Below are 57,671 nucleotides of genomic sequence, written 5' to 3' on the forward strand. Positions count from 1 at the left end.
CGTAGCGCCATCTCGTTGCGCCAGAGCTTTTCCCAGGATCGCTCCTTGGCCAAGGCGCTAAAGCCTGTTCTCAAGCAAATGGCCACACTGGAGTCACGCCTGGAGAAAGAGATTCAACAGGCGCTGCGAGAGGCTGGCCTAATGGAGCAAAGCAAGCGCTGCCAGGCCATCGAAGGGATCGGACCGCTGACGGCAGCGGCCCTGAACCTGGCATTTCTGCGGGGACGTTTTCGCAATAGCGATGCCTTCATCGCCTTTATCGGATTGGATGTGCGGCTCAAGGAGTCCGGCCGCTATAGCGGCCGACGAAAGCTGACCAAGCAAGGGGACCCTGAAATCCGTCGGCTGCTCCACAACGCGGCCATGGCGGCAGCGCGCACGCAGCGCTGGCAGGCCCTTTACCAAAGCTACCTGGCGCGCGGCCTGAAGAAGATCGAGGCCCTGACTATCCTCGCCCGCAAATTGGCCCGAATTGCCTTTGCCCTGATGCAATCCCAGACCAGCTACCAGCCTCCAAAGCAGGAGCCGTCATTGACATAGAATCTCCTACAGGCGGCATTTCGTGAGCAAGCTCGCACCTGCGAAAAGCCATTGATCCTTGCCGACGAATTACCTTCCTGGCCGCTGAACCTTGTCTCGAAGGCCGCAGTCTGAGGCTCGCCCAACCCTTTGCGCCCCTGGCGTAACCAGCCTTTCGAGCCCTTCATGCGCCCCAAAACCAGCGCCTTCCGTGTGTTGCCGTCCTGCCTGTTCGCCCTGATTTCCCTTTCCCCGCTGGCCCACGCCAGCGGGGAACGCCAATTGGTCGCTTCGATCAACGCCTACCGCGCTCATCCTTCGGGTTGCGGTGCCAGTGCATCGCGTCGCTTGCCGCCGCTTACCTCGCGGGGCGGGCTGGAGTTGCCTATCGACTTCAGCGGCGGCTTGCGCGAGGAGCTTCGCGATGCCGGTTACATGGCGCGGGAGGTGCGCAGCATCCGCCTGGCCGGTGCCGAGGATGCCGGGCAGGCCTTCGATATGCTGCGTGATCGCTATTGCACGGCGCTGCTCGCGCCGCAGTACACCGACGTCGGCGTGACCCGCGAGGACGACGAGTGGCGCCTGGTGCTGGCCAGTTCCGGCGCCGGTGGCAGCGGCAAGCTCGAAGACCCGCGCTCGGCGGCCAAGGCGCTGCTGGCGCAGGTCAACGCCGCCCGTTCGCATTCGCGGATGTGCGGTTCGCGGCGTTTCAGCGCTGCCCGGCCGCTGAACTGGAACAACGCGCTGGGCTCGGCGGCCCAGGCGCACAGCCGCGACATGGCAAGCGAGAACTACTTCGATCATCGCGCCCCGGATGGCGACATGCCCGACGACCGCGCCCGCGCCGCCGGTTACCGCGGCCGCAAGATCGGCGAGAACATCGCCGCCGGCCAAGGCACGGTGAACCAGGCGATGGCCGGCTGGCTGGCCAGCCCCGGGCACTGCGCCAACCTGATGAACCCGATGTTCACCCAGGTCGGCGCGGCCTACGCCAGCAACGCGCGAAGCGACGAAGGCATCTACTGGACCATGGTCTTCGGCGCGCCTTAAGGCCCCAGCAGTTCCGGCGCGTACAGGCTGATGCGCGCCTTCACCAATGCGCCGCCGTGGCGGGTCAGCACGGTCATCTCCTCCGCCGACAGCTTCGCCAGGTTGGTGCCGATCACCGAGGCGAAGGCGGCATCGCCCGGCTGCGCTTCGCCGATTCGGCTGTCGATGGAGAACCACATCGGCTTGGGCCCCTTGCCCGCCAGGTAGCGGTGCTGCAGGCGGTCGAATTCCAGGCCGCGGATCTGCTCCATCATGATGTCCAGCCCCTCCTTGAGGACGATGGCGCCGGACTCGGTCGGCCGGTTGTCGATGGCGAAGGGCTTGCCGCCGTCACTGACGATCACGTAGTCCAGCGCGTTGCGGTCGCGCAGCACCGGGTTCACGCCCATGTTGTCGTAGACCCCGCCGTCGCTGAGCGTCACGTACTCGGTGGTCGCCGCCGGGGCGTAGACGTTCGCATCCAGGCGCAGCGGCGGGAACACCGGCGGAAACGCCGAGGACGCCGCCACCGCCTGGCTGATCGGAAAACCATCCGCCATCACCACGCCCATCTCGTGCTCACCCATCTCGGTCGGCTTGCCGCCGCCGGCGACGAAGAAGAACAGGTTGCCGGTGGCCAGGTTGGTGGCATTGAGATAGATGCGTGGCCCGCCGCTGAGCGCCGAGAGCTTCTGCTTGCCGTACAGGTGCGTGTCGTAGGACTCGGCCAGCTTGAGGATGCGCGAGGAGAACGGATCGAGAACGCCGCCGAGCACCGAGGACACCGCGATGGATTTGGTGCTCAGGAACTGCGCCAGCAGGTCCAGCTTGTCCGCCCTGCCCCAGTTCAGCGCGACGGTCGCGCCGGCAATGCTGCCACCGCTCACGCAGCTCAGCAGATCGAGCTTGTCGAGCAGGCCGAGCGCCTGCAGTTGCTGCATCACCCCGAGGTGAAAAGCGGCGGCGCGATAACCGCCGCCCGACAGCGCGAGACCGATGCGTTTTTCCACTCCCTTGACTTGGATCGACATGTTCCTGGCCCTCCCGATGATGGCCCCTGGATGGCACCGGAAGTCCTGGCAAGCACCGGCAGGATGTCCGGCGTTACCCCGGTGAAACACGTGTAGACCTTACGTCGCAATTCTAGGCGGAGTTTTTGACACCCCCGGTGCGCGGGCCTTCACTGCGCCTGAGAGCAGTCATGACAACCCTTCGCCGGGCGCTTTCGCGCCGGCGAAAAGCCAGCGTGCATGGCCGGTCAGGCAAGGAGGCAGCGCATGGCGAAGTCGGACTATGCGCCACCGGCGATGCGCCGCCTGCGCGTCTATGCCTTCGATCCGCAAGCCGCCACGCTGATCGAGACCGCCCAGATAAGCCACGCCACCATCGAGATCCCCTGGGAGCCGCGCTGGGACGACCCGGTGCTGCCGGGGCCGACCAACGAGTACCTCGAGGTGGTCGACATCGACCCTTCCAGCGGGCAGTTCTACCCGCCGCTGGACCTCGACGATCCCCACGTGCTCGCCCAGGATGGCCTGTCGCCTTCCGAGGGCGATCCGCGCTTCCACCAGCAGATGGTCTTCGCGGTCGCCATGAAGACCATCAAGGTGTTCGAGCGTGCCCTCGGCCGCCGGGTGTTCTGGGCCGAACGCCAGCTGGAGGACGGCAGCTACGAGGAGGTGCGCAAGCTGCGCATCTACCCCCACGCGCTGCGCGAGGCCAACGCCTACTACGACCCGCAGAAGAAGGCGCTGCTGTTCGGCTACTTCAAGGCCTCGCTGACCGACCCGGGGGTGAACCTGCCCGGCGGCTGGGTGTTCACCGCGCTGTCCCACGACATCATCGCCCACGAGACCACCCACGCCATCCTCGACGGCCTGCACCGCCGCTACAGCGAGCCGACCAGCGTGGACAGCCTGGCCTTCCACGAGGCGTTCGCCGACATAGTCGCGCTGCTGATGCACTTCACCCTGCCCGAGGCGGTGTCCAGCCAGCTCGCCGCCCAGCACGGCAACCTCGCCGAGCGCACCTGGCTCAGCGGCCTGGCCCGCCAGTTCGGCGAAGCCACCGGGCGCTACGCGGCGTTGCGCGATGCCATCGACGACAAGGGCAGCGACGGCCAGCCCGACCCGATGCGCCTGGCACGCCTGAGCGAACCTCACGAGCGCGGCGCCGTGCTGGTGGCTGCGGTGTTCGACGCCTTCGTCACCGTCTACCAGAAACGCACCGCCGACCTCTTCCGCCTGGCGCGCATCGAGACCACGCAGACGGCCTTGCCGGTCGAGCTGGTCGAACGTCTGACCGGCGAGGCGGTGAAGGCCGCCGACCACGTGCTGCGCATGTGCATCCGCGCGCTCGACTACCTGCCGCCGGTGGACGTGCACTTCGGCGAATTCCTCCGCGCGATAGTCACTGCCGACAACGACCTGATACCCAACGACCCGCTGAACTACCGCCTGGCGATGATCCAGGCCTTCCGCCGGCGCGGCATCCTGCCGGACAAGTGCCTGTCGCTGGCGCCGGACAGCCTCTTGTGGGAGACACCGTCGGGCAAGCTCGGCGAGCTGCGCCTGCCGGTGTCCGCCGGCGAAGACAGCAAGGGCGCGAAGCTCGACCTGACGCCGCAGTACCGGCGCCCGGAAAGCTACCAGCAGGCCAAGGAGAACCGCCGGCAGATCTGGCACTGGCTGCTCAAGTGCAAGGGCGAGCGCGTCGAGTGGGAACAGGCGCTGGGCGTGTTCCTGGTGTCGTCCAGCGCGCGCAAGGTCCTCGGCACCCTGTTCCCCAATTCGGCCGGCGCCGCTCCGGCGGTGGAAGTCCACTCGGTGCGCTCGTCGCGGCGTTCCGGGCCTGACGGCCAGGACCTGCGCCAGCTGATCGTCGAGGTCACCCAGCGCCGCGAAGGCTACTTCGACGCCTCGCAGCAGCGCCTGCGCGATGGCGGGCCGTTGGCGCACCGCGAGGGCGGCGACTTCACCTTCCGTGGCGGCGCCACCCTGATCATCGACCTGCGCGACGGCGCGCTGCGCTACATCGTGCGCAAGAGCATCGACGACGACGACCGCCTGGAGGCTCAGCGGCGCTTCCTGCAGGTCGGCAGCGCGTCGCTGGCGCTGACCTATCGCGGTATCCGGCGTGGCGACAATCCCTTCGCCATGACCCACCGGGGAGTCTGATGCCATGCGCGAACCGGCTTGCGGCAACATCGCGGTGCGCATGTACCGCGGCATCCTCGGCGACTGCTTCCTGCTGCGCCACGGCGAGGATGGCCAGACCCGCCACATCCTCATCGACTGCGGCGTGCTGCAGGGCGTGCAAGGCGCGCGCGAGCGCATGAAGGCGATAGTCGAGGACATCCACGCCCTCACCCAGGGCGAGCTCGACCTGGTGGTAGTCACCCACGAACACCACGATCACCTCTCCGGTTTCAGCTACGAGAAGGCGCGCTTCTTCGGCCAGGACTTCGACATCCACGAACTCTGGCTGGCCTGGACCGAAGACCCCAACGACGCGCTGGCGGTGTCCCTGCACCAGCGCTTCAGCAAGAGCAAGGCGGCGCTTAACAAGGTCGTGCAGCTCACCGCGCTGGCCAATGACCCGCGCATCGGCACCCTGCGCGGCCTGGCGGCGTTCGTCGAACCGCTGCCGGCAGACGGCTCGCGCAAGACCACCATCGACCTGCTCAAGGACAAGGCCGGCGCCAGCGCCACGCGCTACCTGAAGCCGGGCGACGTGCTGCATCCGGAGCGCTTGCCGAGCCTCAAGACGATGGTGCTCGGTCCGCCCCGCGACGAGCAGCGCCTGCGCAAGGACGCCCCGGCGAAAGGTGCGGGACGGGAGGTCTACCTCACCGACGGCGAGGAAGCCTTCGCCATCGAGGACCGCGCCCGCCGCGAGCTGGGCGAAGAGCCGCTGATCAGCGAGCTGCCCTTCGCGCGGCCCTACCAGCGCCTGCTCGACGATGCGCGCAAGGTCGCGGCGAGCGCGGACGGCGGCGGCGTCGAACAGCTCTATTTCGCGGAGGCCAATGACTGGCGGCGCATCGAGGCCGAGTGGCTGGACGGCGCCGAGGCCATGGGCCTGAAAATGGACTCCGACACCAACAACACCAGCCTGGTACTGGCCTTCGAATTGGCCGACCACCAGGTGCTGCTGTTCCCCGGTGACGCCCAGGTCGGCAACTGGCTGTCCTGGGGCGACCAGACCTACCCGCCGCAAGCGAGCGCGGAGCAACCGACGCCAGCGACCCGCGATGACATCCTCGCCCGCGTCAGCCTGTACAAGGTCGGCCACCACGGCAGCCACAACGCCACCCTGCGCGAATTCGGCCTGGAGAAAATGACCTCGCCGCGCCTGGTGGCGATGCTCCCGCTGGTGGAAGCGGTGGCGCAGCAGAACGAATGGCAGATGCCCTACCCCGACCTGTTCCAGGCCCTGCAGCAGCGCACCGAGGGGCGCATCGTCAGCGGCGACGGCGACCCGGCGAAGGAAAAGGCCGCTTTCACGGCACAGCCCAGCGATGAACGCTATCCGGCGCAGGTCGAGCATGACCCGGGCGGGCTCTGGGTCGAATTGAGCATTCCCTACGAGAAGTGCCGGCACTAGAGGATCGTGCGCAGACGCACGCGAGGAGACGAGCAAATGGAAATCGAGGCAATGATTTCGGCGGTACAGACGGCCCTGGGCATCGACGTGGACGGGCGTGCGGGTCCGCAGACCTGGGGCGCGATCTACACCAAGATCGTCGGCCCGCTGCCGGCCGAGGCCGAGGAAGCCAACATCTCGGCGGTGGACCCGCGCAGCGAAACGCTGATCGCCACCCTGCTGCCGGAGGTGCGCCCCTACGCCCGCGCGCTGGTGCAGAAGGCCACGGCCGCCGGCATTCGCATCAAGGTCATCAGCGCCCTGCGCACCTACGCCGAACAGGACCAGCTCTACGCCCAGGGGCGCACCGCGCCCGGCACGGTCGTCACCAACGCCAAGGCCGGCCAGTCCAACCACAACTTCGGCATCGCCTTCGACGTCGGCGTGTTCGAGGGCAACAAGTACCTGGGCGACTCGCCCAAGTACAAGGCGGTGGGCGCGCTCGGCATCGAACTCGGCCTGGAATGGGGCGGCAACTGGAAGAGCATCGTCGACCAGCCCCACTTCCAGCTGCGCCCGACCTGGGCGGCGGAGATAAGCGAAAGGGACATGCTGGCCGAACTGCGTAAGCGCAAGGCCGATGGGCGCGCGGTGTACGCCTGAGCGAAGGCCGGCAACCCGGACAGGGATGTCGCCAAGCAGGCCCGCCAGCGACTGGCGGGCAGGAGGCGAACATGGACTACCAAGGCAAGGGTGTTCCGCTGGACGACAGCGGCATGGATCAGGTGTGCGCGGCCCTGGGCGTGGCCGACGCGGAGGTCTGGGCGGTGCTGACGGTGGAGACGCGCGGCTTCGGCTTCCTCACCGACCGGCGACCGCAGATCCTCTTCGAGCGGCACGTCTTCCACCGCCTGACCAAGGGCAAGTTCGACGCGGGCAACGCGGACATCAGCAACGTCACTCCCGGCGGCTACATCGGCGGCGCCGGCGAGTACGACCGGCTAGCCAAGGCAATTGCGCTGGACAAGGCGAACGCGCTGCAGAGCGCTTCATGGGGCATCGGCCAGGTGATGGGCTTCAACTTCAAGACCGCCGGCTACGCCTCCACCGACAAGTTCGTCGCCGGCATGGTCAAGGACGAGAACAGCCAGCTGCTGGCCATGGCCAATTTCATCAAGGAAAACGGCCTGGCCGCCGCCCACGCCAAGTACCAGGTGCTGCTGCCTGACCTGCAACTGCGCACCGCCCAGGCGGCGCTGAAGTACCTCGGCTTCAACCCCGGGCCGATCGATGGGATTCGCGGCCGCCAGACCACTTCCGCGCTGATCGGTTTCCAGCACGGCGAGGGGCTGCCGGAGAGCGGGCTGCTCGACCAGGACACCTTCGCCCGCTTGCAGGCGAAGGCGTTTCCCTAGCGGACTGGCCCGGGCGCTTGCGCCTCAGAAGTTGTACGACATGCCGACGCTGACGCTGCCCAGGCGGGTGTCATAGAAGTTGATGTTGCTGTTCTCTTCGCCGTAGTTGACTGCCGCGCGGGTGCTCCAGTCCTTCAGGCCGAAGGGTTCCAGGTAGGTCGCCGAGAGCGACACGCCGTAGCGGTCGACGTTCTGCTTCTGGTCGTAGATCGGGTTGGTGTGATCGCTCTTCAGGTGCCCGCCGAAGGCGTCGGCGCCGAACTGCCAGCCCTGCAGGCCAAGGTAGCTGTAGCCGAGGTCGGCCTGGTAGCCGTCCATTTTCATGGCGTTACCGTCCAGGTCGCGGTCGATGTAGCTCAGGGTCGGGGTCAGGACGTTGTCCTTGTCGATCTGCCAGCGGTAGCTGACGTCGAGCTTCTTGTCCTTGCCGTTACGGTCGAGCAGGTCCTGCTGGTCCTGGCTCAGGCCGAGGGCGGTGCCGCTGCGCTCGTGGTTGAGGTCGATCTTGCGCTGGGTGTAGGTGACGTCGAAGTCGGACTGGAAGATGTTTTCCCAGCCCAGGCGGAAGCCGTTGCTGGTGCGGTCGGTGGTCTTGCGGTCGGCGCCGGACACGTACGGGTCCTTCCAGACCTCCTGGGGCGTGGAGCCGAGCAGGCTGAAGCGCAGGTTGCCGGGGTCGCCGATGCCCTGGCGCAGGCCCAGGTCGATGACGCTGTCCTCGTTGATGAAGTCTTCCATCGCGGTGCCGGCGAAGAACTGCGTGCGGCTGCCGGCCAGGGTGTAGGACAGGCCGAAGGCCGGGACGACCTTGGTGTAGCTCTTGCTGTCGGGGCTTCCGCCGAGCGAGTCGATGTTCTTGTCCGACACGTGGGTGCCGGTGACAGTTGCGATCTGGTTGGTCTTCATCTGGTCGCTGGTGACACCCAGCGAGACGTTGCCGCTCAGGCCGTCCTGCTGGGGAATCTGGTCGTAGGCCTGGGCGCTGAGGGCGATGGCGCCTCCCAGCGGGATGAACAAGAGATGGCGCATGCTGTCCGGCTCCTTGCGGTCGTGAAGGTGGGGCGAAGCTGCGCCGCGAAGCTGAAGACACTATTAAGGGCGGCACGAACGCACCTGGGAGCTGACGGATTGCAGACTCCGCGCGTCCGGCGCGCACGTGGCGCCATGACTGGATACGAGCTCACCCAGGCAGAAGGGTTGGCGCAGAGCCTCCCCGCTTGTGGCGGAGGTCACTTTCCAGACATGCGGACGATTTTTTGTATACAAACCGGTAGCCAAACACGGATGTTCGTGTCTACAGTGCGTGCACAAAAACAAAAGCGAGTCCTCCAGCCATGAATGATCGTTCAGCTGTAGCGTCCGCCGGCGCACGTCCGGAAGACGAGAATCTCGGAATAGGCGCCAACCTGGCGTATGGCCTGCAACACGTCCTGACCATGTACGGCGGGATAGTCGCGGTGCCGCTGATCCTCGGCCAGGCGGCCGGGCTCTCCCCCGGCGAGATCGGCATGCTGATCGCCGCCTCGCTGTTCGCCGGCGGCCTCGCCACCCTGTTGCAAACCCTCGGTATCCCCTTCTTCGGCTGCCAGTTGCCGCTGGTGCAGGGCGTGTCCTTCTCCGGCGTCGCCACCATGATCGCCATCCTCGGCGGCGGCTATGCCGGCGGTGGCATCCCGGCGGTGCTCGGCGCGGTGATGTGCGCCGCGGCCATCGGCCTGCTGATCACCCCGGTGTTCTCGCGCGTCACCCAGTTCTTCCCGCCGCTGGTCACCGGCACCGTCATCACCACCATCGGCCTGACGCTGATCCCGGTCGCGGCGCGCTGGGCCATGGGCGGCAACTCCCAGTCCCCCGAGTTCGGCAGCACCGCGAACATCGGCCTGGCGGCCGTCACCCTGCTCATCGTGCTGACCCTGAGCAAGCTGGGCAGCGCCTCGATCTCGCGCCTGTCGATCCTGCTGTCGATGATCATCGGCACCCTGATCGCCGTCGCCCTGGGCATGACCGACTTCTCCAAGGTCAGCGAAGGCCCGATGGTCGCCCTGCCCTCGATCTTCCATTTCGGCGCGCCGACCTTCCATGCCGCCGCCATCATCTCGATGTGCATCGTGATCCTGGTGACCCTGGTGGAAACCTCGGCGGACATCCTCGCGGTCGGCGAGATCATCGGCACCAAGGTCGACTCCAAGCGCCTGGGCAACGGCCTGCGCGCGGACATGTTGTCGAGCCTGATCGCGCCGGTGTTCGGCTCCTTCACCCAGAGCGCCTTCGCGCAGAACGTCGGCCTGGTCGCCGTGACCGGCGTGAAGAGCCGCTACGTGGTGGCGACCGGCGGGCTGATCCTGGTCACCCTCGGCCTGCTGCCGGTGATCGGCCGGGTGGTCGCCGCGGTGCCGCCGTCGGTGCTCGGCGGCGCCGGCCTGGTGCTGTTCGGCACGGTGGCGGCGAGTGGCATCCGCACGCTGTCGAAGGTCGACTACCGCAACAACATGAACCTGATCATCGTCGCCACCTCGATCGGCTTCGGCATGCTGCCGATCGCCGCGCCGAGCTTCTACGAGCACTTCCCCAGCTGGGTTTCGACCATCTTCCACTCGGGCATCAGCTCGGCGGCGATCATGGCCATCCTGCTCAACCTGGTGTTCAACCACTTCACCGCCGGCAATTCCGACCAGCAGTCGGTGTTCGTCGCCGCCAGCGACCGCACCCTGCGCTACCAGGACATCGCTGGACTGAACGATGGCGACTACTTCCTCAAGGGCAAGCTGTACGACAAGGACGGCAACGAAGTGCCGGTGCTCGGTGACGAGCACGACCATCCGGCGCCACAGCCTCGTCACCCCGGCCCCGGCGCGCTGCGCCAGACCAGCGACAGCAGCGCCTAGCAGAGGTTTCTGAAGGAAATCTGAAGCATGTCTTCAGGATCATTCAGACTGCATTAAGCGCGACGTCCTACAGTCGAGCCTTCAGTTTCCGGAGGCTCGGCTCATGAAAGCACCCCTGATCACCCTCGCCGTGGCCGGCGCCATTGCCGGCCCCGCCTTCGCCCAGGCCGGCGAAGTCACCCTCAGCACCACGCTGAAGGACTACAGCGGCCGCAAGGCGTACCTCGCCATCTACCTCACCGATGCCCAGGGTCACTACCAGAAGACCCTCTATGTGGCCGGCAAGAAACCCAAGTACTACCGCCACCTCACCGACTGGGCCCACGGCAGCGGTCTGCGCCCGGCCGAGTTCGACGGCCTGAGCGGCGCCAGCGTGGGTGCCGGCGACAACCTGACCGTCAGTGCGCAGATCGCCGACAACCTGATCGACGCCGGCTACGAGATCCGCATCGACAGCGCGGTGGAAGACCAGCAGGAAAACCGCGCCGAGGTGAAGGTGCCGCTGACCCGCGCCGGCGCTGGCAAGGCAGTGGCCGGCAGCGGCTACGTCAGCAGCTTCAGCTACAAGCTCTGAGACCTCGGAGGTCACCATGCTTCGTCAGTTGCACGCCTGGCCGGGGGTCATCCTCGCCCTCCTGCTCCTGATCCTGTCCGCCAGCGGCGCGGTGCTTTCCACCCAGCCGCTGGCCGAACGCGTTGCCGCCCCGGCCACCGAACCGACCACCAGCGTCGCCGTACTGGCCTCGCAAGTGGCGCGCCAGGTACCCGGCATCGAGCGCCTGGACCGCCACCCGTCCGGCCTGCTGGTCGCCCATTACCAGCGCGGCAGCGAGCATGGCGCGGTACGCATCGACCCGAACAGCGGCGTGGTGCTCGGCACCTACCAGACCCCGGCGATCTACGGCTGGACCCGCGACTTGCACCGTTGCCTGCTGCTGGGCACCACCGGCCACGCCCTGGCCGGCCTCGGCGCCCTCGGCATGCTGCTGCTGAGCCTTTCCGGCGTGGTGATGCTGGCCCGCCGCCAGGGCGGTTGGCGCAACCTGGCCAAGCCGGTCCATGGCCAGGGCCCGTCGCGCTGGCACAGCCAGGTCAGCCGCCTGCTGCTCCCGGTCCTGCTCGCCCTGGGCATTTCCGGCGCCTACCTGTCGGCGGACAACTTCGGCCTGGTCGCCGACGGCATGGACAACGAACCCGCCATGCCGACGGAAGTGGCCAAGGGCGCACGCCCCGATCCGATCCAGTTGAAGGCCCTGCGTGACGTCCCCCTGAAAGACCTGCGCGAGCTGGATTTCCCGGCCCAGGACGACCCCGCCGACGTCTTCACCCTGCGCACCGCCCAGGGCGACGGCTATGTCGATGCGGTGAATGGCGCCCTGCTCGGCTACCAGCCCCACGGCACCGCGCGGAACATCTACGAGTTCATCTACCAGCTGCATACTGGCGAGCTGTTCGGCGTCTTCGGCCCGCTCATGGGCCTGGCCGCGCTGAGCGTGCCGCTGCTCGGCTTCACCGGCCTGGTGCTGTTCCTGCGCCGCCGCCGTGCCGCCCAGCACCAGGGCGAAATTGCCGCCGAGGACGCCGATTGCGTGATCCTGGTGGGCAGCGAATCGAACAGCACCTGGACCTTCGCCCGCACCCTGCAACGCGCGCTGGAGGGCGCCGGCCGGGTGGTCTACAGCGCCCCCATGAGCCAGGGCGCGCGCGACTTCCCCGCCGCCCGCGAGCTGCTGGTGCTGACCGCCACCTATGGCGACGGCGGTGCGCCGCAATCGGCCGCAGGCTTCCTCGAACGCCTTGAACATCTGCGTCTGCCGAAGGCCGCTCGGGTCGCCGTGCTCGGCTTCGGCGACCGCCGTTTCCCGCGCTTCTGCCAGCACGCCGTGGACGTCGAGGGCGCCCTGCTGGCCCTCGGTTTCCACGCGCTGATGCCGCGTCGCGACATCGACGCCGGCTCGCTGGAAGCCTTCCACGCCTGGGGCCGCGACCTCGGCGACCGCCTGGGCATCGCCCTGGACCTGGCCCACGAGCCCGACGCCCCGCCGCTGGGCCAATTCCGCCTGCTCGACAAGCGCATCCACCAGGCCCCCGGCGACCAGCCGCTGGCCGTGCTGCGCCTGGAACCTGAAGGCACCGCCAGCGACTACCAGGCCGGCGACCTGCTGGCCGTCATGGCACCGGGAGCCACCACGCCGCGCTACTACTCGCTGGCCAGCGACAGCGCCCACGGCGTGCTGGAGATCTGCGTGCGCCTGCGCGACGGCGGGCTCTGCTCGAGCTACCTGCACGGCCTGGAAACGGGCGCCACGCTGGACGGCTTCGTCCAGGCCCATCGCGAATTCCGCCCGTCGCCGGGCAGCGCGCCGCTGATCCTGATCGGCGCCGGCAGCGGCATCGGCCCGCTGGTCGGCTTCGCCCGGCGCAACTCCCGGCAGCGCCCGCTTTACCTCTACTGGGGCGGCCGCGTACCGGAAGCCGGGGTGCCCTTCGACGGCCATCTCGACCGCGCCCTGGCCGAAGGCCGCATCAGCGAACTGCGCACCGCCTACTCTGCCGGCCCGCAACGCGCCTATGTGCAGGACCGTCTGAGCCAGGACGCCCAGCAACTGCGCCAACTGGTCGTCGACGGCGCGCAGATCCTGGTGTGCGGCGGCCGCAACATGGCCGAGGGCGTGCGCCAGGCCTTCGATGAAATGCTCGCGCCCCTGGCGCTGAGCGTCGAACACCTGCGCGCCGGAGGCCGCTACCGTGAAGACCTGTTCTGACCTCGGCGCCCTGCAGCGCTACAGCCTCAACGGCCCGACCATGGGCAGCCGCTACAGCGCGGTATTCCATGCCGCGCAGGGGTTCGACACGGTGCCGCTGGCCCAGGCGCTGTACGAGGCGGTCGACGACGTCGACTGGCAGATGTCCAGCTGGCGAACGGATTCCGACCTGATGCGCTTCAACGCCCTGCCGCCCGGCGAATGGATGACCCTGCCTGCCAACCTGGTCTGGGTGCTGCAAACCGCGGTGCAGGTGGGTGCGGAGTCCGGTGGCGCCTTCGATATCGCCGTGGCCGACCTGGTGCAGGCCTGGGGCTTCGGGCCAGGCCGCAAACCGGCTGACTGCTTCAGCCGCGAGGCTCTGGAAAGGCAAGCGCGCGTCAGCGCTTCAGCCGCGCTGGAGTTCGACTTCGATGCTGGGCGGGTACGCAAACGCCAGCCGGTGCGCCTCGACCTGGGCGGGATCGCCAAGGGCTTCGGCGTCGACCAGTTGGCCCGCGCACTGGAGCGCCATGGCATCCACGACTACCTGGTGAGCATTGACGGCGAACTGCGCGCCGCCGGCAGCAAGCCCGACGGCAGCCCCTGGACGGTCGCCATCGAGAAACCCGAAGCCGGCGTACGCGAAGCCTTCTCGGTACTGGAACTGGGCGAAGGCGCCCTGGCGACTTCCGGCGACTACCGCCACTTCCACGACCTGGAAGGCCATCGCGTCGCCCACACCATGGACCCGCGCCGCGCTGTGCCGCTGGACAACCCATTGGCCTCGGTCTCGGTGCTGGCGCCCAGCTGCATGCTGGCCGACGCCTGGGCCACGGCCCTGCTGGTGCTCGGCCCCGAAGCCGGCCCGGCGCTGGCCTGCGAGCGCGGCATGAGCGCCCTCTTCCTGCTGCGCGACGGCGACGCCATCCGCCAGCTGTGGATTCTCGAAGGCCGGGTGCAGGACTGAGGTTCAGGCCACCTGCGCGCTCGCCTGCGGTTCCAGCAGGCTGATGAAGGCCCGCAGCGCCGGGGTATCGGTGCCGCGCCGCCAGAACAGCCAAGTGGTGGCCTCGGCGTGCTTGGGCGCCAGGTGGTGGATGGTCACGTTGCGCCCGCCGGCCAGGCTGTCGAACATCGCTTTCGGAATGATCGCCACGCCACCGCCGGCTGCGATGCAGGCGAGCATGCCGTGGTAGGACTCCATCTCCATGATCTTGCCCGGCACCACGCGGTCTTCTGCGAACCAGCCTTCCAGGCGCTTGCGGTAGGAGCAGGTGTCGCGGAAGGCGAAGACCGTCTCCCCCGCCACGTCGCGCGCATCGCGCACCGGCGCATGGCCCTGCACGCTCATCAGCACCAGCTCTTCCTGGAACACCGGGCGGCCGTCCAGCTGCGGGTGGTTGGCCGGGCCGTCGGCGAAGGCGGCGATGAAGCGCCCGGAAAGCACGCCGTCGATCATCTCGCCGGAGGGGCCGGTGGAGAGGTCCAGCTGCACCTTGGGGAAACGCTGGTGGTAGCGCGCCAGCAGCTCGGGGATGCGCACCGCGGCGGTGCTCTCCATGGAGCCCAGGGCGAAGCTGCCGTGAGGTTCCGCCCCGCTGGCCACCTGACGCGCTTCTTCGACCAGATCGAGGATGCGCTCGGCGTAATCGAGGAAACTCCGACCAGTGGGCGACAGGCGCAGGCGCGACTTCTCGCGGATGAACAGCTCGGCGCCCAGCTCGCTTTCCAGCTGCTTGATGCGCGTGGTCAGGTTCGACGGCACGCGGTGTAGACGGTTCGCCGCGGCGGTGATGCTGCCGTCCTGGGCGACGGCGCGGAAGAACTCGAGCTGGGTCAGGTCCACATTTCTCTCCGGAAGAACGATTCTTTCAGAATTATTCATTTGTCATGAACGATACGCCACCTTACTTTCTTCCCCATGCCGGCGCCAGGGGCGCTGGCCGAATCACCGTCGCCGCCGACACACGGCGGCCACCTCACCTGCTGACAAGGAACATCCGATGAACCAGATCGCCGCGATCCCGGCTGCCATCTCGCGCAGCCCCGCCACCGGCCAGGAACTGGCCCGCTACCCCTTCCAGGACGCCGACCAGCTGGAAGCCGTGCTGGCTTCCACCGACAGTGCCTTCCGCCAGTGGAGCAAGACCTCGGTAGCCGAGCGCGTCGCCGTGCTGCGCAAGATGGCCGAAGTGCTGCGCGCCAACGTCGAGCCGATGGCCCGCATGGAAGCCCAGGAAATGGGCATGCCGGTCACCCAGGCCCGCGGCGAGATCAACAAGTGCGCCAACCTCTGCGACTGGTACGCCGAGCACGGCCCGGCGATGCTCGAAGACGAGAAGACCAGCATCGAAGGCGCCTGGATTTCCTACCTGCCGCTGGGCCCGGTCCTGGCCGTGATGCCGTGGAACTTCCCGACCTGGCAGGTCATGCGTGGCGCGGTGAGCATCATCCTCGGCGGCAACACCTACGTGCTCAAGCACGCGCCGAACGTCATGGGCTGCGCCTACCAGCTGCAGCAAGCCTGGCTGGACGCCGGCCTGCCGGAAGGCGTGTTCGCCGTGCTGAACGTCGAGCCGCCGCTGGTCTCCAAGGCCATCGCCGATGACCGCATCGCCTCCATCGCCGTGACCGGCAGCGTGGGCGCGGGCGCCGCCATCGCCTCCCAGGCCGGTGCCGCGCTGAAGAAGTGCGTACTGGAGCTGGGCGGTTCCGACCCCTTCATCGTGCTTGCCGATGCCGACCTCGACGCTGCCGTGAAAGCCGCCGTCACCAGCCGTTTCGGCAACTGCGGCCAGGTATGCATCGCCGCCAAGCGCATGATCCTGGAAGAATCCATCGCCCCGGCCTTCACCGAGAAGCTGCTGGCCGCGGTCAAGGCCCTGAAGATCGGCGACCCGCTGGCGGACGACACCTTCGTCGGCCCGATGGCCCGCTTCGACCTGCGTGACGAACTGCACGGCCAGGTGCAACAGGCCATCGCCGACGGCGCCACCCTGCTGCTGGGCGGCCACAAGATCGAAGGCGAAGGCAACTACTACGCGCCGACCGTGCTGGCCGACGTGAAGCCGGGCAACACCGCCTTCGCCAAGGAAATCTTCGGCCCGGTGGCCTCGCTGATCGTCGCCCGCGACGCCGAGCATGCCGTCGAGCTGGCCAACGACAGCGAGTTCGGCCTGTCCAGCGCGCTCTGGACCGCCGACAAGGAAAAAGCCCAGCAGATCGCCCGTCGCCTGGTCACCGGTGGCGTGTTCATCAACGGCTTCTCCGCTTCCGACCCGCGCGTACCGATCGGCGGCGTGAAGAAGAGCGGTTTCGGCCGCGAGCTGTCGCACTTCGGCCTGCGCGAGTTCCTCAACCCGCAGACCGTTTGGGTCGACCGCAAGTAAGGCTTATCCTCAGCCTTCGTCCTACGCCGCTCTCCTCGGCGCGGACGCAGTCCGCCCCGGCACTTCGCCGGGGCGTTTCCCCTTAAGGAGGTCCCATGATCGAGCTGTACTACTGGCCCACCCCCAACGGCCACAAGATCACCCTGTTCCTCGAAGAGTCCGGCATCGACTACCGCATCCACCCCGTGGATATCAGCGCCGGCGACCAGTTCAAGCCCGAATTCCTCGCCTTCTCGCCGAACAACCGCATGCCGGCGATCATCGACACCGCGCCCGCCGACGGCGGCGAACCGATCACGGTGTTCGAGTCCGGCGCCATCCTCGTCTACCTCGCCGAGAAGACCGGGCAGTTCCTGCCCAGCGACGTGCGCGGCCGCAAGACGGTGCTGGAATGGCTGTTCTGGCAGGTCGGCGGGCTCGGCCCGATGGCCGGGCAAAACCACCACTTCGCCCAGTACGCCCCGGAAAAACTCCCCTACGCCATCGACCGCTACGTGCGCGAGACCAACCGCCTGTACGGCGTGCTCGACCATCGCCTGGCGAAAGTCCCCTTCCTCGGCGGCGAGCACTACAGCATCGCCGACATGGCCAGCTACCCCTGGGTGGTGCCGTGGAAACGCCAGCTGCAGAACATCGAGGAATTCCCCCACCTCAAGCGCTGGTTCGATCACATAGCCGAGCGCCCGGCGACCATTCGCGCCTATGAGAAAGCCCAGCCCTACTCGTCGCGCCCAGCCGTTACAGAGGAAGGCAAGAAGCTCCTCTTTGGGCAGACGGCGGCGAGTTTGGGGAAGGTCTGAGCGCACCGACCCACCCGTAGGGCGCATAACCGCATTCGCGGTTATGCGCCGCCACCCGGCATGAAAACGGCGGATAACCCCTTCGGGGTTATTCGCCCTACAGGTTCGGCATTCGTGCCGTGTGGTTCGCGAGCAAGCTCGCCCTACGAACCTTGCCCCGGCCGATAGCCCTGCGCCAACAGCCACCCCTGGAACACCCGCCGCTGCTCTGGCGGCAACGCGGCCAGCACCTGCGCTTCCGGCTCGCTCTGCAGGCGCCGTAACCACGGCGCCAGCTCCAGCCCTTGCAGATGCCAGATGCCCAGCGGCTGGTCGGGGCTGACCACCACCTCCGCCTCATCGACGAAGCCGTCGCGCAACACCGGCGCGCGCTCGATGCTCAAGGCGGAAAAATCCGCGGGCAGATGGCTGGGCACCGCGTCCGGCCAACCCCGCCGCGCCTGCCAGAACGGCTGCTCGGGCCATTGCTGCTCGTCGGCGTAGAAATCCCGGCCTACACGGGCGAAGCGCAGGAACAACTGCTCGACCCGGCGCTGATGGAAACGCCGCGCCAGCTCCGCGCGCTCCGGCTTTTGCAGCAGCGTGTTGATCACCGCAGGCGCCTGCAATGCCGAGGACAGCGACTGGAAAACGCCATTGCCGGACAGCGGATCAACCGCCATGGCCGCATCGCCCACGCGAATCCAGTTGTCGCCGCAGGCCCCCAGGCTGAGGATCGCCGTGCTGCTGCGGGCGTGCAGTTCCAGGTCGCGCTCCTCGGCAGTGCCGAAGAATTCGCGTACCAGCGCCGAAGCCGCGCGCCGTTCGCGGCAGTACGCCGGCAATTGGTCCTTACCCGGCAATTCGCTGCTGGCCACGTCCAGGGTCAGCTGCCAGTAACAGCGTCCATCGGCCAGCCGCGCCATCCAGGCCCAGCCATCGGGCAGGCTCTCCACTGCACTGGCCACCGGCCCCGGCTCGCCTTGCCAGCGGCTCAGCAGGCTGAGGGTTTCCGGGCCGCGCCGCGCCTTGCCGCCCTTCTGGTTCAGCGGCGCCTGGCGGCCGCGCGCTTCGACAAGGAAGCTGGCGTCCAGTTCGCGGCCGCTTTCGAGGCGAACGGAGTGCCCTTCGATGCCCAGCACGCGGTCCTCGATGACCTCGACACCGGCCACGCGCAGGTCCTCGCGCAAGCCCTGGTCGAACAGCGGGCGGTCCAGCAGGAATTCGACGTTCTGCGCGCTTTCCTGGCCGTTCCAGCGAACTCGCCTTTGCGAAGGCGGCGCGGCGCAGTCCAGCGCATGGTTCAAGCCAGCGTGCTGCAGCCCTTCGAGTACCCGCTGCGAAACCCCTTCGACGGCAGCGAAGCGGCGCCACTCGCTGACGACGGTGACGGCGTAGCCGAGGCGGCGCAGGCCGATGGCGGTCGCTGTGCCGGCGGGGCCGGCGCCGAGGATGAGGACGTGCGGTCCGCTCACGGCCCGACCTTCCGCTCGATGCCCTTGTAGGCCGCGCGTTCGCGCATCAGTCCTAGCAATGCGTCGTTCGACAACCCCGGAAGCTCAGCCAGCAAGGCCGCCAGATGCCCGCAGAATGCCGCGCAACCCAGACTCGCGCCTGCCTGCCCGCCCACCTTCACGGCAGCACCGAAATCGGCGAACGGGCTATCCAGCCAGGACCATTCACCCTCCGCGCAGCGGGCATCGCCGGTCACGCGAATCACGCCCGGATAGGCCGCCGGGAATACCGGCTCGCCCCGCGCCGGGCTGGAGGCGCAGACCAGCACGCCCGCGTCCAGCAGATCGGCCACCGCCTCGCGAAGAATCGGCCGGTCCTGGCGCACGCCCAGGCTGAGGTTGACCAGGCGCACGCCCTGCTCGCCCAGCCAGTGAAGCGCAGCTGCAATTTGCAGCGGGCTGGTCACGCCGCGTCCGTCGAACACCTGGGCGACGCTGAAGCGAGCTTCTGGAGCGCGCGTCGAAATCGCCTGGATCACCGCCGAGCCGTGGCCAAGCACATCCGGCGTGAGTGGCAGTTCGTCCAATCCCTCATCGGACAGACGAAAGCAGCGCCCATCCACCACCCGCTCGGTTTGGGAGTCCGCGTGACCGCTATCGACCACACCCACCCGCAGTTCAGGCACCCTCGCCTCCTGCAGCGACAGCGTTCGCAACCTGCTCCCGCAGCGTGCCTTCCTGCAGCTCCAGGCGCAGATCGGCTTCCGCCAGCGTCGAGGGCCGGTGGCTGATGAGGATGCGCGTGCGCCCGGCGAACAGCCGGTCGATGGCGGCGATCACTTCGCGCTCGGTACTTTCGTCGACCTGCGAGGTGGCTTCGTCGAGCACCAGGATCAGCGGGTCCTGCAGCAGCGCGCGGGCAATGGCGATGCGTTGTTTCTGCCCGCCGGAAAGTTGCTGGCCGCGCTCGCCCAAGGGGCTGTCGAGCCCTTCCGGCAGGCTGGCGATCAGGCTGTCGAGCTGGGCCAGCGCGGCGACCCGCTCGATATCCACGCGGGTCACGTGGGGCGCGGCGTAGCTCAGGTTGTCGGCCAGGCTGCCGCGGAACAGCACCAGTTCCTGGCTGACCACGGCGATGCGCCGGCGCAGCTGCAGCAGGTCGAGTTCGCGCAGGTCCACGCCGTCGAGGAGGATGCGGCCCTGGTCGGGGTCGTAGAAGCGTTGCAGCAGGTCGATCAGGGTCGATTTGCCGACGCCGGACGGGCCGCTCAGCGCGACTTTCCGTCCCGCCGGAATGACCGCATTGACCTCGCGCAGCACCGGCTGATGGCGCCCGACATGGCTGAAGCCGAGGTTATCCAGGCGCAGTTCGCCAACGTTGGGCATCGCCTTGGGCTGCGCGGGCGAGGTCACGCCCGGCGCTTCGCCGCGCAGCTCCATCACCCGGCCGAGGCTGACGGTCATGCGCTGCAAGGCGACATACAGGCCGAGCAGGCTCTGCACCGGGCCGATGGCCATGCCCAGGTAGGTGGAGAAGGCGATCAGCGAGCCCAGCTGCCAACTGCCCTGCACCACCCAGTAACCGCCGACGAGGAAGGCGCAGGCGCGCGACAGGGACATCAGCGTCCCCGGCACGGCCTGGGTGAAGAATTCGGTGAGCTGCAGGCGCAGCAGCTGGCCCAGGTAGTTCTGCCCCAGCCCTTCCAGGCGTCTGGCTTCGCGGGATTGCTGGCCGGCCGACTGGATGAACTTCATGGCCGGCAGGGTCTCGACGAAGAACGACGACATGTCCGCCGAGCGTTCGCGCAGGTTGCGCGCCTCGCGTTCGACCTTGCGGCGCATCCAGCGCAGCCAGAGCACGTCGAGCGGGACCAGCACGAGCACCAGCACCGAGAGCTTCCAGGACAGGGTGAGCAGCAGGGCCAGCGAGCCGACCAGGCCGATCACGCTGGAAACAGCCGAGAACAGCGAGTCCACGGCGAAGCGCTGGATTTCGGCGACGTCACCGTCCAGCCGCGACATCAGATCTCCTATGCGGCGGCGGGCGAAGAAGGTCGGCGAGAGCGTCTGCAGGTGGCGGTACAGCGCATCGCGCAGGGCGAACAGGATGCGCCCGGACAGCCGCGTGTGCAGGTAGCGGTTGAGCCCCGAAAGCACCGTGCCGACCAGGCCAACGAGGATCATCGCCCCAGCCAGCAGCGCGAGCATCGGGAAGTCGCGCGCCAGCAGGCCGTCGTCGATCACCAGTTTGGTCAGCCAGGGTTGCGCCAGCACCAGCAGCGAGGCGCAGAACGACAGCCCTAGCAGGCCGAGGATGGCCAGGCGCTGCGGTTTGACGAAACCGTAGAGCCAGTTCAGTGCCTCGCGCAGTGCCTTGGGATCGTCGTTGTCGATGAAGCGGACGAAGAACATCAAGCCCTCAGCTGCTTGAGCTTGCGGTACAGGGTGGCGCGGCTGATGCCGAGCGCGTCGGCGGCGGCCGAGACGTTGCCCTGGTGACGGTCGAGCGACTGGCGGATCAGTTCGAGCTCGGTTTCGCGAATGCTGCCGCAGGGCTGGCGTTCACCGGCGCTGAGTTCGTCGAGGGTGCTGTCGGGCAGGTGTTCCAGGCCCAGGCAGGTCTCGCCCTCCTCACGCATCGCCAGCGCGGTGCGCAGGACCATCTCCAGCTGGCGGATGTTGCCCGGCCAGTGGTACTCGGCGAGCAGCCCGGCGAGTTCCTCGCCCAGCTTCACGCCGGGCGCGCCCAGCTTGGCCAGCAGGCTGGCGGCCAGTTCGCGGAAGTCGTCGCGCTCGCGCAGCGCCGGCAGGCGCACGCTGATGCCGTTGACACGGTAGTAGAGGTCTTCGCGGAAGAGCTTTTCTTCCACCTGGCGCTTGAGGTCGCGGTGGGTGGCGCAGATGAGCGCGATGTCGATGTCCTGCTCTTCGCCGGCGCCCAGCGGCGCCACCTTGCGCTCCTGCAGCACGCGCAGCAGGCGCGCTTGCAGGGCCAGTGGCATGTCGCCGATCTCGTCGAGGAACAGGGTGCCGCCGTGGGCCTGTTGCAGGCGGCCGATCATGCCGCCGCGCCGCGAGCCGGTGAAGGCGCCTTCGCGGTAGCCGAAGAGTTCGGATTCGATCAGGCCTTCGGGAATGGCCGCGCAGTTCACCGCAACGAAGGGTTTGTCGGCGCGTGCGCTGGACAGGTGCAGGTTGCGCGCGACCACTTCCTTGCCGCTGCCGGTTTCGCCGAGCAGCAGCACCGGCAGGTCGTTCAGCAGGCCCTGGCGGGCCATGCGCAGGGCGCGGGCGTAGCGGGCGTTGCCGCCGGCCAGGGCCTCCAGGTCGGGAGCGGCCGGCTTGACGACCGGGCGCGCGGGTACCGATACCGCCGGCGCACGCAGCGGCGCCTGCAGGACCTTGTAGAAGAGCTCGCCCTTGGCGGTCTGCAGGCTGCCGACCGCGCCTTGCTGCAGGCGCGCCAGCAGCTGTTCGCCGCGGCTGCCGAGGAGGTCTTCGCAGCGCCGTCCGACCAGTTGTTCGCGCGCTGCGCCGAGCAGCTGGCAGGCCGGCGTGCTGAGCGCCAGGATGCGGCCCTCCAGGCTGAGGGCCAGCAGGCCTTGCCAGGGCGAATCCAGGTACTGGCGACGGGAATGGAAGGCCAGGACGATCTGCCCCGGATAGCTTGCGCCGAACAGCCGCGCCTCGATGTGGAACACCGCGAGGCTGAGCAGCGAAAGGCTTTCGCGCGGGCCGGAGAGTGGCCCTTCGCGGGTCATGTCGAGTACGCCGAGCAGTGTGCCTTGCGGGCCCTGGATCGGCACCGAGGTGCAGGAGAAACGGCTCAGGCGGTCGAGGTAGTGCTCGCCGCAGTCGATCTGCGTCGGCCGCCCTTCCACCAGTGCAGTGCCCAGCGCATTGGTGCCGCGCGCTGCTTCGCTCCAGCAGGTGCCCTGGGTGACGTCGGCCAGGCCGATATTGCGCATGCGCTCGCGGGCGCCTTCGACGGAAAGGATGGTGGCGTCGCCGTTGGCGAGGATGATCACGCCGTCATGGCCCTGGCGTTGCTGCAGGTAGTCCAGTTCAGGCGTTGCGGCGTCGAGCAGCACGCGATTGTTGGCGAGCAGCGCGTCGGGGGCGATGCGGTTGTCCAGCGCCTCTTCCGTGCCGCGGTTGCAATTCAGCCCATGGCCGAGGCTGCGCCGCCAGGACGCGTCGATCTCTTCGCGCAGGACGCCGGCCGGCACTTCGCCTTCGCGCTGCAAGGTCTCGCGGGCGCGGTGGGCTTCCTGCAGCGTGTCGCTGCTTATTGTTCTTGTGGTTGTCATGCATCGCTCCGGTGGGCCGTGCGCCATGAAGGGGCACGAAACTCGCAAGCTGGTCAGGGCTGTGTACACCCGCAATCGGTGTCAGTAAAGAGGAAGCACCTTGCGGGAAACGGGGAAGCCTCCTGTGAGGCAATTCCCGCGCCAGAGCCGCCCGCGCTTCGCTCGTCACCACCTTTCGCAGTCTGTTGACAGTGACCGAACGCAGGTTTACGTTAACGTAAAGGTAAACGAACGAGCAAGAGCCCGATGCCGACCACCTACAGCATTTCCGACCTGGCCCGCGAACTGGACGTCACCACACGCGCCATCCGCTTCTACGAGGAGCAAGGCATGCTCAGCCCGGAGCGCCGCGGCCAGGAGCGCATCTACAGCCCCAAGGACCTGGTGGCGCTGAAGCTGATCCTGCGCGGCAAGCGCATCGGCTTCTCGCTGGCCGAGTGCAAGGAGCTGATCGACCTGTACGACCCCAGCAGCGGCAACCGCAAGCAGCTGGAAACCTTCATGGGCAAGATCGCCGCCCGGCGAGCCCAGCTTGAGCAGCAGATGCTCGACATCGAGCAGATGAAACTGGAACTGGATACCGCCGAGGAACGCTGCCTGGCCGCCCTCGACGAGACCGAGAAGAAGCAACGCGCCTCCGTGTGAGCGCCCTCCCCCACATTCCAAGTACAAGAAAGGTGCAGACCATGAGCTATCCGACCCTCAACTTCGGCCTCGGCGAAACCATCGACATGCTGCGTGACTCGGTCTATCAGTTCGCCCAGGCCGAGCTGGCCCCGCGTGCGGCGCAGATCGACCGCGACAACGAGTTCCCCATGGACATGTGGCGCAAGTTCGGCGACATGGGCCTGCTGGGCATGACCGTGGAAGAGGAGTACGGCGGCACCAACATGGGCTACCTGGCCCACGTGGTGGCGATGGAGGAGATCAGCCGCGCGTCCGCCTCGGTCGGCCTGTCCTACGGCGCCCACTCCAACCTGTGCCTGAACCAGATCCGCAAGAACGGCACCCACGAGCAGAAGCAGAAGTACCTGCCCAAGCTGTGCTCCGGCGAGCACGTCGGCGCGCTGGCCATGAGCGAGCCCAACGCCGGCTCCGACGTGGTGTCGATGAAACTGCGCGCCGACAAGAAAGGCGACCGCTACGTGCTCAACGGCAACAAGATGTGGATCACCAACGGCCCGGACGCCAACACCTACGTGATCTACGCCAAGACTGACGTCAACGCCGGCTCGCGCGGCATGACCGCGTTCATCGTCGAGCGCGACTTCAAGGGCTTCTCCCGCCACCAGAAGCTGGACAAGCTCGGCATGCGCGGCTCCAACACCTGCGAACTGGTGTTCGAAGACGTCGAAGTGCCGGAAGAAAACATCCTTGGCGCCGAAGGCCGTGGCGTGGCCGTGCTGATGAGCGGCCTGGACTACGAACGCACCGTGCTCTCCGGCGGCCCGACCGGGATCATGACCGCCTGCATGGACGTGGTGCTGCCCTACGTGCACGAGCGCCAGCAGTTCAAGCAGTCGATCGGCGAATTCCAGCTGGTGCAGGGCAAGCTGGCCGACATGTACGCCGGCATGAACGCCTCCAAGTCCTACCTGTACAACGTGGCCAAGGCCTGCGACCGCGGCGAGGAATCGCGCAAGGATGCCGCCGCGGTGATCCTCTACACCGCCGAAATGGCCACCAAGATGGCCCTGGACACCATCCAGCTGCTCGGCGGCAACGGCTACACCAACGAGTACCCGGCCGGCCGCCTGCTGCGCGACGCCAAGCTCTACGAGATCGGCGCCGGCACCAGCGAGATCCGCCGCATGCTGATCGGCCGCGAGCTGTTCAACGAAACCCGCTGAACCCAACCGCTTCTGCCCTTGTAGGAGCGAGCTTGCTCGCGAACCCGCCTGACGCCATGGCTGTTCGCGAGCAAGCTCGCTCCTACGAAAGAATCCAGCTCGTGGAGACGCCATGACCATCCTCGGCACCCAACTCAACACCCGTTCTCCGGAATACGCCGCCAACGCCGCGACCATGCTGGAGAACGTCCAGGACCTGCGCGCCCTGCTCGGCCGCATCCATGAAGGCGGCGGCGCCGCCGCCCAGGCCAAGCACACCGCCCGCGGCAAGCTGCTGGTGCGCGAACGCATCAACCGCCTGCTCGATGCGGGCTCGCCCTTCCTCGAAGTCTCCGCCCTCGCCGCCCATGACGTGTACGGCGAGGACGTCGCCGCCGCCGGCGTGGTCGCCGGCATCGGCCGCGTCGAAGGCGTGGAATGCATGATTGTCGGCAACGACGCCACGGTTAAGGGCGGCAGCTACTACCCGCTGACCGTGAAGAAGCACATCCGCGCGCAGACCATCGCCCAGCAGAACCGCCTGCCGTGCATCTACCTGGTGGACTCCGGCGGCGCCAACCTGCCGCGCCAGGACGAGGTCTTCCCCGACCGCGAGCACTTCGGCCGGATATTCTTCAACCAGGCCAACATGAGCGCCCAGGGCATCCCGCAGATCGCCGTGGTGATGGGCTCCTGCACCGCCGGCGGCGCCTACGTGCCGGCGATGAGCGACGAGACCATCATGGTGCGCAACCAGGCCACCATCTTCCTCGCCGGCCCGCCGCTGGTGAAGGCCGCCACCGGTGAGGTGGTCAGCGCCGAGGACCTGGGCGGCGCCGACGTGCACTGCAAGACCTCCGGCGTGGCCGACCACTACGCCGAGGACGACGAGCACGCGCTGGCCATCGCCCGCCGCTGTATCGCCAACCTCAACTGGACCAAGCAGGGCAAGCTCAACACCCTCGCCCCGCGCGCGCCGCTGTACCCGGCCGAAGAGCTGTACGGCGTGATTCCGGTGGACAGCAAGCAGCCCTTCGACGTGCGCGAAATCATCGCCCGCCTGGTCGACGGCAGCGAATTCGACGAGTTCAAGGCGCTGTTCGGGACCACCCTGGTGTGCGGCTTCGCCCACCTGCACGGCTACCCCGTCGCCATCCTCGCCAACAACGGCATCCTCTTCGCCGAAGCCGCGCAGAAAGGCGCGCACTTCATCGAACTGGCCTGCCAGCGCGGCATCCCGCTGGTGTTCCTGCAGAACATCACCGGCTTCATGGTCGGCCAGAAATACGAGGCCGGCGGCATCGCCAAGCACGGCGCCAAGCTGGTCACGGCGGTCGCCTGCGCCCAGGTGCCGAAGTTCACCGTGATCATCGGCGGCAGCTTCGGCGCCGGTAACTACGGCATGTGCGGCCGCGCCTACGACCCGCGCTTCCTGTGGATGTGGCCCAACGCACGCATCGGCGTGATGGGCGGCGAACAGGCCGCAGGCGTCTTGGCCCAGGTCAAGCGCGAGCAGGCCGAACGCGCCGGCAACGCGCTCTCCGCCGAGGAAGAAGCCAAGATCAAGGCACCGATCCTTGCCCAGTACGAGCGCCAGGGGCATCCCTACTATTCCAGCGCCCGCCTGTGGGACGACGGCGTGATCGACCCGGCGCAGACCCGCGAGGTCCTCGCCCTGGCCCTCTCCGCCTCCCTCAACGCGCCCATCGAGCCGACCCGGTTCGGCGTCTTCCGCATGTAAGGCCGCTGCCATGACTGAATTCCAGAACATTCAGCTCGAGATCGACGAGCGCGGCGTGGCCAGCCTCTGGCTGAATCGCCCGGACAAGAACAACGCCTTCAACGCCCAGACCATCGCCGAGCTGATCCGCGCGCTGGACCTGGTTGCCGACGACGCCAAGGTGCGCCTGCTGGTCCTGCGCGGCCGTGGCAAGCACTTCTGCGGCGGCGCGGACCTGGCGTGGATGCAGGAAGCGGTCAAGCTGGACTACCAGGGCAACCTGGCCGACGCCCAGCAACTGGCCGAACTGCTGAACAACCTGCACCTGCTGAAGAAGCCGACCCTCGCCGTGGTGCAGGGCGCGGCCTTCGGCGGCGGCGTGGGCCTGGTGGCCTGCTGCGACATGGCCCTGGGCAGCGAGCAGGCGCAGTTCTGCCTGTCGGAAGTGCGCATCGGCCTGATCCCGGCGACCATCGGCCCCTTCGTGACCAAGGCCATCGGCCAGCGCGCGGCCACCCGCTACGCGCTCACCGCCGAGCGCTTCGGCGGCCAGCGCGCCCGCGAGCTGGGCCTGCTGGACGAGTGCTACGCAGCCGAAGAACTCGACGAGAAGGTCGAGGCCTGGATCGCCAACCTGCTGAACAACAGTCCGGCCGCGCTGGTGGCCTGCAAGGCGCTGTTCCAGGAGATCGGCGCCGGCGAGCTGAGCCCCAACCTGCGCCGCTACACCGAAGCCGCCATCGCCCGCATCCGCATCAGCCCCGAGGGGCAGGAAGGCCTGCACGCCTTCCTCGAGAAGCGCAAGCCGGCCTGGCAGAACTGAGCCGCCACCACATCAGGAGCTAGAACAATGATTACGACCCTACTGGTGGCCAACCGCGGCGAGATCGCCTGCCGGGTGATGCGCACCGCCAAGGCCCTGGGCCTGACCACCGTGGCCGTGCACAGCGCCACCGACCGCAACGCCCGCCATGTCGAAGAGGCGGACATCGCCATCGACCTGGGCGGCGCCAAGCCGGCCGAGTCCTACCTGCGCGCCGATGCCGTGCTCGCTGCGGCGAAAGCCGCCGGCGCCCAGGCCATCCACCCCGGCTACGGCTTCCTCTCCGAGAACGCCGGCTTCGCCCGCGCCTGCGAAGAGGCCGGCCTGGTATTCCTCGGCCCGCCGGCCAGCGCCATCGACGCCATGGGCAGCAAGTCCGCGGCCAAGGCGCTGATGGAAGACGCCGGCGTGCCCCTGGTGCCCGGCTACCACGGCGAAGCCCAGGACTATGCGACCTTCCAGCGCGAAGCCGCGCGCATCGGCTACCCGGTGCTGCTCAAGGCTGCCGCCGGCGGTGGCGGCAAGGGCATGAAGGTGGTCGAGCGCGAAAGCGAACTGGCCGAAGCCCTGGAATCCGCCCAGCGCGAAGCCCAGTCCGGCTTCGGCGACTCGCGCATGCTGGTCGAGAAGTACCTGACCAAGCCGCGCCACGTGGAAATCCAGGTGTTCGCCGACAAGCACGGCAACTGCCTGTACCTCAACGAGCGCGACTGCTCGATCCAGCGCCGCCACCAGAAAGTGGTCGAGGAAGCGCCTGCCCCCGGCCTCTCCGTCGAACTGCGTCGCGGCATGGGCGAAGCCGCCGTGCGCGCCGCCCAGGCCATCGGCTACGTCGGCGCCGGCACCGTGGAATTCCTCTACGACGAAGGCAGCAACCAGTTCTTCTTCATGGAGATGAACACCCGCCTGCAGGTGGAGCACCCGGTCACCGAAGCCATCACCGGCCTGGACCTGGTGGCCTGGCAGATCCGCGTCGCCCGCGGCGAGCCGCTGCCGATCACCCAGGAGCAGGTGCCGCTGAATGGCCACGCCATCGAAGTGCGGCTGTACGCCGAGGACCCGGAGGGCGGCTTCCTGCCCGCCAGCGGCCACCTCGCGCTGTACCGCGAACCGCCGGCCGGCCCTGGCCGCCGCGTCGACAGCGGCATCCGCGAAGGCGACGAGATCTCGCCGTTCTACGATCCCATGCTGGCCAAGCTGATCGCCTGGGGCGAGAACCGCGAGGAAGCCCGCCAGCGCCTGCTGTCGATGCTCTGCGAAACCGCTGTCGGCGGCTTCAAGACCAACCTGGCGTTCCTCCGCCGCGTACTGGCCCACCCGGCCTTCGCCGCCGCCGAGCTGGACACCGGCTTCATCGCCCGTCACCAGGAGCAACTGCTGCCGGCCGCCAGCGCGCTGCCGGAAACCTTCTGGCAACTGGCCGGCGAAGCCTGGGCACAGAGCGAAGCCGAGCGCGTGCGCGGCGACGACGCCCACTCGCCATGGAGCGCCCGCGACGGCTGGCGCAGCGGCCTGCCGGGGGAAACCGACCTGCACCTGCTGGCCAAGGGCGAATCCCAGGTGGTGCGCCTGCGTCACGCCGACGGCGTGCGTGGCGCGACCCTGAACGGCGAATGGCTGGACGTGGCGATCGGCGGGGTCCGTCGTCGTCATCTGGCGCTGCGCCAGGGCGACAGCCTGTACCTGGAGTGGAACGGCGAGCTAGTGCCGGTGCGCCGCTTCGACGCCATCGCCGAAGCAGAAGCCGCCCACGCGCATCATGGTGGCCTGGGCGCGCCCATGAACGGCAGCATCGTGCGCATCCTGGTCGAGCCCGGCCAGGTCGTGGAAGCCGGCGCCGCCCTGGTGGTGCTGGAAGCCATGAAGATGGAACACAGCATTCGCGCGCCGCACGCCGGCGTGGTGAAATCGCTGTATTGCCGCGAAGGCGAGCTGGTTTCCGAAGGCACGTCGCTGGTGGAGCTGGAAGAAGCGTCGGCATAACTCCGGCGCCCCGTTCTTCGTAGGAGCGAGCTTGCTCGCGAACGCGTCGCACCATGAGCGTCCGGTGTGAAGCGGGTTCGCGAGCAAGCTCGCTCCTACAGGGGAAATTGCCCTTCGCCTGAACCTGAAGAGGACTATTCATGACTCTGCCAACATCCGTCCGCCTGGTCGAAGTCGGCCCGCGCGACGGCCTGCAGAACGAGAAGCAGCCCATCAGCGTCGCCGACAAGGTACGCCTGGTGGACGACCTGACCGCCGCCGGCCTCGCCTACGTCGAAGTCGGCAGCTTCGTCTCGCCCAAATGGGTGCCGCAGATGGCCGGCTCGGCCGAAGTCTTCGCCGGCATCCAGCAGAAACCGGGCATCACCTACGCCGCCCTGGCGCCCAACCTGAAGGGCTTCGAAGCCGCGCTGGAAGCCGGCGTGAAGGAAGTCGCGGTGTTCGCCGCTGCTTCCGAAGCCTTCTCGCAGAAGAACATCAACTGCTCGATCAAGGAGAGCCTGGAGCGCTTCGTGCCGGTGATGGACGCCGCGCGCGAGCACGACATCCGCGTGCGCGGCTACGTCTCCTGCGTGCTGGGCTGCCCCTACCAGGGCGAGGTGGACCTGCAGCAGGTCGCTGCCGTCGCCGCCGAACTGGATGCGATGGGCTGCTATGAAGTCTCGCTGGGCGACACCATCGGCGTCGGCACCGCCGGCGCGTCGCGCAAGATGTTCGAAGTGGTCGGTGCGCGCGTGCCGCGCGAGCGCCTTGCCGGGCACTTCCACGACACCTACGGCCAGGCCCTGGCGAACATCTACGCCAGCCTGCTGGAAGGCATCGCGGTGTTCGACAGCTCGGTCGCCGGCCTCGGCGGCTGCCCCTACGCCAAGGGCGCCACCGGCAACGTCGCCACCGAAGACGTGCTCTACCTGCTCAACGGCCTGGGCATCCACACCGGCATTGACCTGGACAAGCTGATCGACGCCGGCCAACGCATCTGCACGGTGCTCGACAAGCCCAACGGCTCGCGCGTGGCCCGCGCGCGCCTGGCAAAAGCCTGATCCCAACCTTGTAGGAGCGGACCTTGTCCGCGATTCGCGGGCATGGCCCGCTCCTACAGGGGTATGGAGGTTGAGATTTTCGCGGATAAGATCCGCTCCTACGAATAACCGCTCCGCTCGCCGACCCTCCCTGCTGACCCGCCCACCACATCCCGGTAGAGTGCGCCCTCGTGTTTCCTTTCGCGGCCGGGCCGAGCATGACCGACACCTACTCCCTCACGGACTACCAGAGCGTGCGCCAGTTGGCGATCCGCTCGCTGTTCGAGATCTTCGAGCAGTTCAGCGAAGGGACGCTGATCGTCGACCGCGAGGCGCGCATCGTCTGGATCAACCAGCGCTACGCCCAGCGTTTCGGTCTGGAGGATGCCGAACAGGCCATCGGCCGCCCGGTGGAACAGGTGATCCCCGGCAGCCTGATGCGCGAAGTGGTCAGCAGCGGCCGGCCCATGCTGCTGGACATCCTCGACATGCCCAAGGACCCGCTGGTGGTCATGCGCATGCCGATCCGCGACGACGCCGGCGCGGTCATCGGCGGCATCGGTTTCGCCCTGTTCGACGAGCTGCGCTCGCTGTCGCCGCTGCTCACCCGCTACCAGCGCATGCAGGCCGAGCTGGCCTCGACCCGCTCGCTGCTGCAGGCGCACCAGGCCAAGTACAGCCTCGCGCACTTCATCGGCAACAGCCCGGCGAGCCTGGAGATCAAGCGCCGCGCCCGGCGTGGCGCGGCCAGCGACGCGCCGGTGCTGCTGCTGGGCGAGACCGGCACCGGCAAGGAATTGCTCGCCCACGCCATCCATAGCGCCTCGGCGCGCGCCAACAAGCCCTTCGTCAGCATCAACGCCGCGGCCATCCCGGAAACCCTGCTGGAAGCCGAGTTCTTCGGCACCGCGCCGGGCGCCTTCACCGGCGCCGACCGCAAGGGGCGGCCCGGCAAGCTGCAGATCGCCCAGGGCGGCACCCTGTTCCTTGACGAGATCGGCGACATGCCCCTGCCGCTGCAGAGCAAGCTGCTGCGCGTGCTGCAGGAAAAGGAATTCGAGCCGGTGGGCTCCAACGAAGTGCTGCGCAGTGATATTCGCCTGGTCGCGGCCACCTCCATCGACCTCGACAAGGCGATGCGCGAAGGCCGTTTCCGCGCCGACCTCTACTACCGCATCAACGTGCTGCCCATCGAGATCCCGCCGCTGCGTGAGCGCCTGGAAGACCTGCCGGCACTGTGCGAGGCGATCCTCGACGACCTGCGCGAGGACCACCACGCGCTCTACGAACTGGACAGCGCCGCCCTCGCCCTGCTCGCCCGCCACGCCTGGCCGGGCAACGTGCGCGAGCTGCGCAACCTGTTGGAACGCACGGTGCTGCTCAATGACGGCAATCAGCTCGACGCCGAATCCCTGCGCGCAGCCCTCGGCCCACTGCAACCCGTGCCGCAACAGTCCAACGCGACAAGCCCGCTGCTGGCGCCGGACCAGGATTTCTACGCCGCCCGCGACGCCTTCGAGCGCGAGCTGATCGCCGGCGTGCTGGAGGAGTACGCCGGCAACGTCGATGCAGCAGCCAAGCGTCTGGGCCTGGGCCGTTCCACGCTCTACAAGAAGCTCGCCGCCCTTGGGCTTTCGTCCTGATTTAGAGACTTGTCTACGTTTTGAGACTTGGACGATTCCGCTGAATCCTGGGGCGAACTCAAGTTCTGTCTCCGTTTAGAGACAAAATAGTTTCCTCAAGCACCAATAGATTATAAATATCCTTTAAAAACAAATACTTAAGACACTGGCACGGTTCTCGCTATGTCGCCACCTGCGGCCATCCGCCGCACGCCGACATAACAACAACCAACGACGTCCGCGTCCGAACGCTACCCACGGGGTCATCGGCCCACCCCGGTTCGTGATGCGCAACGCCAGGAGTCCCCGCCCCATGAGCCCTTCCCCGCTCGCCCGTGCCACCGCCCTCGCCGCCCTTGGCGCCAGCCTGGGCGTCCCGCTGCAGGCCCACGCCGAGTTCATCGCCGACAGCAAGGCCAGCCTCGAACTGCGTAATTTCTACTTCAACCGTGACTTCCGCCAGGAAGCCGCCCCCCAGTCGAAACAGGAAGAGTGGGCGCAGGGTTTCCTGCTGCGCTACGAGTCCGGCTACACCGACGGCCCGGTCGGCTTCGGCGTCGACGCCCTCGGCCTGCTCGGCGTGAAGCTCGACTCCAGCCCCGACCGCGCCGGCTCCGGCCTGCTGCCGCGCGACCGCGAGAAGGTCAACGGCGCCGCCGACGACTACAGCGAACTCGGCCTGACCGCCAAGCTGCGCGCCTCGAAGAGCGTGCTCAAGATCGGCACCCTGCTGCCCAAGCTGCCTACCGTCCTGGCCAACGACAGCCGCCTGCTGCCGCAGACCTTCCAGGGTGCCTACCTGAACTCCGCCGAGTTCGCCGGGCTGAATATCGATGCCGGCCAGCTGCGCCAGGTGAGCCAGCGCGACTCCTCGGACAGCGAGGACATGACCGTCACCACCGGCAGCGCACGCGGCATCGTCGCCAGCGGCACCAGCGACCGCTTCGACTTCGGAGGCCTGACCTACCAGTGGACGCCGCAGCTGAGCACCGCCTACCACTACGCGAAGCTCGAGGACCTCTACGACCAGCACGTGCTCAACCTGGTCCACGTGCTGCCGATCGCCCAGGGCCAGTCGCTGAAGACCGACCTGCGCTACGCCCGCTCGGAAGACGATGGCCGCAGCAACGTCGACAACCGAGCCTTCGGTGCCATGCTCACCTACAAGCTCGGGGCACATGCTTTCGGCGCCGGCTACCAGTCCATGAGCGGCGACACCGGCTATGCCTACATCGGCGGCACTGACGCCTTCCTGGTCAACTTCGTGCAGATCGGCGACTTCGCCAACCGCGACGAGAAGTCCTGGCAGGCGCGCTACGACTACGACTTCGCCGCCCTCGGCGTGCCGGGCCTGACCTTCATGACCCGCTACCTGTCCGGCGACAACATCGAGCTGGGCGCCGGCAAGCCCGAAGGCGAGGAATGGGAACGCGATACCGACATCGGCTACGTGGTGCAGAGCGGTCCGCTGAAGAACTTCGGCGTGAAATGGCGCAATGCGGCCGTGCGTTCGAGCCACTTCGGCAACGACCTGGACGAGAACCGCCTGATCCTCAGCTACGTGCTGCCGCTCTGGTAAGCCGCGCGCCGCAACCCGTACAACAATAACCACGCGCGGCTCGCACGCCGCGCGACCCAGGAGAACCGCCCCATGAGCGTGGTCATCGCCCTCGCTGCCCTAGCCCTGCTGATGCTCGCCGCCTACCGCGGCTACAGCGTCATCCTCTTCGCCCCCATCGCGGCCCTGCTCGCCGTGCTGCTCACCGATCCGTCCGCCGTGGCGCCGACCTTCACCGGCGTGTTCATGGAAAAGATGGTCGGCTTCGTGAAGCTGTACTTCCCGGTGTTCCTGCTCGGCGCCGTGTTCGGCAAGCTGATCGAGCTGTCGGGCTTCTCGCGCTCCATAGTCGCGGCCGCCATCCGCCTGCTCGGCACCAGCCAGGCCATGCTGGTGATCGTGCTGGTCTGCGCCCTGCTGACCTACGGCGGCGTCTCGCTGTTCGTGGTGGTGTTCGCGGTGTACCCATTCGCCGCCGAGATGTTCCGCCAGAGCAACATCCCCAAGCGGCTGATCCCGGCGACCATCGCCCTGGGCGCCTTCACCTTCACCATGGACGCGCTGCCCGGCACGCCGCAGATCCAGAACATCATCCCCACCACCTTCTTCAACACCAACGGCTGGGCAGCGCCCTGGCTGGGCCTGATCGGCAGCCTGTTCGTCTTCGCCGCCGGCATGCTCTTCCTGCGCCGCCAGCTGAACCGCGCGCAGGCGCGTGGCGAAGGCTACGGCAGCGAGCTGCGCAACGAGCCGGAAACCGCCGCCGACATCGCCCTGCCCAATCCCCTGCTGGCCCTCGCGCCGCTGGTGCTGGTGGGCGTGGCCAACCTGGCCTTCACCCACTGGATTCCGCAGCTCTACGGCAAGAGCCACAGCCTGCAACTCGCCGGCATGGCTGCGCCCGTGGTCAGCGACGTCAGCAAGCTGACCGGCATCTGGGCGGTCCAGGCCGCACTGTTGCTGGGCATCCTCCTGGTGCTCTTCACCAGCTTCGGCGCCGTGCGCAGCCGCCTCGCCGAAGGCAGCAAGACCGCCGTGTCCGGCGCGTTGCTGGCGGCCATGAACACCGCCTCGGAATACGGCTTCGGCGCGGTCATCGCCTCGCTTCCGGGCTTCCTGGTGCTGGCTGATGCGCTGAAGAGCATCCCCAACCCGCTGGTCAACGAAGCCATCACCGTCACCGCGCTGGCCGGCATCACCGGTTCCGCGTCGGGCGGCATGAGCATCGCGCTGGCGGCCATGTCCGAGCAGTTCATCGCCGCCGCCCACGCCGCCAACATCCCGCTGGAAGTGCTGCACCGCGTCGCCTCGATGGCCTCCGGCGGCATGGACACGCTGCCGCACAACGGCGCGGTGATCACCCTGCTGGCAGTCACCGGCCTGACCCACCGCGAAGCCTACAAGGACATCTTCGCCATCACCCTGATCAAGACCCTGGCGGTGTTTCTCGTCATCGCCGTGTTCTATACCACTGGGATCGTCTGATCCCATCCACCGGGCGGCCCGGCGCCGGCCGCCCCGCAAGGCAGGAGAAATTCCATGACCCTCAAAGGCAAGACCGCACTGGTCACCGGTTCCACCAGCGGCATCGGCCTGGGCATCGCCCTGAGCCTGGCCCGCGCCGGTGCGGACGTGCTGCTCAACGGCTTCGGCGATCCCGCTCCGGCGCTGAAGGCGGTGGCCGACTGCGGCGTGCGGGTGGAGCACCATCCGGCGGACATGTCGAAGCCCGAGCAAATCGCCGAGATGGTGGAATTCGCCCAGGCGCGCTTCGGCCGCGTCGACATCCTGGTGAACAACGCCGGTATCCAGCACGTAGCGCCCATCGAGGAATTCCCGGTGGAACGCTGGGACTCGATCCTCGCCATCAACCTGTCCTCGGCCTTCCACACCACACGCCTGCTGCTGCCGGGCATGCGCGAGCGCAACTGGGGGCGGATCATCAACATCGCCTCGGCCCACGGCCTGGTCGGCTCGGCACAGAAGAGCGCCTATGTGGCCGCCAAGCATGGCCTGGTCGGGCTGACCAAGGTGGTCGCCCTGGAGACCGCCACCACTGGCGTCACCTGCAACGCCATCTGCCCCGGCTGGGTGCTGACGCCGCTGGTGCAACAGCAGATCGATATGCGCATCAGCGCAGGCGCCAGCCCAGCCGAAGCCAGCGAAGCGCTGCTTGCGGAGAAGCAGCCGTCGCTGGATTTCGTCACCCCCGAGCAACTCGGCGGGCTGGCGGTATTCCTTTGCAGCGAGGCGGCGGATCAGGTGCGCGGCGCCGCCTGGAACATGGACGGCGGCTGGCTCGCGCGCTGAGCCGCGCCCCCCGCCCTCGGGCGTGCCATGCTTATTGGCATCGCCCGAATCGGATGTTGGAGAGACCTCGATGAACCAGCCGCTGTGGACGCCCTCCGCCGAGCGCGTCGCCGCCACCCGGATGGACGCCTTCCGCCGCCAGGTCAACCAGCGTTTCGGCCTGGACCTGCCCGACTACGCCGCCCTGCACGCCTGGAGCATCGCCGAGCGCGAGGCCTTCTGGTCACTGATCGCCGAAGACCTCGGTCTACGCCTGCACAGCCCGGCCAGCGCCGTGCTGCAGGAAGGACCGGCGATGCCCGATGCGCGCTGGTTCCCCGGCGCCACCCTGAACTTCGCCGAGCACCTGCTGCGCCGCCGCGACCACCAGCCGGCACTGATTGCGGTCGGCGAGGACGAGTCTCGCGAAGTGCTCAGCCACGCCGAGCTGGCCGCGCAGGTCGCCGGCCTGCAGCGCAGCCTGCGCGACGCCGGCGTGGGTGTTGGCGACCGCGTCGCTGCCTTCATGCCCAACACCTGGCAGACGGTGGTCGGCATGCTCGCCGCCACCAGCCTGGGCGCCACCTGGTCGAGCTGCTCGCCGGACTTCGGCACCCAGGGCGTGATCGACCGCTTCGGCCAGATCGAACCCAAGGTGCTGGCCGCCTGCGCCGGTTACCGCTACGCCGGCAAGACCCTGGACCTGACAGCCAAGCTCAATGAAATCCTCGAACGCCTGCCGAGCCTGCAGCAGCTGGTGGTCGTCCCCTACGCCCGCCCCACGGCGCGCGCCGAGGACTACCGCACGCCGGCAAAGGTCAGCCTGTGGCAGGACTTCTACCGCAGCGGCGGCGAGCCGGAATTCACCCCGCTGCCCTTCGCCCATCCGCTGTACATCCTCTACTCCTCCGGCACCACCGGCGTGCCCAAGTGCATCGTCCACGGCGCCGGCGGGCTGTTGCTGCAGCACTACAAGGAACACGCGTTGCACACCGACCTCGGCGCGGACGACACGCTGTTCTACTACACCACCTGCGGCTGGATGATGTGGAACTGGCTGGTCTCCGGCCTGCTGGTCGGCGCCACCCTGGTGCTCTACGACGGCTCGCCCTTCCACCCAGGCCCCGAGCGCCTGGTCGACCTGATCGACGCCGAGAACATCAGCGTCTTCGGCACCAGCGCCAAGTACATCGCGGCCCTGGAAAAAGCCAACGTACGCCCGCGCCATACCCACGACCTGGAGCGCCTGAAGACCATCCTCTCGACCGGCTCGCCGCTGGCCCACGAGAGCTTCGATTACGTCTACCGCGACTTCAAACCCGAGGTCTGCCTGTCGTCGATCTCCGGCGGCACCGACATCGTCTCCTGCTTCGCCCTCGGCGACCCGGCCGCCCCGGTATGGCGCGGCGAACTGCAGTGCAAGGGCCTGGGCATGGCGGTGGAGGTCTGGAACGACGCCGGCCAGCCGGTGCACGGCGAGAAAGGCGAGCTGGTCTGCGTGAAGCACTTCCCGTCGATGCCGGTGGGCTTCTGGAATGACGCCAGCGGCGAGAAATTCCACGACGCCTACTTCGCCACCTTCCCCGGCGTCTGGGCCCACGGCGACTACGCCGAGGAAACCGAACACGGCGGGCTGATCATCCACGGCCGCTCCGACGCGGTGCTCAACCCCGGCGGCGTGCGCATCGGCACGGCGGAAATCTACCGCCAGGTGGAAAAAGTCGACGAGGTGCTGGAGTCCATCGCCATCGGCCAGGACTGGCAAGGCGACGTGCGCGTGGTGCTGTTCGTGCGCCTGCGCGAAGGCATCGCGCTGGACGAGACCCTGTGTGAACGCATCCGCCAGACCATCCGCAGCAACACCACGCCGCGCCACGTCCCGGCGAAGATCCTCGCGGTGGCCGACATCCCGCGCACCATCAGCGGCAAGATCGTCGAACTGGCGGTGCGCAACGTGATCCACGGCCGCCCGGTGAAGAACACCGATGCGCTGGCCAACCCAGAAGCGCTGGAGCTGTACCGGGACTTGGAAGCGCTGCGGACGTGACCCTACCTGTAGGAGCGAGCTTGCTCGCGAACGGGCTGTGTGCCGAAGCGGTTCGCGAGCAAGCTCGCTCCTACGAAAAGCCTGTAGCCGTGGGGCGTACAACCGTTCGCGGTTGTACGCCGTCTAGCCGATGTCTCAGCCGCGCAGGAAGCCCAGCACCTTCTGGCTGAACGCATCGCCCGCCTGCACGTTCGACAGGTGCGCCGCGTGGAACTCCACCAGCTCGGCGCCGGCGATGCGTTCCTGCATGAAGCGGCCGTGCTCGGTGGTGGTCACCGGGTCGCCGCTGCCGCAGACCACCAGGGTCGGCGCGAGAATGGCGCCCAGTTGCTCGCGGAAGTCGGCGTCGCGCACGGCGGCGCAGTTGGCTGCGTAACCTTGCGGCGAAGTCTGCGCGAGCATGGCCACGATGGGTTCGACCTTGCCCGGCTCGGCAGCGGCGAAATCGGGGGTGAACCAACGCGAGATGGAGGCGTCGCGCAGGTCGCGCATGGGCTGCAGACCGCCGGCCAGCACGGTGTCGATTCGCGGGTTCCAGACCTCCGGGGTGCCGATCTTGGCGGCGGTGTTGCACAGCACCAGACGCTCGATGCGCTCGGGCGCGTTGATCGCCAGCCACTGGCCGATCAGGCCGCCCATGGACAGGCCGCAGAAGCTCGCCTTGGCGATATCCAGCGCGTCCAGCAAGGCCAGCACGTCGCGACCATTCTGCTCGATGCTGTAGGGGCCTTCGGTCACCAGCGAGGCACCGTGGCCGCGGGTGTCGTAGCGCAGCACCTGGAAGTGTTGGGTGAAGGCCGGAACCTGCGCGTCCCACATATGCAGGTCGGTGCCCAGCGAGTTGGACAGCACCAGCACAGGCGCGCCGGCGGGGCCTTCGAGGAGGTAGTTCAGTTCGCCGTCGGCGAGTTTGACGGTAGGCATCGGGAACTCCCGTTGATCATGAACGGCGCCCGCTCGAGGGCGGGCGCCGGATTATTGCTTTTTCTGGGTCCCCGCGTTCGCGGGGATGACACATTCAATATCGGCGCTCATTCCGACCGGAACCCAGCAAACAGCCTCAAACGCGCTCGACAGCCAGGGCCACGCCCTGCCCCACGCCCACGCACATGGTGCACAGGCCGCGCTGGCCGCCGCTCTTCTCCAACTGGTGCACGGCGGTCAGGACCAGGCGTGCGCCGCTGGCGCCCAGCGGGTGGCCGAGGGCGATGGCGCCGCCGTTCGGGTTCACCCGGGCGTCGTCGTCGGCGATACCCAGTTCGCGGGTCACGGCCAGGCCCTGGGCAGCGAAGGCTTCGTTCAGTTCGATGACGTCGAAGTCGGCGACCGACAGGTTCAGGCGTTCCAGCAGCTTGCGCACGGCCGGCACCGGGCCGATGCCCATCACGCGCGGCGCGACGCCGGCGCTGGCCATGCCCAGCACTTTCGCGCGAGCTTTCAGGCCGTGCTTTTTCACCGCTTCGGCGGAGGCCAGGATCAGCGCCACCGAGCCGTCGTTTACACCCGAGGCGTTGCCGGCGGTGACGGTCTTGTCCGGGCCGTTGACCGGTTTGAGTTTGGCCAGGGCTTCGAGGGTGGTGTCCGGGCGCAGATGCTCGTCGGCATCCACCACGGTTTCACCCTTCTTGCCCTTGATCACCACCGGGACGATTTCCTCGGCGAAGTAGCCGGCGGCCTGGGCGCGCCCGGCCAGCTGCTGGCTGCGCAGGGCGAAGGCGTCCTGGTCGGCGCGGCTGACCTTGTAGTCGTCGGCGACGTTGTCGGCGGTTTCCGGCATGGCGTCCACGCCGTACTGGGCCTTCATCAGCGGGTTGATGAAGCGCCAGCCGATGGTGGTGTCCTCGATCTTCTGGCCACGGCCGAAGGCGCTGTCCGCCTTGCCCATGACATAAGGCGCGCGGGACATCGACTCGACGCCGCCGGCGATGACCAGCTCGGCCTCGCCGCTGGCGATGGCGCGGAAGGCCGTGCCCACGGCGTCCATGCCCGAGGCACAGAGGCGGTTCAGGGTCACGCCGGGCACGCTGTCCGGCAGGCCGGCCAGCAGCAGCGCCATGCGCGCGACGTTGCGGTTGTCTTCGCCGGCCTGGTTGGCGCAGCCGAGGTAGACCTCGTCCAGCTGGCTCCAGTCGACCTGCGGGTTGCGCTCGACCAGGGCCTTGACCGGCACGGCGGCCAGGTCGTCGGCGCGCACCGCCGCGAGCGAACCGCCGAAGCGGCCGATCGGCGTGCGCACGGCGTCGCAGATGTAGACTTCGCGGCTCATTCCTCACCCCCTTGCTGGCCGTGGGCGGCCGCGGTGCGGGCTTCCAGGGCGCGCAGGGCTTCCAGCTCGACCTCGGTGGGCGCGGCGGTTTCCTTGACCTGCTCGGCGAAGCGGATCGCCCAGCCGGTGTTCTCGATCACTTGCTCGCGGGTTACACCCGGGTGCAGCGAAGTGACGATGAATTCGTTGCTGCCGGCTTCCGGCTCCATGATGCAGAGGTCGGTGATGATCGCCACCGGACCCTTGCCCGGCAGGCCGAGCTGCTTGCGGTGGTCGCCGCCTTCGCCGTGGCCGACCGAGGTGATGAAGGCCAGCTTGTCGACGAAGGTACGGTGCGACTGCTTGAGGATGATCAGCACTTCCTTGGCGGAACCGGCGATCTCCGGGGCGCCGCCGGCGCCGGGCAGGCGCACTTTCGGCTTGTTGTAGTCGCCGATGACGGTGGTGTTGATGTTGCCGAAGCGGTCGACCTGGGCCGCGCCCAGGAAACCGACGTCGATACGGCCGCCCTGCAGCCAGTAGCGGAAGATCTCGCCGGTGGGCACCACGGTGTCGGCGGTTTCGGCCAGTTCGCCGTCACCGATGGACAGCGGCAGCACGGTCGGCTTGGCGCCGATGGGGCCGGATTCGTAGATCAGGACCACGTCCGGGGACGAAGTCAGGCGCGCCAGGTTCGCGGCCTTGGACGGCAGGCCGATGCCGACGAAGCAGACCGCGCCGTTCTTCAGGCGGCGGGCGGCGGCCACGGTCATCATTTCATTGGTGCTATAGGCGCTCATTACTTGCCCTCCGCGATCTTGGCTTGGAACTCGCTGAAATCCTTGGTCCCGCGGATGTACTCGTCGATCCAGGCGGTGAAGGTCTCACGGTCGCGGGCGATCGGGTCCCAGGCCTGGTAGAAGCGGTTGTCGCGCTCGTAGTAGCCGTGGGCGTAGGACGGATGCGAACCGCCGGGGACGTGGCAGACCGCGCTCAGCGCCCAGGTCGGCAGCACGCAGGAGTTCATCGGCGCATTGAGGTCGTCGACGATCTCTTCGACGGTGACGATGCAGCGCTTGGCAGCCAGGGCGGCCTCCTTCTGCACGCCGAGGATGCCCCACAGCAGGACGTTGCCCTTGCGGTCGGCCTTCTGCGCGTGGATCACGGTGACGTCCGGGCGCACCGAAGGCACGGCAGCCAGTTGCTCGCCGGTGAACGGGCAGTTGATGAACTTGATGTTCGGGTTGACCTTCGGCAGGTCGGAGCCGGCGTAGGCACGCAGCACCGCGAACGGCAGGCCCGAGGCGCCGGCGACGTAGGAGTTGGCGAGGTCCGCGTGGCTGTGCTCGTCGATCTCCAGGGCGTTCGGCCAGCCCTTCTCCACTGCGTCGCGCAGGCGGTGCAGCGAACCCACGCCGGGGTTGCCGCCCCAGGAGAAGGTCAGCTTGCGCGCGCAGCCGGCGCCGATCAGCAGGTCGTAGACCAGGTCGGGGGTCATGCGCACCAGGTGCAGGTCTTTCTTGCCCTGGCGGATGATTTCGTGGGAGGCGGCGGTGGGGATCAGGTGGGTGAAGCCTTCGAGGGCGACGGTATCGCCGTCGTTCACGAAACGCTCGACCGCTTCGCGGAGGGTCAGGAGTTCAGCCATTGCTCGGTCTCGTCTTGTCGTTCAGGGCATCCGGGGATGCCGATGGAGAGACAGTAGCGCCGTGGCTGGCGGTCAAACAATGCGATTATCGACTATCGGTGCGGTTATCGAACACTTCTACGGTTCCAAACCTGTAGGAGCGAGCTTGCTCGCGAACCAAACTCGCCGCGAAGCGGTTCGCGAGCAAGCTCGCTCCTACGTGTTTTCTGGGTCCCCGCGTTCGCGGGGATGACGCAGGGTAAAACGAACCTGAATCCCGTCACTCCCGCGAACGCGGGAGCCCAAAGACAGTTGTTCCTGCGAATACCAGGGCTCCTTAATGGTCCTGCTCGCAGTTCACCATCCACGGCACCCCGAAGCGGTCGGTGAACATGCCGAAGGCCGCCGCCCAGAAGGTCTGTTGCAGCGGCATGCCGACCTGGCCGCCTTCGCTCAGGGCGTCGAAGATGCGCTTGGCTTCGGCCTTGCTGTCGACGTTCAGCGAGACGGACACACCCTTGGTGCCTTCATAGGGCATCGGCGGGCAGTTGTCCGAGCCCATCAGCACCTGGTCGCCCACTTCCAGGCGCACGTGCATCACGAGATTGCTCGAACCGGGCGGCATCTGGCTCTGGTCCGGCGCATCGCCGAAGTGCATCAGCATGGGAATGTTGCCGCGCAGCACCTCGGCGTAGCGCTTGAAGGCTTCTTCGCAGTTGCCGTCGAAAATCAGGTAGGTGTTGATCTTCATGAGGGGTCTCCTTCCGCTCAGGCCTTGCCGGCCAGTTGGGCGCGCAGGCGTTCTTCCTGTTCGCGCAGTTCGGGGGTGAATTCGGCACCGAAATCCTCGGCCTCGAAGACCTGGCGGATCTCGATCTCGGAGGGGATATCGAAGGGATTTGGGCTGCGCTTGATCCAGTCGATGCACTCCTGCAGCGAGTCGCACTGCAGCATCCAGAATCCGGCGATCAGTTCGCGGGTTTCAGTGAAGGGGCCGTCGATGACCGTTCGCGTGGCGCCGTCGAAACGCACCCGCGCCCCCTTCGAACTGGGATGCAGGCCGTCGCCGCCGAGCATCACGCCGGCCGCGACCAGCTCCTCGTTGAACTTGCCCATGGCTGCCAGCAGCTCTTCCTTGGGCATGACGCCGGCTTCGGAGTCGGCGGTGGCACGGACTATCGCCATGAAGCGCATATCGGTTCTCCTTTTATCGTTGTGCGAGGGACGAGCGGGCTTTCGCCCTGCTCTGCCAATTGGTCGATGCGCGCGCAGCGAAATCGACATCCCGCGATACCGTTCGTCGCCAGACAGGAGCGACCGCAGCAGCGAGTGGCTGCAAAACGATAGACGGGTAGGAAGCATTGGCAAGGTGCCGGCCGACCGCGGGGAGACGGCTGGACAGGTGCCGGCCCCACTGCCTAGATTGGCCTCCTTCTTACAGCGCAAGGAGCCCTGGCATGAGCCTGGAATCGGTCCGCGCCTTCTTCGCCGAGAAGGCACCCGACATCGCCATCATCGAACTGGACACCAGCACCGCCACCGTGGCCCTGGCCGCCGAGGCCCACGGCGTGGAACCGGGGCGCATCGCCAAGACGCTGTCGCTGCGCGTCGGCGAACGCACCGTGCTGGTGGTGGCCCGCGGCGACGCGCGGCTGGATAACCGCAAGCTCAAGGAAGCCCTGGGCGGCAAGGCCAAGATGCTCGGCGCGGAGGATGTCGCGGCGCTGACAGGCCACCCGGTGGGCGGCGTCTGCCCCTTCGGCCTGGCCACGCCGCTGCCGGTCTACTGCGACGTCTCGCTGCGCGCCTTCGACGAGGTGCTGCCGGCAGCCGGAGCCCTGCACAGTGCCGTGCGCATTGCCCCGGAGCGCATGGCCAGCCTGGTCGACGCGGACTGGGTGGACGTCTGCCAGGACCTGGCCTGAGGCGGCCGGTCACTGCGGCATCGCCGACAGCGACCGGCAACGATGCCCTGTCGCACTCTCTACGGCGATGCGCCTTTATCGAACTTTGTTCAGACAATACTTTGCCTATGCCGCTTACTTGTTGCGGCATTAGGCAAAAGTAACTCTCGAGCATCCCGCCTTATTTAAAAGGCAGCCAATTCTCTTGATTAACGACAGGCCATTTGCTGTACCGAAGTTCCAAATAAAAAACGGCCGCCCGGTGAGGAGCGGCCGAATACGTACCAAAGGATCGATGAAGCGGAGCAGCCACAGGTACCGCGCCTTGGCGCAGCACCGGAAACCTTGACCTCATCGCCGCCAGTCTATCCCGCCCCTTCCGGCGCCCCGCATGAATCGTCTCGATAGTGACTATCGACGCGTTCGCTTTGAGACGGCACAACTCGGCTGATATCTGTTTCGCGCTCTTTTTCGGGAGCCGATATATCCACTCACGACAACATATATCGCCCTTTCCCACTTTCGACCTGCCATGACAATTCAAACAAAGGGGTAGACCATGTCTGCATTCAGACTTTCGCTATTGGGGTTATTTATCGCCGGTGCGCCGTTGCAGTTCGCCCTGGCTGATGCCGTCGGCGACCAGGCCCAGGCCAAGGGTTTCGTCGAGGACAGCAAGCTCGACCTGCTGCTGCGCAACTACTACTTCAACCGTGACGGCAAGAACGGCGGCGGCGACCGCAAGGACTGGACCCAGGGCGTCACCGCCATCTACAGCTCCGGTTTCACCCAGGGCACCGTGGGCTTCGGCGTGGAAGCCTTCGGCAACTGGGGCATCCGCCTGGACGGTGGTGCTGGCACCTCCGGCACCGGCAACCTGCCGGTGCGCGACGACGGCTCGCCGGAAAGCGAATACGGCCGCGCCGGCGGCGCCCTCAAGTTGCGCGTGTCGAAGACCGAGCTGCGCTGGGGCGACCTGCAGCCCACCGCGCCAGTCTTCGCCGCCGGCGGTACTCGACTGTTCCCGCAGACAGCCACCGGCTTCAACGTGCTGAGCAGCGAGATCCAGGGCCTGGACCTGGACGCCGGGCACTTCACCGGCGGCAACGGCCCGGTGACCACCAACGGCAACCATGGCCTGTTCGCTTCCTACGCCAACGTCGAGGCCAGCAGCATCGACTACCTGGGCGGCAAGTACGCGGTGAACGACGCCCTCAGCCTGTCGCTGTACGCCTCCAAGCTCGAGGACATCTGGCGCCAGTACTACACCAACGCCAACTACACCCTGCCGCTGACCGGCGACCAGTCGCTGAACTTCGACTTCAACCTCTACCGCACCCTCGACGACGGCAGCGCCAAGGCCGGCGAGATCGACAACACCACCTGGTCGTTCGCCACCGCCTACAGCTTCCTCACGGCGCACACCGTCACCCTGGCCTACCAGAAGGTCCACGGCGACACCCCGTTCGACTACGTGGCCTTCGGCCAGAACGGCCCGGGCGACACCGCCGACTCGATCTTCCTCGCCAACTCCGTGCAGTACTCCGACTTCAACGGCCCGGAAGAGAAGTCCTGGCAGCTGCGCTACGACCTCAACATGAGCAGCTACGGCGTGCCCGGCCTGAGCTTCATGGCGCGCTACGTCAACGGCCACGGCATCGACGGCTCGAAGATGTCGGCGGACAGCCCCTACCGCGCCTACGGCTACGGCGACGACGGCAGCCACCACGAGACCAACCTGGAAGCCAAGTACGTGGTGCAGAGCGGGCCGGTCAAGGACATGTCCTTCCGCCTGCGCGAGGCCATCCACCGCGGCAACGCCGACCAGGCCGAAGGCGACAACAACGAGTTCCGCCTGATCGTCGACTACCCGATCTCCATCCTCTGACCACCCCACTGCCCCGGCCTCGGCCGGGGCAGTGCCTTGCGCTAGCGAATCCCCGGCACCCTGATCTGCCCCGAGCGGCAGTTCGAGCGCACGCCCTTCCCGCAGGAAGTCGGCTGCAGGTCCTTGGTCAGGCACACACGCACTTCCTTGAGCTCGGGTCCGCTGCACGAGACCGCGATGCCATCTTCCGGCAGACCGGGATTGCTCCGCCGAAAGAGCTCGGCGATCTCGGCGGCCGGCAGGTAATGCGGCTCCCGCGAGGGCTCGAAAATCGCCGGCACCTTCACCCGGCCAAGCGCCTGGTCGGCGGCATCGAGATAGCCTGGCGCGCCCAGCCCGCTGCAGGTGCCGTGGGTCGCCCATTCATGCTTGAGCAGACCCTCGGTCGGGAACAGCGACTTCCCCTTCGCGCGATCGCTGGCCGATAGCCTGGTATCGGACTCGCAATATTGCGGCCACCCACCGCTGGCGTATTGCGGCCACAGGCCATGCAGCACGAAGCCATAGCCCTTGCCGTCGCATTGCTCGTTCTGCGGGTTGGTCAGGCAGAAAGTCGGCGACCAGGACAGGGTAAGAACGTAGTAGTCGAATACACCGGCTCGCCCTTGCGGCTGGTTTTGCCTGCTTCGGGCCTGGACATCCCCGGCCATTGCCAGGACGAGAACCAGGCTGAGCAGGCAGGTGATGAACCTGCCCACGGCCGACCTCCCTCATCAGGTTGAATACAGTCCACGGTATTTATAGAGCCCCGCTTCACGCTCGTCTGACAGATCGACCGACAGCCTCCGTGCATGGAGGTAGCCGGCACAGTTCATGCCAATCAGCGCCAAGTCGCTCAAGTTCCGACCGAAAGGTCGTTTTGTGCCCATGACCAGCAGTAAGGTCCAGGCATAGATCAGATCGAAATTTCTCTAAGAATTTTCTGTAAGAAAGCAGAAAAATTCCTATCCCCTGTCTAGGCTCAGGGCCAGGAATGCTCGCGTTAGGAAGTACGGGCACCGTTCTAAAGTCCCGTTTTCTGATGTGGGTATCGCTATGGATTTGCCGAACAAGCCCCGCTCTGCCTCCCTTTTCCGTCCCCGCGGCCAGGCCCTCGCCCTCGAACCCCGCATCCTCTTCGACGGCGCTGCCGCCAGTGCCGCGGCCGACCAGCAGCACCACGCCGACAGCGATGCGCAGGGCGACGCCAGCCATCCGGCCAGCACCCCTGACGCCCAGGCCGCCGCCAAGGCGCCAGCCACGCCGTCGCGCACGCTGGTGGTAGTCGATGCCCGCCTGGAGAACCGCGACCAGCTGACCGCCAACCTCGGCGCCAACGTCACGACCCTTGTGGTGGATGCCGGGCAGGACGCCCTGGCCGCCATCAGCGCGGCACTGGCACAGCTGGGCAAGGTGGACTCGATCCAGATCTTCTCCCACGGCGCCAGCGGCCAGTTCACCCTCGGCAACCGCACCTATACCTCGGCCACCCTGGACTCGTTCGGCAGCACCCTGGGCAGTTGGCACAACGAATTGAACAGCGGTGCAGACATCCAGCTGTACGGCTGCGACGTGGGCGCCGGCGCGGCCGGCCAGGCGCTGGTCGATCGCATGGCGCAATGGACCGGCGCCGATGTCGGCGCCTCCAGCAACGCTACCGGCAGCGCTATGGCAGGCGGCGACTGGAACCTGGAGGTGCACAAGGGCGCCATCGACAAGAGCATCGCCCTCTCCGCCAGCACCCTCGACCACTTCCAGGGCCTGCTGGCCGACGCCTCGCCCACCGTGAGCATCAGCACGGCCGACAACAACGTGCTGATCGGCGACCAGCTCACCTTCAACGTCACCCTGAGCAACCCGTCCACCCAGGTCGGCTACGGCCCCTACATCGACCTGTTCCTCCCGGCCACCGGCAAGGACGGCGACGATGGCATCACTTTCGTCGGCGCCACCTACCTCGGGCAGGCGGTGAAATCCTTCGTTGTCACCTTCGACGCCAACGGCAACGCCACCCACCCGCTCGCCAGGGACGCCAGCGGCAACCCGCTGGTGATCACCGCCGCCAGCATCGGCATGAAACCAGGCGACCAGTTCGTGGTGCTGGAGCTGCCCTTCGCCAGCCTTACCAATGGCCAGCCGGCCATCACCCTGCAGGTGACCGCGCACCTGAGCAACCTGGCCGACACCAGCCTCACCGACGGCAACCCGGACCTGACGATCAAGGCCCGCGGCGGCTTCGAATTCGGCAACGACTCGCTGAACAACCCCACGGTCGACCCCAGCCTGGTGGAGGCCACCCTGCACCCGCTGGTGATCCACCCGACCCTGGTGGACCTGACCCAGAGCATCAACATGACCGAGGGCGAGACGGCCACCGGCCCCAATTTCGTCCATCAGCAGACCGTCACTGTGACGCCGGCCACCGGCCAGACGCTGCACAACGTGGTGGTCACCCAAAGCGTGCCCGGTGACGTGCAGGTTACCGCCATCACACCCGGTGCCGGCGGCACCATCACCTCCATCACCCTGCGCGACGGCTCGGTGCTGACCAGCCCCACGGCCATTGCGGCAGCCATCGCCAGCGACAGCATCTTCATCACCTCCTACAGCATCACCTACGACACGCTCAGCGGGCCGACCAACTCCACGGTGAGCTTCTACGTTCCCGAAGTGGGTGCAGACGGCGAGGCCGTGATCGACCCCAATACCGGCAACCCGGTGACCATCGACTTCGGAGCGCCGACCGCCACCGGCCAGTGGACGCCGCTGGACCCGCGCGATGTGACGCCACCGGCCACCGAGATCGACTTCAGCAGCACCGGCGACGGCGCCGGCGGCTCATTCGTCGCCAAGGCCATCACCCTGCAGAAGCAGGCCGTCATCCAGAACGACGTCGGCAGCGCCGGGCTGAGCCCGGGCGACACCCTGCGCTACACGCTCAATGTGGCGCTGTCGGACTATTTCGCCTTCGGCCAGAACCTGCTCGACGAAGGCCAGTTCCGCATCACCGACACCCTGGCCGATGGCCAGAGCCTGAGCGGTCCGCTGACCATGACCATCAGCCAGAACGGCACCAGCGCGACCATCAACCTGATCTACACCACCACCGTGAACGCCGACGGGACCACCATCCTGGTCATCGACATCGGCGAGTCCCTGCTGCGGAACAACGGTCTGTTCGGCGCGCTGTTCGGCGACCTGGCCTTCGAGACTGCACAAACCGCGGCCACCACGGCGGTGATCAGTTACAACGCGGTGATCGGCCAGGCTTACGCCAGCAACCATCCGCCGCACAGCGAGATCAACGAAGGCGACAGCCTCGGCAACAACGCCACCGTCACCGCCACCGTGCTGCTCGATGCGATCAACCAGGGCAGCGACCAGAGCGACGGTTCGACCACCACCAGCACCATTCCCACCAGCCAGGTCGACATCACCCTGCTGCAGGTCAACGGCGGCAATCCGCCGGCCGATGGTGAGCTGAATCCCGGCGACCTGGTGACCTTCCGCCTGTCCTACGACCTGGTCACCGGCGACTACGAGAACTTCAGCCTCACCGCCTACCTGCCGCTGCCGCTGCTGAACGTCAGCGGTGTCACCTGGACCACCGGCAACGGCGTTGGCCAGTGGCACTTCGGCAGCGGCGACAGCGACCCGGCCCGCGCCGTCACGGTCACCAGCGGCCCGGGCAACTCGGCGGTCTTCACCTTCGGCAACTACACGGTCAACCAGACCGCCGGCGGGCGCATCGAGGTGGTCTTCACCCTGCGCGTCGGCGACACGCCCTTCGCCGACCAGCGCTCGCTGGATGTCCTCGCGCAATCCAGCCAGACCACCACCATCGACAAGACAGTGCTGGTCAGCTCCGATGTCGCGCAGATCGTCTCGGTTGCCGAGCCGGAGCTCGACATCAAGCACGGCGTGGTTTCCAGCAGCAACGGCACGGTCACTGGCACCACCGGCACCTGGGCCGCACCGGGCAGCGGCGGCGTACCCTTCACCGGAAGAATCACCGACCTCGCGGCGGTGAACGGCGACGTCAGCAACATCGATGCCGGCGACACGCTGCGCCTGGCCACCGCCATCGAGAACACCGGTGGCGGCGGCGCCTACGACGTGGTCACCAGCATCGCCCTGCCGCCGAACCTGAGCTTCGTCGGCGGCAGCCTGGCCGCGGCCAACCTGAAGATCTATCGCGGCGACGGCACCCTGCTGGTGCTCGGCACCGACTACAGCGTCAGCGGCAACACCATCACCTTCCTCGATGCCGGCGCCGTGGCCAGCCTGCTGCCGGGGCGCGCCGGCACCACCGCCGACAGCACCGGGCAGAACATCGTCGTCATCACCTACGACGTCACGGTCAACGCCACGATCGATGCCAGCAGCACCCTGCAGACCACCGCCACGCTGAGCAACTACGCGAGCGTCGAGGGCGGCACCGACTTCACCCCGACCGACCTCACCGAAACCGCCAACGAGCAGGTGGCCGCCCCGGTGATCACCAAGGTGTTCGCCGGCGGCACCCTGGACGATGGCGACTCCAGCGCGCCGCACACCACCGGCAGCAACCTGGTGGTCGGCGAAAGCATGCTCTACGACATAGTCGTCAAGCTGCCCGAAGGCACCACCCGCAACCTCACCCTCGACGACCTGATTCCGCCGGGCCTGCGCCTGGACACCCGTTTCAACGGCGGCCTCGGCTACCAGCTGATCCTCACCTCGGCGGCCAGCGGCGGCAGCCTCGGCAGCGATTTTGCCGGCAACATCGTCATCAGCGGCATCGGCGGCGTGGGCGGCACCCTCGGCGCCGATGGCGTAGACGCGCATTTCACCTTCAGCGCCTTCACCACCAGCGCCGACAACAACACCGGCAACAACAGCTTCGTCATCCGCGTGCGCCTTGTGGTCAGCAACGTCATCGGCAACCAGGAGAACAAGTCGCTGCAGAACAGCGCCAACCTGAGCTACCAGGACCCCGACGGCGACACGCCCAATGGCGCCACACCGGTGAATCGCCAGGTCAACCTCAGCGGCGGCGCGCCGACCGTCACCGTCCGCGAGCCAACCCTGCAGGTGACCCAGACCATCACCTCCACCGGCAGCTTCGGCGGTTACGACGAAGGCGACACCATCACCTGGGACATCACCATCAGCAACACCTCCGGCACCGCTGGTTTCGACCTCAGCCTGCTGGACAACCTGCCGACGGAAATCGATGGCCTGACCATCACCGGTGTCACCTACAGCGGTGGCGCGACCAACAACGGCGGCGTCGACTTCGTTATCCAGGGTGGCCAACTGGTGACCGCGAACGGGGCGAACGTCGATATCGCAAACGGGGGCAAGATCGTCATCCACCTCTCCGGCGTGGTGAACGCCGCGGCCGCCGGCGAGGCCGCCATCAGCAACACCGCGCAGGTGCAGTGGACCAGCCTCGACGGCACCAGCAGCACGCCCGATACCGTCAACGATGAGCGCACCGGTGTCGACGGCCCGCTCAACAGCGGCGTGCTCAACGACTACCGCGCCATCAACGGCTTGCTCATTCCGGTCACCAACGGCATCCGCATCTCACGCATCGGCGGTGTCGACGCCACCGCGCCAGCCACCGACGTCAATGGCAACCCGAGTACCTCGGGCACCGTGGAAAACGTGGTGGTCGGCGAGATCGTCCGCTACCGCGTGGCGGTGCTGGTGCCCACCGGCAGCAACCCCGACTACCAGATCCGCATCGAGCTCGGCCCTGGCCTGGAGTTCATTCCCGGTTCGCTCAACAACATCCTCATCGCCCTGCTTTCCAGCGCCAACGGCGGCTTGACCACCGATGCCACGAACCTGATCAGCAGCGGCGCGCTGAACATGCTCGGCAACCAGAACAGCGATGTGGCGGGCTCGATCCATACCGACCTCTCAGGCACCAAGCCGACCGGTGTGTGGGACATCAATAACGGCCGCCTCAGCATCGTCACCAACGCCGATGGCAGCCAGACCATCACCTTCAACCTCGGCAACCTGACCAACAACGAAACCACCGACAACGACATCGAAGGCGTTGTGCTGGAGTTCAACGCCCGCGTCACCAACGTGGCCGGGAACCAGGGCGCGCCCAACGGCGGCACCCTGATCGGGGTCAGCGCCATCGAGCACGTCGGCATCAACGGCGGCGTCGATCGCGGCGCCAGCGGCACGATATTCGAGCGGGTGGTGGAACCCGGCTTTGCCGGGGTCGACAAGCAGGTCATCGACATCTCGCCCGGCAGCGGCACCACGACCACCACCGTCTCGGTGAGCTTCACCCAGAACGGCGGCGTGCCCGCCTACAACGTGCACCTGCAGGACCAGTTCCCCAGCGGCAGCAACTACCAGGTGCAGAGCATCCTGCTCAACGGCACGGCGCTGAACCTGGCCAGCCTGCCCGCTGGCATTCGCTTCACCGCCAACGGCGCCATCTCGGTCGACTTCGACAGCCTGGCGGTCGGCGACAAGGTGCAGGTGATCTACACCGTCACGGTGCCCAATGCGGTGATCGCCGATAACCCGGCAAGTTCCGCGGTGCTTACCTGGACCAGCCTGCCGACCAGCTTCGAGAACGCCGGCTGGGGCGGTTCTATTCCCGGCACCGCCGGCAGCGTCGACGGTGAGCGCACCGGCCAGGACGGCGCCGCCGGCCTGAACAACTACGTGCTCAGCGACGGCGCGGGCCTGGGCATCGTGCAAGGCACGTTGTGGAACGACACCGCCTCGGCGACCAACAGCGTCACCCCTGATGGCCCCGGCCTCGCCGGGCAGACCGTGCAGCTGACCTGGGCCGGTGCCGACGGCATCTTCGGCAACGGCGACGACCGCGTCTTCAGCACCGTCACCGACGCCAGCGGCCACTACCAGTTCGCCCTGCTGCCGGCCGGCAACTTCCTGATCGTGGTGCCGCAATCGTTCCAGTTGGCCGCCAACGACCGCTACAAGGTGCGCATCGACACCGATACCGGCACCAGCGTCACGGGCCTGGGCAGCGTCAACGTGCTCCTGGGCGAAGGCGCCATCGGCACCGCCGACGCCGGCTATGTCCATCAGAACGAAGCGCCGGTGAACACGATTGCCGGCCAGCACGGCCAGGAAGATACCGTGCTGCACCTGGGCGGCCTTGCGATCGCCGATTCGGACGCCGGCAACGGCACCCTGACCATCACCCTCACAGTGGTCCACGGCGTGCTCTGGCAGACGGCCACTCCGCCGGCCTCCGACGCCACGCCGCCCGGCGGCGCCGGGCGCACCTTGACCCTCACCGGCACCCTGGCGCAGCTGAACCTGTTGCTCGGGCAGGTCTATTACAAGGGCGACCAGGACTACAACAGCTTCCGCGACTCCGAGACCCTGACCATGGTCACCAACGACCAGGGCAACTTCGGCGATGCCAACAACAACGGCATCCCCGGCGAGAACCCCGGCGACGCGCTCAGCGACACCGACTCGGTGCAGATCATCGTCGACCCGGTAAACGACGCCCCGATCGCCAACCCGGACACGGCCAGCGCCACCGAGGCTGGCGGACGGCTCAACACGACGCCCGGCACCGACCCTAGCGGCAACGTGCTGACCAACGACACGGACGTCGACATCGCCACCAACAACGACATCCTCCGGGTCATCAGCGCGGGCCTGCAGGGCGGCACCCAGTTCAGCGTACCGAACAACAACGCCATCCTCGTCGTCGGAGCCCACGGCACCCTGGTCATCTCCAGCGCCGGCGGCGCGACCTACACCGTCAATAACGACGACCCGGCGGTGCAGGCCCTGCGCCTGTTCAACCAGACGCTGACCGAAGTCTTCACCTACACCATCAGCGACCTCGCCGGCGCCACCAGCACCACGAGCATCACCATCACCATCCACGGCGCCAACGACACCCCCATCGGCGTCAACGACGAAGGCAGCGCCACCGAAGCCGGCGGCGTGCTCAACGGCACCCCCGGCAGCGACGCCACCGGCAACGTGCTGGACAACGACACCGACGTCGACAGCGTGGCCAACGGCGAGACCAAGGCCGTCACCGGCATCCGTCACCTGCGCGAGATCGCCCCCGGCGGCATCACCGACGTCACCACTGCCGCGCCGGTGGTGGTAGTCGGCACCTACGGCACCCTGACCATCAACGCCAACGGCACCTACACGTACGTCATCGACAACGAAAACACCGCCGTGCAGCGCCTCGTGGTCGGCGACCAGCTGTTCGAGTACTTCACCTACCGGGTGACCGACGCCGGCGGCCTCAGCGACCTCGCCGAGCTGCGCATCACCATCAACGGCGCCTACGACAACCCGGTGGCCAGCGACGACCAGGCGGCGGCCCAGGCTGCCGCGACCAACGACCCGACACTGGAAAGCAACCCCAGCGGCAACGTCATCCTCTTCCCCAGCCGACCGGGCAACACCGACAACGGGGTGGACAACGACGTCGACCGCGTCGACCGGCCCAACACCAACCTGCACGTCACCGGCATCAGCTCGGCCACCGAGGCCTCCACCCCGGGCATGACCGGCGTGGCTGCCGGCACCACCTCGGCCAATGGCACCGTGATCCTCGCCACCTACGCCGAACAGAACGGCACGCAGATCACCGACCCGGCCGCCTTCGGCACCCTGACGATCGGCGCCGACGGTTCCTTCCAGTTCGACGTCAACAGCACCAACGCGAAAATCCAGGCCCTCGGCGCGGGGCAGACCCTGCAGGTGATCTACACCTACGAGATCACCGACACCGAAGGGCTCACCGACCGCGCCCAGCTGGTCATCACCATCAAGGGGGTCAACGACCCGCCAGTGGCGCAGATCGTGGTCGGCACCGCCGTGGAAAAAGGCGGCGTGAACAACCAGCTGCCGGGCGTCGACCCCGCCGGCGACGTGACCCAGAACGCCTTCGACCCGGACGGCGACCCGATCTCCGTGGCGTCCGTCGGCACCGGCGCGACCCCGGACACGAATGTCATCGTCGGCAGCCCGACGGTGCTGGTCGGCCTGTACGGAACCCTGACCATCAATTCCGACGGCACCTACAGCTACGTCCTGAACAATGCCGACCCCACCGTCCAGGGCCTGCGCACCGCCGCCGACCGCCTGATCGACGGCTTCAGCTACAAGCTCACCGACGGCAAGGGCGGCTTCTCCGACCCGGCCTTCCTGTTCATCGTCATCCACGGGCAGAACGACAACCCGGTGGCCGTCGACGACGGCGCCACCGCCGTCGAGGCCGGTGGCATCAACAACAACCAGCCCGGCGTCGATCCGACCGGCAACGTGCTGACCAACGACAGCGACGTCGACGCCGTAGCCAATGGCGAAACCACCACGGTCAGCGCCGTGCGTACCGGCGCCGAGGCCGGCACGGGCACCGCCGGCACCCTGGGCGTCGAACTGCGCGGCACCTACGGCTGGCTGACGCTCAATGCCGATGGGACCTATCGCTACCGGCTCGACAACAGCAATGCCGCCGTACAGGCACTGCGCACCAGTGCCGACCAACTGGTCGACACCTTCACCTACACCGTGATCGACACCGCCCTGGCCACCGACCAGGCCACGCTGCGCATCACCATCACCGGCGCCAACGACACCCCGGTGGCCGTGAACGACGCCGCCAGCGCAGTCGAGGCCGGCGGAGTGAACAACGGCACGCCAGGCGTCAATCCGACCGGCAACGTGCTGAGCAACGACTCCGACGTGGACGCCGGCGACGTGCTGACCGTGAGTGGTATTCGCCAGGGTGCGCAACTGGGCACCGTGGGCAGCGCCCTCGTCGGCGCCTACGGCACCCTGACACTCAATGCCAATGGCACCTACAGCTACATCGTCGACAACTCGAACCCGCTGGTAGAAGCACTGCGTGTCGACTCCGACACCCTGCAGGAAGTTTTCACCTACACCATCCGCGATCTCGCTGGCGCCACCGCCACGGCGACCCTGACCATCACCATCCACGGCCGCAACGACGCGCCGCATGCCGGTTCCATCGCTGTCATCGCCGTGGAGGCCGGCGGCACCCACAACAACATTCCCGGCACCACGCCCAGCGACGACGTGCTGCGCTTCGCCACCGACGTCGACGCCTTCCAGGAAACCCGCCTGGTCAGCGGCGTGCGCTTCGGAGACCGCAGCGTCGGTACCGCATTCACCCCCGTTACCGGCCTGGGCGTCACAGTCATGAACGGGCAGTACGGCGTACTCACCATCGGCAGGGACGGCAAGTTCGCCTACACGCTGAACAACCAGCTGGCCGCGGTCGAAGCGCTCAAGGCCGGCGAGACCCTGACGGAGTTCTTCACCTACGTGGTCGCCGACCGCGAGGGCGCCACCGACATCGGCCTCATGCGCGTCACCATCCAGGGTGCCTACGACGCCCCGGTGGCCAACGACGACCTGTCCCTGGCGCTGGCCTCCAAGCCGGGCATCTCCTCTGGCTTCGACCCCAACGGCCAGGTGCTGACCAACGACACCGACGTCGACGCCAACGACAGCAAGAACGTCAGCGGCATCCGCGCCGGCCAGGAAGTCGCCGGCGGCGCACTGACGGCGGGGAATGCCGGCACCGACAAGAGCAACGGCACCCTCATCGACGGCCTCTACGGCCAGCTGATCATCGGCGCCGACGGTACCTACACCTACCACGTCGACAACAACAACCCGACGGTCCAGTCGCTCGGCCTGCTGCAGACCCTCGACGACTACTTCACCTACGAAGTGCGCGACGGCGGCAACCTGGTCGACCTGGCGCAAATCCGCGTCGTCGTCTTCGGCCTCAACTCACCGCCCGTGGCCAACCCCGACAGCGCCGACGCCACCGAGGCCGGCGGCCTGCACAACGCCACGCCAGGGACCAACCCCAGCGGCAACGTCCTGAGCAACGACACCGACCTGGAAAACAACACCCTCACGGTCACCCAGATACGCACCGGCACCGATACCAGCGTGCCGCCCAACGGCACCGTCGGCACTCCGCTCAAGGGCCTGTACGGCACCCTGACGCTGAATGCCGACGGCACCTGGAGCTACCAGGTGGACAACGCCAACCCGGCGGTCGAGGCGCTGCGCCTGGCCGGCCAGACCCTGTCGGACGTGTTCACCTACACCGTCGCCGACATCTGGAACGCTACTGGCAACACCCAGCTGGTGATCGTCATCCACGGCGCCAACGACACCCCGATAGCCCAGGACGACGCCGCCACCGCCGTCGAAGCCGGCGGCGTGGCCAACGGCACGCCGGGGGTGAACCCGACCGGTAACGTGCTGAGCAACGACACCGACGTCGACAGCGTGGCCAATGGCGAGACCCGCACGGTGGTCACCTTCAGCAGCGAGACCGGCCAGAGTGGCGCTGCCGGCAGCGTCGTGCAGGGACGCTACGGCACCCTGGTGATCAATGCCGACGGCAGCTACCTCTACACGCTGAACAACGTCGACCCCGTGGTGCAGGCCCTGCGTACCGCCGGCGAGACGCTGCGCGAAATCTTCACCTACCGGATGCGCGACACAGCCGGGGCGACCTCGGATGCGCACCTCACGCTGACCATCCAGGGCACCAACGACAACCCGGTGGCGCGCGACGACAGCGGCGTTGCCAGCGACCAGTTCCCGGCGCCCCAAACCAGCGGCAATGTGCTGCCCAACGACAGCGATGTCGACGGCGGCGACGCCCTGACCGTGGTCGGCGTGCGTACCGGCGCGGAGAACGGCAGCGGCACCGCCGGGACCATCGGCCGGGTGCTCGCCGGGCGCTACGGCTTCCTCACCCTCAACGCCGACGGCAGCTACACCTACGCCATCGACCAGACCAACCCCGAGGTGCTCGCCGCCGCGGGCCTGGGCCGCGTGCTGCAGGACGTCTTCACCTACACCATCGCCGACCGCGCCGGCGCCACCGACCAGGCGCAGCTGACCCTCGCACTGAACATCGCCTCGCCCTACATAGCACCGCCCGGCGGGCCCTACTTCGGGCAGGATGGCGACGACGACGGCTACACCACGGCGCATCTC

40 protein-coding genes (2 of these 40 running past the window's edge) are annotated in these 57,671 nt (G+C 67.4%); 26 read left to right on the forward strand and 14 right to left on the reverse strand.

The features are described from left to right. Positions 1-540: the 3' portion of an IS110 family transposase gene (locus tag PKB_RS14360; RefSeq protein ID WP_043248478.1), read on the forward strand. The gene continues 411 nt to the left of window position 1, outside the view; the window shows 540 of its 951 coding nt (coding positions 412-951); its start codon lies beyond the left edge, outside the window; it ends in the stop codon at positions 538-540. A gap of 165 nt (positions 541-705) precedes the next feature. Further along, positions 706-1,569 (forward strand): CAP domain-containing protein, encoded by an 864-nt coding sequence (locus PKB_RS14365; RefSeq protein WP_043252760.1) that lies wholly within the window; start codon positions 706-708, stop codon positions 1,567-1,569. Here the strand turns inward: PKB_RS14365 and PKB_RS14370 are convergent. Further along, complete coding sequence (locus PKB_RS14370) at positions 1,566-2,579, reverse strand: patatin-like phospholipase family protein (protein ID WP_043252762.1); 1,014 nt, start codon at positions 2,577-2,579, stop codon at positions 1,566-1,568. The genes PKB_RS14365 and PKB_RS14370 overlap by 4 nt on opposite strands. Before the next feature lie 246 nt (positions 2,580-2,825). Here PKB_RS14370 and PKB_RS14375 point away from each other — a divergent pair, with 246 nt between their 5' ends. The 4 genes from PKB_RS14375 (at position 2,826) to PKB_RS14390 (ending at position 7,547) form a co-directional block, all read left to right on the forward strand. After that, a complete protein-coding gene (locus PKB_RS14375) occupies positions 2,826-4,724 on the forward strand; it encodes a hypothetical protein (protein ID WP_043252765.1) in 1,899 nt (632 codons plus the stop codon). Between the two features lie 4 nt (positions 4,725-4,728). Further along, complete coding sequence (locus tag PKB_RS14380; RefSeq protein WP_052355288.1) at positions 4,729-6,153, forward strand: MBL fold metallo-hydrolase; 1,425 nt, start codon at positions 4,729-4,731, stop codon at positions 6,151-6,153. 36 nt (positions 6,154-6,189) lie between these two features. Further along, the gene (locus tag PKB_RS14385; RefSeq protein ID WP_043252767.1) at positions 6,190-6,795 is read left to right on the forward strand and encodes a M15 family metallopeptidase; all 606 of its coding nucleotides are present in this window, start codon (positions 6,190-6,192) and stop codon (positions 6,793-6,795) included. A gap of 71 nt (positions 6,796-6,866) precedes the next feature. Next, the gene (locus tag PKB_RS14390) at positions 6,867-7,547 is read left to right on the forward strand and encodes an N-acetylmuramidase domain-containing protein (RefSeq protein ID WP_043252769.1); all 681 of its coding nucleotides are present in this window, start codon (positions 6,867-6,869) and stop codon (positions 7,545-7,547) included. A 24-nt stretch (positions 7,548-7,571) separates the two neighbouring features. On the opposite strand, the gene PKB_RS14395 is transcribed toward PKB_RS14390, so the two are convergent. Beyond that, complete coding sequence (locus PKB_RS14395) at positions 7,572-8,576, reverse strand: DUF2860 family protein (RefSeq protein ID WP_043252770.1); 1,005 nt, start codon at positions 8,574-8,576, stop codon at positions 7,572-7,574. 305 nt (positions 8,577-8,881) lie between these two features. On the opposite strand from PKB_RS14395, the gene PKB_RS14400 reads away from it, so the two are divergent. From PKB_RS14400 to PKB_RS14415, 4 genes are all read left to right on the forward strand, one after another. Beyond that, a complete protein-coding gene (locus PKB_RS14400; protein WP_084166644.1) occupies positions 8,882-10,432 on the forward strand; it encodes a nucleobase:cation symporter-2 family protein in 1,551 nt (516 codons plus the stop codon). 103 nt (positions 10,433-10,535) lie between these two features. Continuing rightward, positions 10,536-11,006 carry a DUF2271 domain-containing protein gene (locus PKB_RS14405; protein WP_043252771.1) on the forward strand — a complete coding sequence of 157 codons (471 nt, stop codon included), beginning with the start codon at positions 10,536-10,538 and terminating at the stop codon, positions 11,004-11,006. A 16-nt stretch (positions 11,007-11,022) separates the two neighbouring features. Then, positions 11,023-13,197: a PepSY domain-containing protein gene (locus PKB_RS14410; protein ID WP_043252772.1), complete on the forward strand. Its 2,175-nt coding sequence runs from the start codon at positions 11,023-11,025 to the stop codon at positions 13,195-13,197. After that, complete coding sequence (locus PKB_RS14415; protein ID WP_043252773.1) at positions 13,181-14,146, forward strand: FAD:protein FMN transferase; 966 nt, start codon at positions 13,181-13,183, stop codon at positions 14,144-14,146. The genes PKB_RS14410 and PKB_RS14415 overlap by 17 nt, the downstream gene beginning before the upstream one ends. Positions 14,147-14,149: 3 nt before the next feature. On the opposite strand, the gene ptrR is transcribed toward PKB_RS14415, so the two are convergent. Further along, positions 14,150-15,025, reverse strand: coding sequence for a putrescine utilization regulator PtrR (gene ptrR / locus PKB_RS14420; protein ID WP_043252774.1), 876 nt, complete (start codon positions 15,023-15,025; stop codon positions 14,150-14,152). Positions 15,026-15,182: 157 nt separating this feature from the next. Here ptrR and PKB_RS14425 point away from each other — a divergent pair, with 157 nt between their 5' ends. Then, positions 15,183-16,568, forward strand: coding sequence for an NAD-dependent succinate-semialdehyde dehydrogenase (locus tag PKB_RS14425; RefSeq protein WP_043252775.1), 1,386 nt, complete (start codon positions 15,183-15,185; stop codon positions 16,566-16,568). A gap of 95 nt (positions 16,569-16,663) precedes the next feature. Next, entirely contained in the window at positions 16,664-17,368 is a 705-nt protein-coding gene (locus PKB_RS14430) for a glutathione binding-like protein (RefSeq protein ID WP_043252777.1), read from the forward strand. A gap of 143 nt (positions 17,369-17,511) precedes the next feature. Here PKB_RS14430 and qhpG read toward each other — a convergent pair whose 3' ends face one another. The 4 genes from qhpG to PKB_RS14450 are packed head-to-tail and all read right to left on the reverse strand — an operon-like array spanning position 17,512 to position 23,111. Further along, entirely contained in the window at positions 17,512-18,822 is a 1,311-nt protein-coding gene (gene qhpG, locus PKB_RS14435) for a flavin-dependent monooxygenase QhpG (protein ID WP_043252778.1), read from the reverse strand. Further along, positions 18,819-19,487 (reverse strand): subtilisin-like serine protease QhpE, encoded by a 669-nt coding sequence (gene qhpE, locus PKB_RS14440; protein WP_043252780.1) that lies wholly within the window; start codon positions 19,485-19,487, stop codon positions 18,819-18,821. The genes qhpG and qhpE overlap by 4 nt, the downstream gene beginning before the upstream one ends. Beyond that, entirely contained in the window at positions 19,480-21,213 is a 1,734-nt protein-coding gene (locus PKB_RS14445; protein WP_043252782.1) for an ABC transporter ATP-binding protein, read from the reverse strand. The genes qhpE and PKB_RS14445 overlap by 8 nt, the downstream gene beginning before the upstream one ends. Then, positions 21,213-23,111 (reverse strand): sigma-54-dependent Fis family transcriptional regulator, encoded by a 1,899-nt coding sequence (locus PKB_RS14450; RefSeq protein ID WP_043252784.1) that lies wholly within the window; start codon positions 23,109-23,111, stop codon positions 21,213-21,215. Before PKB_RS14450 ends, PKB_RS14445 begins: the two co-directional genes overlap by 1 nt. 246 nt (positions 23,112-23,357) lie before the next feature. Between PKB_RS14450 and PKB_RS14455 the strand changes: the two genes are divergently transcribed. The 11 genes from PKB_RS14455 (at position 23,358) to PKB_RS14505 (ending at position 38,004) form a co-directional block, all read left to right on the forward strand. Beyond that, a complete protein-coding gene (locus tag PKB_RS14455) occupies positions 23,358-23,756 on the forward strand; it encodes a MerR family transcriptional regulator (protein WP_043252788.1) in 399 nt (132 codons plus the stop codon). A gap of 41 nt (positions 23,757-23,797) precedes the next feature. Then, complete coding sequence (locus PKB_RS14460) at positions 23,798-24,961, forward strand: isovaleryl-CoA dehydrogenase (protein ID WP_043252790.1); 1,164 nt, start codon at positions 23,798-23,800, stop codon at positions 24,959-24,961. 112 nt (positions 24,962-25,073) lie between these two features. Then, positions 25,074-26,681: a carboxyl transferase domain-containing protein gene (locus PKB_RS14465; protein ID WP_043252793.1), complete on the forward strand. Its 1,608-nt coding sequence runs from the start codon at positions 25,074-25,076 to the stop codon at positions 26,679-26,681. A gap of 10 nt (positions 26,682-26,691) precedes the next feature. After that, positions 26,692-27,483, forward strand: a complete 792-nt coding sequence (locus tag PKB_RS14470; RefSeq protein ID WP_043252796.1) for a gamma-carboxygeranoyl-CoA hydratase — start codon at positions 26,692-26,694, stop codon at positions 27,481-27,483. Between the two features lie 27 nt (positions 27,484-27,510). Then, positions 27,511-29,466, forward strand: coding sequence for an acetyl/propionyl/methylcrotonyl-CoA carboxylase subunit alpha (locus PKB_RS14475; protein WP_043252798.1), 1,956 nt, complete (start codon positions 27,511-27,513; stop codon positions 29,464-29,466). Between the two features lie 140 nt (positions 29,467-29,606). Beyond that, positions 29,607-30,509: a hydroxymethylglutaryl-CoA lyase gene (locus PKB_RS14480; RefSeq protein WP_043252801.1), complete on the forward strand. Its 903-nt coding sequence runs from the start codon at positions 29,607-29,609 to the stop codon at positions 30,507-30,509. A 197-nt stretch (positions 30,510-30,706) separates the two neighbouring features. Continuing rightward, complete coding sequence (locus PKB_RS14485; RefSeq protein WP_043252803.1) at positions 30,707-32,131, forward strand: sigma-54 interaction domain-containing protein; 1,425 nt, start codon at positions 30,707-30,709, stop codon at positions 32,129-32,131. A gap of 292 nt (positions 32,132-32,423) precedes the next feature. After that, positions 32,424-33,689: an OprD family porin gene (locus PKB_RS14490; RefSeq protein WP_043252805.1), complete on the forward strand. Its 1,266-nt coding sequence runs from the start codon at positions 32,424-32,426 to the stop codon at positions 33,687-33,689. Between the two features lie 72 nt (positions 33,690-33,761). Then, positions 33,762-35,153 carry a GntP family permease gene (locus tag PKB_RS14495; protein ID WP_043252807.1) on the forward strand — a complete coding sequence of 464 codons (1,392 nt, stop codon included), beginning with the start codon at positions 33,762-33,764 and terminating at the stop codon, positions 35,151-35,153. A gap of 54 nt (positions 35,154-35,207) precedes the next feature. Next, positions 35,208-35,978 (forward strand): 3-hydroxybutyrate dehydrogenase, encoded by a 771-nt coding sequence (locus PKB_RS14500; protein WP_043252809.1) that lies wholly within the window; start codon positions 35,208-35,210, stop codon positions 35,976-35,978. A gap of 70 nt (positions 35,979-36,048) precedes the next feature. Further along, positions 36,049-38,004 carry an acetoacetate--CoA ligase gene (locus tag PKB_RS14505; RefSeq protein ID WP_043252811.1) on the forward strand — a complete coding sequence of 652 codons (1,956 nt, stop codon included), beginning with the start codon at positions 36,049-36,051 and terminating at the stop codon, positions 38,002-38,004. A gap of 135 nt (positions 38,005-38,139) precedes the next feature. On the opposite strand, the gene pcaD is transcribed toward PKB_RS14505, so the two are convergent. From pcaD to PKB_RS14535, 6 genes are all read right to left on the reverse strand, one after another. Beyond that, entirely contained in the window at positions 38,140-38,928 is a 789-nt protein-coding gene (pcaD, locus tag PKB_RS14510) for a 3-oxoadipate enol-lactonase (protein WP_043252815.1), read from the reverse strand. 136 nt (positions 38,929-39,064) lie between these two features. Next, positions 39,065-40,270, reverse strand: coding sequence for a 3-oxoadipyl-CoA thiolase (gene pcaF, locus PKB_RS14515; RefSeq protein ID WP_043252818.1), 1,206 nt, complete (start codon positions 40,268-40,270; stop codon positions 39,065-39,067). Continuing rightward, complete coding sequence (locus PKB_RS14520; RefSeq protein WP_043252820.1) at positions 40,267-41,049, reverse strand: CoA-transferase subunit beta; 783 nt, start codon at positions 41,047-41,049, stop codon at positions 40,267-40,269. Before PKB_RS14520 ends, pcaF begins: the two co-directional genes overlap by 4 nt. Continuing rightward, on the reverse strand, positions 41,049-41,897 hold the full coding sequence (locus tag PKB_RS14525; RefSeq protein ID WP_043252822.1) for a CoA transferase subunit A: 849 nt from the start codon (positions 41,895-41,897) through the stop codon (positions 41,049-41,051). Before PKB_RS14525 ends, PKB_RS14520 begins: the two co-directional genes overlap by 1 nt. A 316-nt stretch (positions 41,898-42,213) precedes the next feature. Further along, complete coding sequence (locus PKB_RS14530; RefSeq protein ID WP_043252823.1) at positions 42,214-42,627, reverse strand: VOC family protein; 414 nt, start codon at positions 42,625-42,627, stop codon at positions 42,214-42,216. 17 nt (positions 42,628-42,644) lie between these two features. Further along, positions 42,645-43,070: a YciI family protein gene (locus PKB_RS14535; RefSeq protein ID WP_043252825.1), complete on the reverse strand. Its 426-nt coding sequence runs from the start codon at positions 43,068-43,070 to the stop codon at positions 42,645-42,647. A gap of 263 nt (positions 43,071-43,333) precedes the next feature. Between PKB_RS14535 and PKB_RS14540 the strand changes: the two genes are divergently transcribed. Together PKB_RS14540 and PKB_RS14545 are read left to right on the forward strand one after the other, a co-directional pair. Next, positions 43,334-43,801 (forward strand): YbaK/EbsC family protein, encoded by a 468-nt coding sequence (locus tag PKB_RS14540; protein ID WP_043252827.1) that lies wholly within the window; start codon positions 43,334-43,336, stop codon positions 43,799-43,801. Positions 43,802-44,339: 538 nt separating this feature from the next. After that, a complete protein-coding gene (locus tag PKB_RS14545) occupies positions 44,340-45,668 on the forward strand; it encodes an OprD family porin (protein ID WP_043252829.1) in 1,329 nt (442 codons plus the stop codon). Positions 45,669-45,709: 41 nt separating this feature from the next. On the opposite strand, the gene PKB_RS14550 is transcribed toward PKB_RS14545, so the two are convergent. Further along, on the reverse strand, positions 45,710-46,318 hold the full coding sequence (locus PKB_RS14550; RefSeq protein WP_052355448.1) for a ribonuclease T2 family protein: 609 nt from the start codon (positions 46,316-46,318) through the stop codon (positions 45,710-45,712). Between the two features lie 385 nt (positions 46,319-46,703). On the opposite strand from PKB_RS14550, the gene PKB_RS14555 reads away from it, so the two are divergent. Beyond that, positions 46,704-57,671, forward strand: partial view of a VCBS domain-containing protein gene (locus tag PKB_RS14555; protein WP_043252830.1) — the 5' portion only. It continues 396 nt past the right edge of the window; only the first 10,968 of its 11,364 coding nucleotides appear in the window; it begins with the start codon at positions 46,704-46,706; its stop codon lies off the right edge, out of view.

Source organism: Pseudomonas knackmussii B13, assembly GCF_000689415.1.
Lineage (GTDB): Bacteria > Pseudomonadota > Gammaproteobacteria > Pseudomonadales > Pseudomonadaceae > Pseudomonas > Pseudomonas knackmussii.

Excerpts from the sequence above, each read along its gene's own strand:
- PKB_RS14540 (WP_043252827.1), top strand. The coding sequence starts at position 43,334 with ATGAGCCTGGAATCGGTCCGCGCCTTCTTCGCCGAGAAGGCACCCGAC.
- PKB_RS14385 (WP_043252767.1), top strand. The coding sequence starts at position 6,190 with ATGGAAATCGAGGCAATGATTTCGGCGGTACAGACGGCCCTGGGCATC.
- PKB_RS14405 (WP_043252771.1), top strand. The coding sequence starts at position 10,536 with ATGAAAGCACCCCTGATCACCCTCGCCGTGGCCGGCGCCATTGCCGGC.
- PKB_RS14380 (WP_052355288.1), top strand. The coding sequence starts at position 4,729 with ATGCGCGAACCGGCTTGCGGCAACATCGCGGTGCGCATGTACCGCGGC.
- PKB_RS14500 (WP_043252809.1), top strand. The coding sequence starts at position 35,208 with ATGACCCTCAAAGGCAAGACCGCACTGGTCACCGGTTCCACCAGCGGC.
- PKB_RS14375 (WP_043252765.1), top strand. The coding sequence starts at position 2,826 with ATGGCGAAGTCGGACTATGCGCCACCGGCGATGCGCCGCCTGCGCGTC.
- PKB_RS14365 (WP_043252760.1), top strand. The coding sequence starts at position 706 with ATGCGCCCCAAAACCAGCGCCTTCCGTGTGTTGCCGTCCTGCCTGTTC.
- PKB_RS14450 (WP_043252784.1), bottom strand. The coding sequence starts at position 23,111 with ATGACAACCACAAGAACAATAAGCAGCGACACGCTGCAGGAAGCCCAC.
- PKB_RS14490 (WP_043252805.1), top strand. The coding sequence starts at position 32,424 with ATGAGCCCTTCCCCGCTCGCCCGTGCCACCGCCCTCGCCGCCCTTGGC.
- PKB_RS14410 (WP_043252772.1), top strand. The coding sequence starts at position 11,023 with ATGCTTCGTCAGTTGCACGCCTGGCCGGGGGTCATCCTCGCCCTCCTG.
- PKB_RS14535 (WP_043252825.1), bottom strand. The coding sequence starts at position 43,070 with ATGCGCTTCATGGCGATAGTCCGTGCCACCGCCGACTCCGAAGCCGGC.
- pcaF (WP_043252818.1), bottom strand. The coding sequence starts at position 40,270 with ATGAGCCGCGAAGTCTACATCTGCGACGCCGTGCGCACGCCGATCGGC.
- PKB_RS14425 (WP_043252775.1), top strand. The coding sequence starts at position 15,183 with ATGAACCAGATCGCCGCGATCCCGGCTGCCATCTCGCGCAGCCCCGCC.
- PKB_RS14470 (WP_043252796.1), top strand. The coding sequence starts at position 26,692 with ATGACTGAATTCCAGAACATTCAGCTCGAGATCGACGAGCGCGGCGTG.
- PKB_RS14475 (WP_043252798.1), top strand. The coding sequence starts at position 27,511 with ATGATTACGACCCTACTGGTGGCCAACCGCGGCGAGATCGCCTGCCGG.
- PKB_RS14430 (WP_043252777.1), top strand. The coding sequence starts at position 16,664 with ATGATCGAGCTGTACTACTGGCCCACCCCCAACGGCCACAAGATCACC.
- PKB_RS14395 (WP_043252770.1), bottom strand. The coding sequence starts at position 8,576 with ATGCGCCATCTCTTGTTCATCCCGCTGGGAGGCGCCATCGCCCTCAGC.
- PKB_RS14495 (WP_043252807.1), top strand. The coding sequence starts at position 33,762 with ATGAGCGTGGTCATCGCCCTCGCTGCCCTAGCCCTGCTGATGCTCGCC.
- PKB_RS14465 (WP_043252793.1), top strand. The coding sequence starts at position 25,074 with ATGACCATCCTCGGCACCCAACTCAACACCCGTTCTCCGGAATACGCC.
- PKB_RS14370 (WP_043252762.1), bottom strand. The coding sequence starts at position 2,579 with ATGTCGATCCAAGTCAAGGGAGTGGAAAAACGCATCGGTCTCGCGCTG.
- PKB_RS14460 (WP_043252790.1), top strand. The coding sequence starts at position 23,798 with ATGAGCTATCCGACCCTCAACTTCGGCCTCGGCGAAACCATCGACATG.
- PKB_RS14505 (WP_043252811.1), top strand. The coding sequence starts at position 36,049 with ATGAACCAGCCGCTGTGGACGCCCTCCGCCGAGCGCGTCGCCGCCACC.
- pcaD (WP_043252815.1), bottom strand. The coding sequence starts at position 38,928 with ATGCCTACCGTCAAACTCGCCGACGGCGAACTGAACTACCTCCTCGAA.
- PKB_RS14455 (WP_043252788.1), top strand. The coding sequence starts at position 23,358 with ATGCCGACCACCTACAGCATTTCCGACCTGGCCCGCGAACTGGACGTC.
- PKB_RS14520 (WP_043252820.1), bottom strand. The coding sequence starts at position 41,049 with ATGAGCGCCTATAGCACCAATGAAATGATGACCGTGGCCGCCGCCCGC.
- PKB_RS14480 (WP_043252801.1), top strand. The coding sequence starts at position 29,607 with ATGACTCTGCCAACATCCGTCCGCCTGGTCGAAGTCGGCCCGCGCGAC.
- PKB_RS14485 (WP_043252803.1), top strand. The coding sequence starts at position 30,707 with ATGACCGACACCTACTCCCTCACGGACTACCAGAGCGTGCGCCAGTTG.
- PKB_RS14400 (WP_084166644.1), top strand. The coding sequence starts at position 8,882 with ATGAATGATCGTTCAGCTGTAGCGTCCGCCGGCGCACGTCCGGAAGAC.
- PKB_RS14530 (WP_043252823.1), bottom strand. The coding sequence starts at position 42,627 with ATGAAGATCAACACCTACCTGATTTTCGACGGCAACTGCGAAGAAGCC.
- PKB_RS14390 (WP_043252769.1), top strand. The coding sequence starts at position 6,867 with ATGGACTACCAAGGCAAGGGTGTTCCGCTGGACGACAGCGGCATGGAT.
- PKB_RS14545 (WP_043252829.1), top strand. The coding sequence starts at position 44,340 with ATGTCTGCATTCAGACTTTCGCTATTGGGGTTATTTATCGCCGGTGCG.
- PKB_RS14525 (WP_043252822.1), bottom strand. The coding sequence starts at position 41,897 with ATGGCTGAACTCCTGACCCTCCGCGAAGCGGTCGAGCGTTTCGTGAAC.
- PKB_RS14445 (WP_043252782.1), bottom strand. The coding sequence starts at position 21,213 with ATGTTCTTCGTCCGCTTCATCGACAACGACGATCCCAAGGCACTGCGC.
- PKB_RS14550 (WP_052355448.1), bottom strand. The coding sequence starts at position 46,318 with ATGGCCGGGGATGTCCAGGCCCGAAGCAGGCAAAACCAGCCGCAAGGG.